General features: G+C 39.1%; 55 protein-coding genes and 2 tRNA genes (2 of these 57 running past the window's edge). 22 read left to right on the forward strand and 35 right to left on the reverse strand.

Annotated features, from left to right (window positions below):
• Positions 1–91, forward strand: the 3' end of a protein-coding gene (locus tag BQ5338_RS09965) for an FHA domain-containing protein (RefSeq protein WP_071146633.1). 434 nt of this gene lie to the left of the window's left edge; the window shows 91 of its 525 coding nt (coding positions 435–525); its start codon lies beyond the left edge, outside the window; the stop codon is at positions 89–91.
• Between the two features lie 175 nt (positions 92–266).
• Here BQ5338_RS09965 and BQ5338_RS09970 read toward each other — a convergent pair whose 3' ends face one another.
• Together BQ5338_RS09970 and BQ5338_RS09975 are read right to left on the reverse strand one after the other, a co-directional pair.
• Positions 267–1,706: a tagaturonate reductase gene (locus tag BQ5338_RS09970; RefSeq protein ID WP_071146634.1), complete on the reverse strand. Its 1,440-nt coding sequence runs from the start codon at positions 1,704–1,706 to the stop codon at positions 267–269.
• A gap of 35 nt (positions 1,707–1,741) precedes the next feature.
• Positions 1,742–2,803 (reverse strand): LacI family DNA-binding transcriptional regulator, encoded by a 1,062-nt coding sequence (locus tag BQ5338_RS09975; protein WP_071146635.1) that lies wholly within the window; start codon positions 2,801–2,803, stop codon positions 1,742–1,744.
• 264 nt (positions 2,804–3,067) lie between these two features.
• On the opposite strand from BQ5338_RS09975, the gene uxaC reads away from it, so the two are divergent.
• The 4 genes from uxaC (at position 3,068) to BQ5338_RS09995 (ending at position 7,549) form a co-directional block, all read left to right on the forward strand.
• Entirely contained in the window at positions 3,068–4,474 is a 1,407-nt protein-coding gene (gene uxaC, locus BQ5338_RS09980; RefSeq protein WP_071146636.1) for a glucuronate isomerase, read from the forward strand.
• Positions 4,475–4,641: 167 nt separating this feature from the next.
• The gene (locus BQ5338_RS09985; RefSeq protein WP_071146637.1) at positions 4,642–5,733 is read left to right on the forward strand and encodes an acyltransferase family protein; all 1,092 of its coding nucleotides are present in this window, start codon (positions 4,642–4,644) and stop codon (positions 5,731–5,733) included.
• Between the two features lie 381 nt (positions 5,734–6,114).
• Positions 6,115–6,390, forward strand: a complete 276-nt coding sequence (locus BQ5338_RS09990; protein WP_071146638.1) for a zinc ribbon domain-containing protein — start codon at positions 6,115–6,117, stop codon at positions 6,388–6,390.
• 1 nt (position 6,391) lies between these two features.
• Positions 6,392–7,549 carry a GyrI-like domain-containing protein gene (locus BQ5338_RS09995; RefSeq protein ID WP_078063445.1) on the forward strand — a complete coding sequence of 386 codons (1,158 nt, stop codon included), beginning with the start codon at positions 6,392–6,394 and terminating at the stop codon, positions 7,547–7,549.
• A gap of 31 nt (positions 7,550–7,580) precedes the next feature.
• Here the strand turns inward: BQ5338_RS09995 and BQ5338_RS10000 are convergent, their stop codons facing one another.
• A complete protein-coding gene (locus tag BQ5338_RS10000) occupies positions 7,581–8,369 on the reverse strand; it encodes a TIGR02757 family protein (protein WP_235816400.1) in 789 nt (262 codons plus the stop codon).
• Between the two features lie 31 nt (positions 8,370–8,400).
• On the opposite strand from BQ5338_RS10000, the gene BQ5338_RS10005 reads away from it, so the two are divergent.
• From BQ5338_RS10005 to BQ5338_RS10020, 4 genes are all read left to right on the forward strand, one after another.
• On the forward strand, positions 8,401–9,789 hold the full coding sequence (locus BQ5338_RS10005) for a peptide MFS transporter (RefSeq protein ID WP_071146639.1): 1,389 nt from the start codon (positions 8,401–8,403) through the stop codon (positions 9,787–9,789).
• Between the two features lie 132 nt (positions 9,790–9,921).
• Positions 9,922–10,722 (forward strand): MBL fold metallo-hydrolase, encoded by an 801-nt coding sequence (locus BQ5338_RS10010; RefSeq protein ID WP_071146640.1) that lies wholly within the window; start codon positions 9,922–9,924, stop codon positions 10,720–10,722.
• Between the two features lie 96 nt (positions 10,723–10,818).
• Positions 10,819–10,891 (forward strand) — tRNA-Lys (locus tag BQ5338_RS10015).
• Between the two features lie 31 nt (positions 10,892–10,922).
• Positions 10,923–10,995 (forward strand) — tRNA-Lys (locus BQ5338_RS10020).
• Positions 10,996–11,133: 138 nt separating this feature from the next.
• Here the strand turns inward: BQ5338_RS10020 and BQ5338_RS10025 are convergent.
• The 5 genes from BQ5338_RS10025 to BQ5338_RS10045 form a co-directional block, all read right to left on the reverse strand.
• On the reverse strand, positions 11,134–12,288 hold the full coding sequence (locus tag BQ5338_RS10025) for an MORN repeat-containing protein (RefSeq protein WP_071146641.1): 1,155 nt from the start codon (positions 12,286–12,288) through the stop codon (positions 11,134–11,136).
• Positions 12,289–12,367: 79 nt separating this feature from the next.
• Positions 12,368–13,654 carry a M16 family metallopeptidase gene (locus BQ5338_RS10030; protein ID WP_071146642.1) on the reverse strand — a complete coding sequence of 429 codons (1,287 nt, stop codon included), beginning with the start codon at positions 13,652–13,654 and terminating at the stop codon, positions 12,368–12,370.
• The gene (kdsB, locus tag BQ5338_RS10035) at positions 13,651–14,418 is read right to left on the reverse strand and encodes a 3-deoxy-manno-octulosonate cytidylyltransferase (RefSeq protein WP_071146643.1); all 768 of its coding nucleotides are present in this window, start codon (positions 14,416–14,418) and stop codon (positions 13,651–13,653) included. The genes BQ5338_RS10030 and kdsB overlap by 4 nt, the downstream gene beginning before the upstream one ends.
• A 24-nt stretch (positions 14,419–14,442) precedes the next feature.
• Positions 14,443–14,823, reverse strand: coding sequence for a 2-amino-4-hydroxy-6-hydroxymethyldihydropteridine diphosphokinase (locus tag BQ5338_RS10040; RefSeq protein WP_071146644.1), 381 nt, complete (start codon positions 14,821–14,823; stop codon positions 14,443–14,445).
• 6 nt (positions 14,824–14,829) lie between these two features.
• Positions 14,830–17,151: a transglycosylase domain-containing protein gene (locus tag BQ5338_RS10045; RefSeq protein WP_071146645.1), complete on the reverse strand. Its 2,322-nt coding sequence runs from the start codon at positions 17,149–17,151 to the stop codon at positions 14,830–14,832.
• 207 nt (positions 17,152–17,358) lie between these two features.
• Between BQ5338_RS10045 and pyrB the strand changes: the two genes are divergently transcribed.
• From pyrB to glyA, 5 genes are all read left to right on the forward strand, one after another.
• On the forward strand, positions 17,359–18,285 hold the full coding sequence (gene pyrB, locus BQ5338_RS10050; protein WP_071146646.1) for an aspartate carbamoyltransferase: 927 nt from the start codon (positions 17,359–17,361) through the stop codon (positions 18,283–18,285).
• A gap of 34 nt (positions 18,286–18,319) precedes the next feature.
• On the forward strand, positions 18,320–18,781 hold the full coding sequence (gene pyrI, locus BQ5338_RS10055; RefSeq protein ID WP_071146647.1) for an aspartate carbamoyltransferase regulatory subunit: 462 nt from the start codon (positions 18,320–18,322) through the stop codon (positions 18,779–18,781).
• Complete coding sequence (locus BQ5338_RS10060) at positions 18,778–19,359, forward strand: flavin reductase family protein (RefSeq protein ID WP_071146648.1); 582 nt, start codon at positions 18,778–18,780, stop codon at positions 19,357–19,359. The genes pyrI and BQ5338_RS10060 overlap by 4 nt, the downstream gene beginning before the upstream one ends.
• A complete protein-coding gene (locus BQ5338_RS10065; RefSeq protein WP_071146649.1) occupies positions 19,356–20,078 on the forward strand; it encodes a porin family protein in 723 nt (240 codons plus the stop codon). The genes BQ5338_RS10060 and BQ5338_RS10065 overlap by 4 nt, the downstream gene beginning before the upstream one ends.
• Before the next feature lie 121 nt (positions 20,079–20,199).
• Positions 20,200–21,480, forward strand: a complete 1,281-nt coding sequence (glyA, locus tag BQ5338_RS10070; protein WP_071146650.1) for a serine hydroxymethyltransferase — start codon at positions 20,200–20,202, stop codon at positions 21,478–21,480.
• A 206-nt stretch (positions 21,481–21,686) separates the two neighbouring features.
• Here glyA and BQ5338_RS10075 read toward each other — a convergent pair whose 3' ends face one another.
• Genes BQ5338_RS10075 through BQ5338_RS10110 form a run of 8 tightly spaced genes read right to left on the reverse strand, consistent with a single transcriptional unit; the run spans position 21,687 to position 31,174 of the window.
• The gene (locus BQ5338_RS10075; protein WP_071146651.1) at positions 21,687–22,775 is read right to left on the reverse strand and encodes a DUF4857 domain-containing protein; all 1,089 of its coding nucleotides are present in this window, start codon (positions 22,773–22,775) and stop codon (positions 21,687–21,689) included.
• 41 nt (positions 22,776–22,816) lie between these two features.
• Positions 22,817–23,488, reverse strand: a complete 672-nt coding sequence (locus BQ5338_RS10080) for a hypothetical protein (RefSeq protein WP_071146652.1) — start codon at positions 23,486–23,488, stop codon at positions 22,817–22,819.
• Positions 23,489–23,506: 18 nt separating this feature from the next.
• A complete protein-coding gene (locus tag BQ5338_RS10085) occupies positions 23,507–24,391 on the reverse strand; it encodes an ABC transporter ATP-binding protein (protein WP_071146653.1) in 885 nt (294 codons plus the stop codon).
• Between the two features lie 38 nt (positions 24,392–24,429).
• Positions 24,430–24,999: a PepSY-associated TM helix domain-containing protein gene (locus BQ5338_RS10090; protein WP_071146654.1), complete on the reverse strand. Its 570-nt coding sequence runs from the start codon at positions 24,997–24,999 to the stop codon at positions 24,430–24,432.
• Entirely contained in the window at positions 24,983–25,570 is a 588-nt protein-coding gene (locus BQ5338_RS10095; protein ID WP_071146655.1) for an OB-fold nucleic acid binding domain-containing protein, read from the reverse strand. Before BQ5338_RS10095 ends, BQ5338_RS10090 begins: the two co-directional genes overlap by 17 nt.
• Before the next feature lie 27 nt (positions 25,571–25,597).
• The gene (locus tag BQ5338_RS10100) at positions 25,598–27,127 is read right to left on the reverse strand and encodes a DUF6850 family outer membrane beta-barrel protein (RefSeq protein WP_139265220.1); all 1,530 of its coding nucleotides are present in this window, start codon (positions 27,125–27,127) and stop codon (positions 25,598–25,600) included.
• A gap of 22 nt (positions 27,128–27,149) precedes the next feature.
• The gene (locus BQ5338_RS10105; RefSeq protein ID WP_071146657.1) at positions 27,150–28,400 is read right to left on the reverse strand and encodes a DUF4876 domain-containing protein; all 1,251 of its coding nucleotides are present in this window, start codon (positions 28,398–28,400) and stop codon (positions 27,150–27,152) included.
• Between the two features lie 29 nt (positions 28,401–28,429).
• The gene (locus BQ5338_RS10110; RefSeq protein ID WP_235816401.1) at positions 28,430–31,174 is read right to left on the reverse strand and encodes a TonB-dependent receptor; all 2,745 of its coding nucleotides are present in this window, start codon (positions 31,172–31,174) and stop codon (positions 28,430–28,432) included.
• A 207-nt stretch (positions 31,175–31,381) separates the two neighbouring features.
• On the opposite strand from BQ5338_RS10110, the gene BQ5338_RS10115 reads away from it, so the two are divergent.
• Complete coding sequence (locus BQ5338_RS10115; protein WP_071146658.1) at positions 31,382–32,470, forward strand: mechanosensitive ion channel family protein; 1,089 nt, start codon at positions 31,382–31,384, stop codon at positions 32,468–32,470.
• A gap of 102 nt (positions 32,471–32,572) precedes the next feature.
• On the opposite strand, the gene BQ5338_RS10120 is transcribed toward BQ5338_RS10115, so the two are convergent.
• The 3 genes from BQ5338_RS10120 to BQ5338_RS10130 form a co-directional block, all read right to left on the reverse strand.
• Entirely contained in the window at positions 32,573–33,565 is a 993-nt protein-coding gene (locus tag BQ5338_RS10120; RefSeq protein ID WP_071146659.1) for an aldo/keto reductase, read from the reverse strand.
• A gap of 91 nt (positions 33,566–33,656) precedes the next feature.
• On the reverse strand, positions 33,657–34,553 hold the full coding sequence (locus tag BQ5338_RS10125; protein ID WP_071146660.1) for an AraC family transcriptional regulator: 897 nt from the start codon (positions 34,551–34,553) through the stop codon (positions 33,657–33,659).
• Between the two features lie 753 nt (positions 34,554–35,306).
• On the reverse strand, positions 35,307–35,594 hold the full coding sequence (locus BQ5338_RS10130) for a hypothetical protein (protein ID WP_071146661.1): 288 nt from the start codon (positions 35,592–35,594) through the stop codon (positions 35,307–35,309).
• Between the two features lie 374 nt (positions 35,595–35,968).
• Here BQ5338_RS10130 and BQ5338_RS10135 point away from each other — a divergent pair, with 374 nt between their 5' ends.
• The 5 genes from BQ5338_RS10135 (at position 35,969) to BQ5338_RS10155 (ending at position 39,732) form a co-directional block, all read left to right on the forward strand.
• Positions 35,969–36,532 carry a hypothetical protein gene (locus BQ5338_RS10135; RefSeq protein ID WP_071146662.1) on the forward strand — a complete coding sequence of 188 codons (564 nt, stop codon included), beginning with the start codon at positions 35,969–35,971 and terminating at the stop codon, positions 36,530–36,532.
• 110 nt (positions 36,533–36,642) lie between these two features.
• Positions 36,643–37,365 carry a GNAT family N-acetyltransferase gene (locus BQ5338_RS10140; protein ID WP_071146663.1) on the forward strand — a complete coding sequence of 241 codons (723 nt, stop codon included), beginning with the start codon at positions 36,643–36,645 and terminating at the stop codon, positions 37,363–37,365.
• 423 nt (positions 37,366–37,788) lie between these two features.
• Positions 37,789–38,496, forward strand: coding sequence for a hypothetical protein (locus tag BQ5338_RS10145; RefSeq protein WP_071146664.1), 708 nt, complete (start codon positions 37,789–37,791; stop codon positions 38,494–38,496).
• Entirely contained in the window at positions 38,489–39,232 is a 744-nt protein-coding gene (locus tag BQ5338_RS10150) for a hypothetical protein (RefSeq protein ID WP_071146665.1), read from the forward strand. The genes BQ5338_RS10145 and BQ5338_RS10150 overlap by 8 nt, the downstream gene beginning before the upstream one ends.
• Positions 39,211–39,732: a hypothetical protein gene (locus BQ5338_RS10155; protein ID WP_071146666.1), complete on the forward strand. Its 522-nt coding sequence runs from the start codon at positions 39,211–39,213 to the stop codon at positions 39,730–39,732. The genes BQ5338_RS10150 and BQ5338_RS10155 overlap by 22 nt, the downstream gene beginning before the upstream one ends.
• Positions 39,733–40,094: 362 nt before the next feature.
• Here the strand turns inward: BQ5338_RS10155 and BQ5338_RS10160 are convergent, their stop codons facing one another.
• The 9 genes from BQ5338_RS10160 to BQ5338_RS10200 all read right to left on the reverse strand — a co-directional run bounded on the left by BQ5338_RS10160 (position 40,095) and on the right by BQ5338_RS10200 (position 49,180).
• On the reverse strand, positions 40,095–40,631 hold the full coding sequence (locus tag BQ5338_RS10160) for a hypothetical protein (protein WP_139265221.1): 537 nt from the start codon (positions 40,629–40,631) through the stop codon (positions 40,095–40,097).
• Positions 40,628–41,044 (reverse strand): DUF5675 family protein, encoded by a 417-nt coding sequence (locus BQ5338_RS10165; protein WP_071146887.1) that lies wholly within the window; start codon positions 41,042–41,044, stop codon positions 40,628–40,630. The genes BQ5338_RS10160 and BQ5338_RS10165 overlap by 4 nt, the downstream gene beginning before the upstream one ends.
• A complete protein-coding gene (locus BQ5338_RS10170) occupies positions 41,044–41,517 on the reverse strand; it encodes a phage holin family protein (protein ID WP_071146164.1) in 474 nt (157 codons plus the stop codon). Before BQ5338_RS10170 ends, BQ5338_RS10165 begins: the two co-directional genes overlap by 1 nt.
• Positions 41,518–41,563: 46 nt before the next feature.
• A complete protein-coding gene (locus BQ5338_RS10175) occupies positions 41,564–41,887 on the reverse strand; it encodes a hypothetical protein (protein ID WP_071146668.1) in 324 nt (107 codons plus the stop codon).
• A gap of 5 nt (positions 41,888–41,892) precedes the next feature.
• Positions 41,893–42,168 (reverse strand): hypothetical protein, encoded by a 276-nt coding sequence (locus tag BQ5338_RS10180; protein WP_071146669.1) that lies wholly within the window; start codon positions 42,166–42,168, stop codon positions 41,893–41,895.
• Between the two features lie 14 nt (positions 42,169–42,182).
• A complete protein-coding gene (locus BQ5338_RS10185; protein ID WP_071146670.1) occupies positions 42,183–44,753 on the reverse strand; it encodes a hypothetical protein in 2,571 nt (856 codons plus the stop codon).
• Positions 44,753–45,799, reverse strand: coding sequence for a hypothetical protein (locus tag BQ5338_RS10190; RefSeq protein ID WP_071146671.1), 1,047 nt, complete (start codon positions 45,797–45,799; stop codon positions 44,753–44,755). Before BQ5338_RS10190 ends, BQ5338_RS10185 begins: the two co-directional genes overlap by 1 nt.
• Positions 45,800–45,803: 4 nt before the next feature.
• Entirely contained in the window at positions 45,804–48,686 is a 2,883-nt protein-coding gene (locus tag BQ5338_RS10195; RefSeq protein ID WP_071146672.1) for a phage tail protein, read from the reverse strand.
• A gap of 80 nt (positions 48,687–48,766) precedes the next feature.
• The gene (locus BQ5338_RS10200) at positions 48,767–49,180 is read right to left on the reverse strand and encodes a hypothetical protein (protein ID WP_071146673.1); all 414 of its coding nucleotides are present in this window, start codon (positions 49,178–49,180) and stop codon (positions 48,767–48,769) included.
• Positions 49,181–49,537: 357 nt separating this feature from the next.
• On the opposite strand from BQ5338_RS10200, the gene BQ5338_RS10205 reads away from it, so the two are divergent.
• Both BQ5338_RS10205 and BQ5338_RS10210 read left to right on the forward strand, forming a co-directional pair.
• Positions 49,538–49,858: a type II toxin-antitoxin system RelE/ParE family toxin gene (locus tag BQ5338_RS10205; RefSeq protein WP_071146674.1), complete on the forward strand. Its 321-nt coding sequence runs from the start codon at positions 49,538–49,540 to the stop codon at positions 49,856–49,858.
• 5 nt (positions 49,859–49,863) lie between these two features.
• Positions 49,864–50,184, forward strand: a complete 321-nt coding sequence (locus tag BQ5338_RS10210) for a HigA family addiction module antitoxin (protein WP_071146675.1) — start codon at positions 49,864–49,866, stop codon at positions 50,182–50,184.
• Between the two features lie 55 nt (positions 50,185–50,239).
• On the opposite strand, the gene BQ5338_RS10215 is transcribed toward BQ5338_RS10210, so the two are convergent.
• The 7 genes from BQ5338_RS10215 to BQ5338_RS10250 form a co-directional block, all read right to left on the reverse strand.
• Positions 50,240–55,144 (reverse strand): tape measure protein, encoded by a 4,905-nt coding sequence (locus BQ5338_RS10215; RefSeq protein WP_071146676.1) that lies wholly within the window; start codon positions 55,142–55,144, stop codon positions 50,240–50,242.
• Between the two features lie 190 nt (positions 55,145–55,334).
• The gene (locus BQ5338_RS10225) at positions 55,335–55,751 is read right to left on the reverse strand and encodes a hypothetical protein (protein ID WP_071146678.1); all 417 of its coding nucleotides are present in this window, start codon (positions 55,749–55,751) and stop codon (positions 55,335–55,337) included.
• A 69-nt stretch (positions 55,752–55,820) separates the two neighbouring features.
• Positions 55,821–56,372, reverse strand: coding sequence for a hypothetical protein (locus tag BQ5338_RS10230; protein ID WP_071146679.1), 552 nt, complete (start codon positions 56,370–56,372; stop codon positions 55,821–55,823).
• 2 nt (positions 56,373–56,374) lie between these two features.
• Positions 56,375–56,767 carry a hypothetical protein gene (locus BQ5338_RS10235; protein WP_071146680.1) on the reverse strand — a complete coding sequence of 131 codons (393 nt, stop codon included), beginning with the start codon at positions 56,765–56,767 and terminating at the stop codon, positions 56,375–56,377.
• The gene (locus tag BQ5338_RS10240; protein WP_071146681.1) at positions 56,767–57,063 is read right to left on the reverse strand and encodes a hypothetical protein; all 297 of its coding nucleotides are present in this window, start codon (positions 57,061–57,063) and stop codon (positions 56,767–56,769) included. The genes BQ5338_RS10235 and BQ5338_RS10240 overlap by 1 nt, the downstream gene beginning before the upstream one ends.
• Positions 57,054–57,377: a hypothetical protein gene (locus BQ5338_RS10245; protein ID WP_071146682.1), complete on the reverse strand. Its 324-nt coding sequence runs from the start codon at positions 57,375–57,377 to the stop codon at positions 57,054–57,056. Before BQ5338_RS10245 ends, BQ5338_RS10240 begins: the two co-directional genes overlap by 10 nt.
• Positions 57,374–57,671: the 3' portion of a DUF6706 family protein gene (locus BQ5338_RS10250; protein WP_071146683.1), read on the reverse strand. 5 nt of this gene lie beyond the right edge of the window; only the last 298 of its 303 coding nucleotides appear in the window; its start codon lies beyond the right edge, outside the window — the gene reads right to left on this strand; its stop codon occupies positions 57,374–57,376. Before BQ5338_RS10250 ends, BQ5338_RS10245 begins: the two co-directional genes overlap by 4 nt.

Here is a 57,671-nt window from a genome sequence, read left to right on the forward strand (position 1 = left end):
AGTATTAAACGATAAAGATCGCATGCGAATTGAAGATGGAGCAATCATCACCATTGGCGCTACTACAATTATTCTTCACGTGGGCAAATAGCTGAAAACCATTGTAGTAACTACTATATTTCACTTAACGCATTAAGTTTACTAAGTGACCGAATAAACATTTGATTTATAGATATATAGAAAGGGCTAAACTAGTAAAATAGTTCAGCCCTTTTTATTGATAATTTGCAATCTACATTCCAAAAAATCAAAAGATTTCTTGAAGGTTACAGAATACTCTTCACTGTTTCAAGCATACCTTTTTCCTGAATAGAATCAAGATAACTCTTAATCGCATCGGTCAATCCAGCAATATTATTAAGGTTTTCTCCCCAAATAAATTCGGCAGCAAGAACACCTTCGGCAACAGTCTTTGTACAGCCGGTAGCCCAAAGATCTTTCAACAGAGTCATGATTTCGGGAGCATCGTTTGGAGCGATCTCAGCACCATCGGCACGTACACCACCTTTATAGTAAGTGATAATAGCAGCCAATCCTAACACCAAACCTTTAGGTAGTTCACCTTTACGAGCCAAATAAGTTTTCAATCCTGGAAGATCACGAGTTTCGAATTTAGGGAAAGAGTTAAGCATGATGCTTGTTACCGCATGATCAACAAACGGATTATTGAAACGTTCGAGAACATCTTCACCAAATTTCTTCAACTCATCTTTTGGCAAGTTCAATGTTTCCATCAACTCATGGAACATCACCTTGTTGATGTACTGGCTCAATATCGGATGTTCGCAAGCTTCACGCACGATATTTACCCCAGAAAGATAAGTAACAGGAGCCAGAACCGTGTGAGGGCCATTAAGCAATGTGACCTTACGTTCATGATAAGGAGCTTCAGATGGAACAAACAATACGTTCAATCCAGCTTTGTCCGCAGGGAATTCTTTTGAAACCTCTTGTGGAGCTTCAATAACCCATAAGTGGAAAATTTCTGCCTGAACAACCAAATTGTCATCATATTGCAATTTTTCTTTGATAGTAGCAATATCTTTGCGTGGAAATCCGGGAACAATACGGTCTACCAACGTAGCGTACACTCCGCAAGCTCCTTCGAACCAAGCTTTAAATTCTTCACCAAGATTCCAAAGCTCGATATATTGATAAATGGTTTCTTTCAGTTTATGCCCATTCAAGAAGATAAGTTCACAAGGGAAAATGATAAGTCCCTTGCTCTTGTCACCATTGAATGTTTTAAAACGATGGTAAAGCAACTGAGTCAACTTGCCAGGATAAGAAGCAGCAGGAGCGTCAGTCAGTTTGCAAGCAGGATCGAAAGCAATACCAGCCTCTGTAGTATTTGAAATAACAAAGCGCATCTCAGGTTGTTCGGCAAGCTTCATGAACTCTGCATTTTGGCTATAGGGATTCAATGAACGACTAATTACATCAATCATTGTTAAGTTGTTGACTACTTGTCCCTTATCAAGACCTTGAAGATTCACATGATAAAGGTTATCTTGAGCATTTAACATATCAACCATTCCCTTATCAATAGGTTGCACTACCACCACACTACTGTTAAAGTCGGCCTTTTCGTTCATGTTATAAATAATCCAGTCAACGAATGCACGCAAAAAATTACCTTCACCAAACTGAATAATGCGCTCCGGACGTTGAATCTTCGGAGCTGTTTCTTTGTTTAAAGCTTTCATTTTAATTCTAATTTATAAGATATTTATAATAAATATTATTCAAATTCAAAATAGAAATTAATATTCTCTTTCATCAATATATCGATAGGCATATACTTCACAGCCGTGACAGGCTTTTTAAAGACGACATGCTCGCAAAGAGCTTTTATACCCCGATATCCTTGCAAGGCTGGTCGTTGCCCAATAAGATATTTTACCTCTCCGGATTGTAGCAACTCCACGTTCTTTCGCAATAGATCATAGCCAATCAGCGCATCCATCTGCTTTCCGCTTTGGCGTAAGTAGTTGCCCACCTGATATACGCGTGAATTAAACACAACTCCCAGTTTAGCTTTGGGGTGAGCAGCAAAAAAAGCATCCAACATCTTTTCATCATCCACGGAATCTGCCTTATTCAACACAAACTCTACTATTTTCACACCGGCATAGGCATCAGACATGTACTTCATAAACCCTTCTATTCGGCGTTGCATCTGTATTTCTGCCGGATTATCTTTATTGTTCGCCTGAAAGAAGACTAATTCCTGTCCCTCTTTGTAATCACGCATCAGTATTTTTGCGGCAATATATCCGCTCATATACGAATCTTGTCCAATATACTTCAGTGCATTGGCCCCTTCAATATTAAAGTCAATGAATGCATACGGAATCTTATTCCCTTTCAGATGCCTTACCAAGCTAAGTGTTTGTTCACGAAAGTTTGGCGCAATAAGTACGGCATCGGCCATAGTCTCTTGCAAGGCTCCACACGCTTCCTGATAGGAGGTTTCGTTAGCATGTTGATATCTCACATAATCAATGGATACATTGAACGGACGATACTCTTGCGCCGCACGCTCTATGCCGCGTGACACAGAATGCCAATAATCCTCTTCCTCATAATGAGGTATAAGGCAGACAATATTATATTTTTTCTTTGCAGCCAATCCGATAGCAAACATATTGGGTTGATAATCAATTTCTTTCAGAACTTTCTGCACTTTCTCGAGACTAGCTTTAGATACTTCGCCCCGATCATGCAACACCCTATCTACAGTGCCGGCAGAGACTTCCGCCATACGGGCAATGTCTTTAATTGTATAATTTTTGTTTTCCATGTATTTAGCGCTTAACTTTAAGGTTAATAAAGTGTATATTTTAAATATTAATTACTGATAGCTTACATTATAAAGCGTTTAAATATTATAAAATTCATCGCAAATATACGAATTATTTTGGTATACCAAGTAAAAAAACTATTTTTGTGTTCGATAACGGTTAATAAAACTAAATACAGAATAAAGACCTATTAGCTTTACAATCAATACTATATAGGTAAAAATATACGTAATAATAATTTTACACTTTAAAAACACAGAGAAATGAAAAATTTCATGGATGAAAACTTCTTGTTGCAGACAGAAACTGCACAGAAATTGTATCACGATCATGCGGCTAAGATGCCAATTATCGACTACCACTGTCACTTAATTCCCAAAATGGTTGCTGACGACCACAAGTTTCAATCGCTTACAGAAATATGGTTAGGTGGCGATCATTACAAATGGCGCGCCATGCGCACCAATGGAATAGACGAGCGCTACTGCACAGGTAAGGATACAACAGACTGGGAGAAATTTGAGAAATGGGCCGAAACGGTGCCTTACACCATGAGAAACCCTTTGTATCACTGGACTCATCTGGAACTAAAGACAGCTTTTGGCATCAACAAGATATTGAATGCTAAAACTGCTCGTGAGATATATGACGAATGTAATGAGAAGTTGACACAACCAGAATATTCGGCTCGTGGTATGATGCGCAGATACAAAGTACAGGTAGTTTGCACAACGGACGACCCTATCGATTCACTGGAATATCATATCCAAACCCGCGAAAGTGGCTTTGAAGTAAAAATGCTACCAACGTGGCGTCCTGACAAAGCTATGGCTGTAGAAGTAGCTGCGGACTTCCGTGCATACATGGAGAAACTTGCCGAAGTGAGTGGCGTTACCATCTCTACTTTCGACGATATGGTGAATGCATTACGCAAACGTCACGAATTCTTCGCTGCCCAAGGCTGTAAACTCTCTGACCACGGTATTGAAGAGTTTTATGCTGAAGACTACACAGATGCTGAAATCAAAGCTATATTTAATAAGGTATACGGCGGTGCAGAATTGACTAAAGAGGAAATTCTAAAATTCAAATCGGCTATGCTTATCGTCTTTGGCGAGATGGATGCTGAAACGGGATGGACACAACAATTCCATTACGGAGCTATCCGCAACAACAATACTAAGATGTTTAAGCTTCTAGGACCTGATACAGGCTTCGATTCTATCGGCGAATTTTCAACAGCTAAAGCGATGGCCAAATATTTTGATCGTTTGAACAGCAACGGCAAGTTGGCTAAAACAATTCTGTACAATCTTAATCCTTGTGCCAACGAAGTAATTGCTACCATGTTGGGTAACTTCCAAGACGGTACAGTTGCGGGTAAAATCCAATTCGGTTCAGGTTGGTGGTTCCTCGACCAGAAAGATGGTATGGAAAAGCAAATGAACGCACTTTCAGTACTCGGTTTGTTGAGCCGCTTTGTAGGTATGCTCACTGACTCTCGTTCATTCCTCTCTTATCCACGTCACGAATACTTCCGCCGCACACTTTGCAACTTGGTAGGCCGTGACATTGAGAATGGTGAAATACCTATGGCTGAGATAGAACGAGCTAATCAGATGATTGAAGATATCAGTTATAACAATGCGAAGAATTTCTTTCAATTTTAAGAAATCCGGAACGTTTCATTGTTAAGATGAATACTATCTTAACTTGCTAAATGACCGCAGATTAAAAGATTTTCTGGCTATCAGACCAAGAAGCCAATCACATAATCTTTTAATTTGCGGTTATTTTTTAATTTTATTTTTGCATAATTAGTCTATCTTTGTCGCGTATGACGGACGAAGAATTACAATCAAAAACGATCACCTGGCTACGCTTCCCCATGATTGTGGGAGTCTTACTCATCCACAGCTACAATCCTAATCTGAATAATGGAGGAATGTTGCTTAGAGATATCCCTATAACCTATCCCCTTTTCCAATTCATAAGAAATCTATCTTCCGAAGTTGTAGCACGCTTTTGCGTGCCGCTGTTCTTCCTCATTGCCGGCTACCTGTTCTTCTATCGGGCCTCTACTTTTACACCGAGCATTTACGCCGGTAAACTGCAAAAACGCATTCATTCACTACTCATACCCTACCTCTTTTGGAATGCATTTGCTCTACTTACCTACGTGTTGCTCCAACAAGTGTTTGGCATTCATAGCTTGGCTTATGGCGCTCTGCCAAGAGTTTCAGCATGGGAGTGGACAGACTATTTGAGATGCTTTTGGGACATTCGTTCACCCCATTATCCACTGATCTACCCGCTATGGTTCATTCGTGATCTGATGGTAACCGTAGTCCTCACCCCTTTTATCTATATCGGCATCAAACATCTGAAAGCATTCTTCCCTCTTGCATTTTTCTTTATTTGGATATTTGGTCTGCCCATCAATATTGTAGGCATAAACACAGGAGGCATTTTCTTCTTTTCAATAGGTGCTTATTTCAGTATCAATCAAAAAAATCTAGTCACCGAGAGTCGCAAACTATTCGGTTTTTCCATGCTATACCCGGTGATAGCTATTGCCGACACGCTTTTTAAAGGGCACGACATAGACACTTATCTCCATCCCACAGGCATTTTGCTAGGTATGCTCTTCACAGTCAACCTTATCTCCTACCTATTGCAGAAGAACAGAATAAAAGAAAGTACATATTTGGCTGGCGCAAGCTTCTTTGTCTATGCAGCACACGAGCAGATGCTGAGTCAGATACGCAAAATGTTAGTCACAGTAATTCCTCCCCAAAGCGAAAGTGCCTACTTCGCCCTTTATCTTCTTCCGATGCTGGCAACTATTCTCATAACGTTTGGCATCTATTACTTACTGAAAAAATATTGCCCAACTGCAATGAAGATAATGGTGGGAGCACGAAACTAAAATACGTGCAACTGCTTTTATCTCTACCGAGTAACAAAAACAGCCCTACATGATGTCAAGATAAAAGATCACCCCCTACAGGCCTTGTGAGCAAGGTTTGGTGAATTAACTAGATCAGCGTGGTGAATTAACTACTTCAGCGCGGTGAATTAACTAGTTCACCACGCTGAAGTTATATGATAACTAATTAAAAGCAGGTTTGTAAACAAAAACAACTATTTTGATTAATTTAATTTATAAATATCAGCTTTTATCTTCCTAATCATTTTGTTCATTTCCCTTTCACATTAGCAAGTTTGGACAAAGTCCATTCATACTTGATACTCTAACTTTGCATCTGTCAACTAATCGAAGTATGAACCTATAAAAATTAAACAAAAAATGGAACAGAAAATTTGCCAAAGTTGTGGTATGCCAATGACAACTGCCGAAGAATTTGGTAACAATCAGGATGGAACTTTAAATCAGGATTACTGTGTTTATTGCTTTAAAGATGGTAACTTTACAGAGCAAATGAAAATGGACGAAATGATTACTCATTGTGCCGAATATCCTGATTCATTAAAAGATGAAAACGGAAATAACATTAGTAAAGAACTGTCTATTGCCAACATGAAAGCTTATTTCCCAACATTAAAGCGCTGGAAACAGCAGTAATATGGAGCAAACGATCACAGAAAAAGTCTGTCAGAGTTGTGGCATGCCAATGGCTGCAACCGAACACTTTGGAACAAACACCAACGGTAGTCCTTCTGCGGACTACTGTTGCTTTTGCTTTAAGCAAGGAGATTTCACGCATAATATGAGCATGGAAGAAACTATAGAGAATTCTATAGGCTATATGGATGGTTCTGAGAAGACTGATGGACGCACATTGACTAAAAGCGAAGCTGCGCTAAAGATGCATATCCAACTGCCAACACTAAAACGGTGGGCTTCTCATGAAATCACTCATCAGGAATATTTCACAGCCATCAACCGCGTTGTAGATTATATCAACGAACATTTGAATGAATCTATAAATTTGTACGATCTGGCGGGTGTAGCCAACATTTCAGGCTTCCATTTTCATCGTATATTCAAAGCCTTGATGAACGAAAGCCCCGGCGACTATATTCAACGGCTGCGACTGGAAAAAGCTATATTTAAACTACAAACTACACAACAAACACTTACCGAAATTGCTGAACAAACAGGATATCAAAGTCCACATGCATTATCCAAAGCATTCAAAAAACGGTTTGGTATCTCTCCGTCTATCTTTCGTGTGCAACCTTCGGATTTGACTGTTCCTATTGATGAGCCCGATTTCTTACCAGTGAATCCCGAGTTCAAAAAACTTGTTCCCAAAGAAGTGATGACTGTGCGAGTGATTGATCCTTTTGAAAAAGAAGATGCTTTTATCTATGCATGGCAAAAGCTGACCCATTTTATGAACGTTGATGGCATTCCTGATGTAACGCATGAATACATCAGCCTTAGCAGAGATGTTTCTACCATCACACAGATCGATCATTGCCGAAGATATGTTTGTATAACAGCTAATTCAGAAATAAAACCAAAAGGCGAATTTGGGAAACAAACCATTGCAGGTGGATTATACGCCGTATTTACCTACCAAGGAGCATATAAAAATCTTGAATCACTCTATTGCTCTATTTACCGAAATTGGATTCCCAACAGCAGTTATGAATTGAGAGATGTAGCGTTTTTTGAAAAATATCTCAATACACCCGACGTTGTGTCACAAGAGGAATTGCTCACGGAAGTATATATTCCGGTTAGCCAATGCCTGAAAATGAACGTGCTCAAATAAGAACAAATTTACAATTCAAAAAACGAACCTACTACCGACGAAGCAACTTGCCATGCTCCTCTCCAAAACCAAAGAGCGCAAAATCGTACTTACAAGGATCTTGCGGACAGAGTTTTGCTAAATAGTTAGTGATGGCCAAAGCTGTTTTCAGGCGTTCCGTTCGTGGAAGATCATCCCATATCATTCTTGAAACCCTTCCTACATGAACATCCAGTGGAATGATCAATGCAGAGGGGCTAACATGTTTCCATACGCCCATATCTACTATTCCGTCGTTCCTCACCAACCAACGCAGCATCAAGTTTGTACGCTTGCAAGGACTTTGTGTTTGAGGTGAAGAGATATGTTTTGTATTTGCCAATGCAGAAAGTTGGTTCAGCCCTTCAAGTAATCCGCTTTCACTTATAAATAACTCTTCCAATGATTCATGACTGGAGTAATAGCTGTATAATCCCTTGCAGATATTCCACAAATCACGTTCAAAAAAAGTGCGATGAATATTTCTAGCTGAATCTTCCAATGCACTCCATCGGCAACTCATGATATATCCATAAGGACTTTCACCCAACAGTTGATGCAATCTGTCCGCATCTCGACAAACAATATCCCGCCTACCCCACGTAATAACAGATGTTAGTAACGCAGAAATCTCTACATCTTGCAAAAGAGTGAACCTGCGTGGAAACTGAATAGGGTCGGTTTCTATGAACGAGCGCACATTGTACTTCTCTGTCAATTCTTCTAATAAATCCTTTATTTGCATATTGCAAAGATACCAATTGTCAAGTAATCCAGCTAAAATTTCTATCTTTACAGTCAAATTAATAACATTTATAAATAACAAAAGACACATGAACAATTCCCCGCAAGCTGCCGCCAAAGGATTTACCAAAACCTTTTGGGTCAGTAACACAGTCGAACTGTTTGAGCGCATGGCCTATTATGCCATATTTATCGTTCTAACCATCTACCTTTCTACCATTCTTGGATTTAATGATTTCGAGGCCAGTATGATTTCCGGCCTTTTCTCCGGTGGACTCTATTTATTACCCATCTTTACCGGAGCGTATGCCGATAAGATTGGATTCCGTAAATCTATGATAACTGCCTTCTCTTTACTATCAGTAGCTTATCTCGGGCTGGCTGTCCTACCTACCTTCTTAGAGGCTTCCGGATTGGTCAGTTATGGGGCCGCCACACAGTTCAGCGGATTGCCCAGCAGTGGCGAGCGTTGGATCATCGTGCCTATCCTCTTCACCCTAATGATAGGCGGATCATTTATAAAATCCATTATATCTGCGTCTGTAGCTAAAGAAACCACTGAAGCTACTCGTGCCCGTGGATATTCTATTTTCTATATGATGGTCAATGTGGGAGCATTTACAGGCAAGACAATCATCGATCCACTAAGAAATCAAATTGGAGAGCAAGCCTACATTTATATCAACTATTTTTCGGCAAGTATGACTATCATTGCTCTGGTTGCAGTGATACTATTTTATAAATCAGCTCACTCAGCTGGCCAGGGAAAAAGCATGCGCGAGATTGGAAAAGGTTTTCTTCGCATTCTAACCAATTGGAGGCTACTGATCCTAATACTCATTGTCACCGGATTTTGGATTGTACAACAACAGCTTTATGCTACAATGCCTAAATATGTTATTCGGATGGCGGGAGAAACAGCAAAGCCGGGTTGGATAGCCAACGTCAATCCCTTTATCGTTGTCTGCTGCGTAAGCTTTATTACTCGCCTGATGGCAAAAAAATCGGCCATAACCTCGATGAATGTCGGCATGTTTCTGATCCCATTCTCAGCCCTACTCATGGCATGCGGCAATCTCTTAGGAAAGGATCTTTTTGGTGAAATGAGTAACATCACGTTGATGATGATACTTGGTATCGTAGTACAAGCATTGGCAGAGTGTTTCATCTCTCCACGTTATCTGGAGTATTTCTCCTTGCAAGCCCCCAAAGGAGAAGAAGGTATGTATCTAGGGTTCAGTCATCTACATTCATTTTTGTCCTCTATACTCGGGTTTGGTCTGGCAGGAATCTTACTAACAAAATACTGTCCTGACCCTGCATTATTTAAAAGTCACGAAGCTTGGCAAGCTGCAACAGTGAATGCCCATTACATCTGGTATTATTTTGCCGGTATTGGTTTGATTGCTGCTATTGCACTCCTTATATTTGCAAAAGCCACCAAATTCATAGACAAAAAGAAAGAAAGTAAAGCCTGAATACGCTCTTTTTTTTGTATATTTGCCGTCACTTTATTGTTAAATATGCAAGTCTTTAGGGAAAACATATAATAGAGAATCTACACAAAGGATTTGCTGTCTTGGCATTAAAGTAATTCAACTAAATATAAAATGAAGGTAAAATTTATAAGCTTAGGTAGTGGCAGCAGTGGTAACTGCTATTATCTCGGCACTGAAACATATGGAATTCTAATCGATGCAGGTATCGGAATTCGCACTATAAAGAGAACATTAAAAGAAGTAAATATCTCGATGGATAGTATTCGTGCTGTTTTTATAACGCACGACCATGCCGACCACATCAAAGCAGTAGGACATCTGGGCGAAAAACTAAATATCCCCATATATACCACCGCTCGCATTCACGAAGGTATCAACAAAAGTTATTGCGTCACCGAAAAACTACAGACTTCTATACGTTATCTAGAGAAAGAACAGCCTATGCAATTGGAAGAGTTCCAGATCATCTCCTTCGAAGTACCTCATGATGGAACAGACAACGTGGGCTACTGTTTTGAAATCGATGGCAAAGTCTTTTCATTCCTTACCGACCTTGGAGAGATAACGCCCACAGCAGCAAACTATATACGTAAAGCCAACTATCTCATCATAGAAGCTAATTATGACTATGAGATGCTGAAAATGGGGCCATACCCACAATACTTGAAAGAGCGTATTTCGGGACCTACGGGACATATGTGTAATGCTGATACAGCCGAATTTCTAGCAGACAATATCACTGAAGATCTACGCTATATCTGGCTGTGTCACTTAAGTAAAGATAACAACCACCCGGAATTAGCATACAAGACAGTAGAATGGAAATTAAGAAACAAAGGAATTGTAGTAGGTAAGGATGTGCAACTGCTTGCTTTAAAGCGTAATACGCCTTCGGAGCTATACGAGTTCTAGTAAGCAAAGGTTTTTTTAAAGAAAAAACCTTTAATATTACTTGGCTAAATAAAATAAAAAACCTACTTTTGCATCCGCAAATAAGAAATGTAAAATGCACTCTTAGCTCAGCTGGTAGAGCAATTGACTCTTAATCAATGGGTCCAGGGTTCGAGTCCCTGAGGGTGCACTTTTTATCTTTTTAGTTGCTATTTCATGAAGCACTCTTAGCTCAGTTGGTAGAGCAATTGACTCTTAATCAATGGGTCCAGGGTTCGAATCCCTGAGGGTGTACAAGGAATGAGGAAGATTATTAAGAGATCTTCCTCATTTTTTTATGCTTTATTGAAAACAAAGACGCATAAAAAAAACGCACTACAAAACACTTTGCGTATTTTGTAATGCGTTTTTTAATATCTTAATTGAGGAAATTTAGTCGAGTATCCCAAATTTATAAGTGCCTTTGCGAATAAGCTTGCCTGAACTATCTGTTTCAACAAAAGGCCCATGCTTCTTACCTTGCTTAAAGAAACCTTCATAGCGATTACCAGCCTTATCTTCCTGAACGCCATTACCGTCTTCTAATCCGTTAACAAAGCTACCTTTGTATTTGGTACCATTGGTCAGTATTAGCAAACCTTGTCCATTAGGTTGATTATTCTTCCATTCTCCTTCATAGACATCACCATTATTCCATTTATATACACCGTTTCCATTGCGATTATTATCTTTCCAATCACCCTCATAAACAGCTCCATTGGACCAAGTAAAAGTTCCTTTTCCATCTTGCATACCATCTTTGAAGTTACCGACATATTTGTCTCCATTAGCATGAAAATAGATACCGTTACCTGTACGCTCACCCTGTAAGTATGAACCTTCATAACGATCACCTGTATTAAAGAAGTAAACACCTTTTCCGTGTTGCACATCCTCTACCCAATCTCCTACATATTTATCTCCATTTGCATATTCAAACGTGCCTTTACCATCACGTGAATCACTTTTCCAATTACCGGCATATTTGCAACCATCATTCCACGATAACTCTCCCTGGCCATTTTTCTTATCACCTTTCCAAAGACCAATATATTTTGAACCATTCTTCCATGTATAGGTACCTTTTCCTTCACGCTTATCCTTTACCCAGTTACCATCATAAACATCTCCGTTGTGATAAGTCATTGTTCCTTCGCCATGTTGATAGTCTTGAAACCACATACCAGTATAGCGATTATTATTCAAAAAATAATAGGTTCCTATACCATGTTGTTGATCCTGATACCATTGGCCTTCATATTTTTCGCCATCAGGGAAAGCATAAACACCGTATCCTTCACGCTTACCTTTTGCATACTCGCCTTCGTATATGTCTCCATTTTTAAATATTGTTTTACCCTTGCCATTTGGCTTATGTCCCTTCAATTCACCAGTATAAACGGAACCATCCTTGAAGGTATAATTTCCAATTTTGATTTCTCCAGAAAAAGAATCAGCTATTTTTCCGATAAAACCACCTATGCCTTGAGCCTGAATAGTAGCATGTGAAAGAAAGAACAAAAGAATTGCAGTGTAAAAATATCTCATTGATTATTCGATGTTTTTTAGTTAGTAACTGACACAAAAATACGATTTATATCCAAAAGAGCACTACCAGGAAGGTTTTTTATGACATCTTTTTACCAGCAATGACCTCTTTTAATTTCTCTTTGCATAAATAGCGACAGGCAAGATCACGGATCTCTTGGGAACTCACCTCCTTGACAGCTTGTAAAGAACGTGAGAAGTATTCATCACCAAGTCCACTGGTAAGAATAAATATCCATGCATCAGATAAAGAAAAAGGAGACTCATAATTGCGACACATATCACCCAGCATATAATTCTTTACCATTGAGAGTTCTTCTGCGCCCACCAACTCATTTTGAAGTTTTTCTATTTCATGATAAACCTCACCCATAAGCGGTTCTACATATTCATTAGCCGCCTCCGTGCTGATAACTAATAAGCCATTATTGGGATAAAATAAGATTCCTGCAGAAATGCCGTAAGTGTAACCTTTATCTTCACGGATATTAGACATGAGGCGACTTCCAAAATATCCTCCAAATAAGATCATCAGTACCCGCAGTTTCAAGTAATCCGGATGATCACGTGTGATAGTGAGATTGCCCATCTTCACTGCACTTTGCATTGTCTCAGCCCTCTCAGTAAAAATCCTCTTTTCAGGAGCAGTAGTAAGCGTATGTTCCGGCTTTATAAGATGGCGACTGCTATTTCCGAACAATTCTGTTCCAAAAGTCGACTGAACGTTCTGAATAATCTCATCAGTAACTTTACCCGAAAGAAAAATATGGCAGTTACCAGAGTGATAATAATCAGTATAAAATTCTTGGAGCAATGTGGAATCAATTCTTCGATAATCCTCTTCGCTCAGTGTTTGTCCACAAGGATGTAGTTCTCCAAAAAAGGCACTGAGTAAGCTACGGTGAGCCAAGTAGTCTACTTTGGTAGAGTTTATCTGGAATTGCTGTATGTTACTGTCGATCACGGTGGAGAGTTCTTTTTCCGGAAAAACGGGTTCTTTGATAACCGATTCAAGAACTTCGAGTGTCTCTTTAAAGTATTTGTTTAAGGAATACAGCGTAATGTATGCATGCTCTACCGAAGTAGAGAGTTCCAACCAGGCACCATAATAATCCAAACGGTTGGCGATAGTAGCTGAGCTATAAGTTTGAGTTCCTTCGCGTAACATGCGGTTAGTAAACAGTGCTTGCAACTTTTGCGATTGATGCCATCTGCCTCCAGCAAAGACAATATCCAAGCGAATCACTTCTTGCTCGCCACTATTAATCACATCTAATGGAATGCCGTTGGGCATCACTGCTCTTACAGGCCGAATAATATCTATTTGTGCCAATTCACAAACAGGAGGTTGAATGGTTCGATTCATAAATGGTTTTCAGGGTTCAATTGTCGTAAATGCTTTTCTGCTTTCTCAAGATCTGCAGGTGTATCAATACCGATTGTTTCCACTTTAGTGATTCCGGTTTTGATGGTATATCCATTTTCCAACCAACGAAGTTGCTCCAATGATTCTGCCAATTCAAGTAATGATTGTGGCAAAGCGGTGATTTCTTTTAAAACTTCTGCACGATAGGCATAAAGACCTATATGTTTATAATAAGTATGATTCTTCAGCCAATCTACTTTATCGACATTTCGTTGATAGGGAATAATGGAACGACTAAAGTATAATGCATTCATATTCTTATTTAGTACTACTTTAGGCGAATTGACATTCTCCAATGCTTCAGTTGTATCATCAGTTGTGAAAGGTTTCACCAATGTAGCTATTTGCGTAGTTGGGTCATCGAAACAAGTCTTTATCGCTTCTAGTTGTGAAGCTTGAATAAAAGGCTCATCCCCCTGAATATTAACTACCACATCAAACATACCTCCTATCTTCAGGCAAGCTTCATAGCAACGATCAGTACCACTTTTATGGTCAGCCGAAGTCATTACAACCTTACCGCCAAAAGCTTTAACGGCTGCTTCAATACGTTCATCATCCGTAGCAACATAAGTATCATCTAAAATGCCAGCTACTTGTTCATACACCCGCTGTATAACAGTCTTCCCGCCTAGAATAGCCAGAGGCTTAGCGGGGAAGCGTGTTGAGGCATATCTGGCTGGTATTATTCCTAAAAATTTCATTTTAATGTGAGTTCTAGAGTTTTATTATAAACTAACGTCACATAGTTGCCGAAACCCATCGACTACATACGCACGTTTCATATCATCCGGTTTTAAAACCGTGTCATCATACATTAGCAGATCGAGATCCATCACAACTTTTTCTTTAGCCTTATCTTCTGGCCTACGGCCAACTTTTTGTTCTATTTCTTTCAAGAAACAAATAACAGCAGACAAATCTTCCTGTGTTGTAAACTGCGCTAACTGATTGGAAAAAAAAGCTGGATTATGCAATCCCAAAGGTTCTGTCTGTAACTCAGGAGCAAAACAAATGGAAGGAAACAGTTCTTTCAAGCGTATGCGAGCAAAAGCTAGATTCCCTTTCGTATTATAATTACTACCAAGGCAAACAATACAAGTATGCATAAATCACTATTTGAATAAGTCGTCTAATCCCGGTTCTGAAGTAGTTTGCGAATTATCAGCATCACTACCACACGGATCAAAATCCTCAGGCATCTTAAACCGTTCGCTCTGGTCGTACCCCAAAGACTTATCAGCATATACCTTATTCATATAAAGAGCCCAGATAGGCAATGCCATAGCGGCACCTTGCCCATTAAGCATTGTATCAAAGTGTATATCACGATCTTCTCCACCTACCCAACAACCTGATACCAGTGAAGGAGTAAAACCCATAAACCATCCATCAGAATTACGGTTGGTTGTACCAGTCTTTCCGCCCATATCGGCAGTTATGCCATAGCGGCGTACACGTCCACCAGTACCTTCATTGATAACTCCACGAAGCATTACAAGCATTTTGTAAGCACTAGTAGCACTTACTACCTCTTCCATTTGTGGGGCAAAAGTAGAAATTATATTCCCATCACTATCTTCTATTTTAGTAACAAGCAAGGGAGATACACGAATACCTTTATTAGCAAATGCAGTATAAGCACTCACCATCTCGCCTACGGAAATATCGCACGGGCCAAGACAAAGTGAAGGCGTAGGTTGTATATCTTTGTTAAGTACACCAAAACTATGGATTAACCGCACAAGTGCGTAAGGGTTAATTTTGCTCATCAAATAAGCAGATATCCAGTTATTCGATTGAGCCAATCCCCATTTTAACGTAACCATCTCTCCATAACGTTTATTTGAGCTGTTTCTGGGAGACCAAGCCTCGCCTGTCTCTGTGATAATGGTTTGTTCTACATTTCGGACTTCATCGCAAGGAGAATATCCGTTTTCCATTGCAAGTGTATATAAATAAGGTTTAATCGTTGAACCCACTTGGCGACGACCAACCATCGCCATATCATATTGAAAATAAGAATAATTAGGACCACCAACATACGCTTTCACATGACCATTGAAAGGGTCCATAGACATAAATCCGGTACGTAAGAAATGTTTGTAATATCTAATTGAATCAAGCGGAGTCATGATTGTATCCTTGTCTCCTTTCCAAGTGAAAACAGACATCTCTTCAGGGGTATTAAATGCCTTCTTTATCTCTGATTCAGAAGCGCCATTATCTTTCATGATGCGATAGCGATCAGTCTGTTTCAAGGCTTTATCCAAAATCTGGTTTACCTGAGCTTCAGATAACATACGACTGTAAGGAGCCGTTTTCTTATTCTTTTTCTCGGCAAAGAAACGAGGTTGCAAGTATCCTCCCAAATGTTCTGCTACAGCTTCTTCAGCATATTGCTGCATGCGAGAATCAATCGTTGTGTATATTTTTAATCCATCTGTATATATACTATAGTTAGAACCATCTTTCTTTTTATTCTTTTGGCACCAACCGTAAAGTGGATTCGTTTCCCATGCCAGCGAGTCTTCGTAATACTTCTGCGATTGCCAACTATGATAATCACTTTTATCAGGGTATTTAGCAGTCATCACCGAACGAAGATATTCACGAAAATAGGTAGCTAACCCTTCTTTATGATCTACCCGATGGAATTTCAGTGTAAGTGGGAGTTGCTGCAACGAGTCACATTCTTCATCAGTGATGTAATCTGATTTTCTCATTTGATCAAGCACCACATTTCTACGGCCACGGGCACGTTCGTTAAAACGTACAGGGTTATAAAAGGATGGATTCTTACACATACCAACGAGCGTAGCAGCCTCTTCTATTTTAAGGTCACCAGGTTCACATCCGAAGTATGTAAATGCAGCGGTTTTCACACCCACAGCATTATTCAAGAAATCAAATTTATTGAGATACATCGTCAATATCTCCTCTTTGGTATAATAGCGCTCCAAACGTACAGCAATCACCCATTCAATAGGCTTCTGTAAAAATCGCTGAGTAAAGCTATTAGCATCCGGAGAATATAAGAGTTTTGATAACTGCTGAGTAAGAGTACTACCTCCTCCGGCACTCTTCTGAAAGAATAAACCGCGCTTCACCACTGCACGAGCCAATGCTTTCGCATCAATGCCCGAATGGCTTGTAAAGCGAGCATCTTCTGTCGCTATCAACGCATTGACAATGTTAGGTGACAACTCACCATAGCTCGTATATACACGATTTTCTTTACTAAGTGACCATGTTCCCAAAACTTTTCCATCCTCAGATAGTAATTCTGTAGCAAATTTGTAATTAGGATTTTCAAGCTCCTCTACATTCGGCATATATCCTATCCAGCCTTTAGCTATGGAAACAAAAACAATCACACAGAGCAACACCATGGTTGCAAAGAAGATCCACAATCCTTTCACTATTTTTCGTATCATCCCTTCACTTTATATTTTCTATTTTATATTGCAAGTATTTATTAAGCCGATTCTATATCAAGAATGCAAAATTAGGATAAAACTTTTTCTTTCACAACATATTTTAGAAAGCGTTTTGAATTTTATGAATCATTGTTCTTGGTGAATAGTTTCTTATTCGTATCTTTACGCTCCGTATTAATGGTATATCAATAAATATATAACGATATGGATAACAAAAGCTTAGTGACCATAGCCGAGTACTCGAAAGAAAAGATTCTCTATATGCTCGAGATGGCAAAACAGTTTGAGAAGGACCCAAACAGAAAGATTCTGGAAGGGAAAGTGGTTGCTACTCTATTCTTCGAACCTTCTACTCGCACCCGCCTCAGTTTTGAAACAGCAGCTAATCGCCTTGGCGCACGCGTAATAGGATTCAGTGATCCTAAAGCGACAAGTTCTTCCAAAGGAGAGACCCTAAAAGATACAATAATGATGGTGAGCAATTATGCCGATGTAATTGTTATGAGACATCACCTTGAAGGTGCTGCTAGATATGCTAGTGAAGTAGCACCCGTTCCGATTGTAAATGCAGGTGATGGAGCCAACCAACATCCTTCGCAAACGATGCTCGATCTTTATTCCATTTACAAAACTCAGAAAACGCTTGAGAATCTGAACATCTATCTTGTAGGTGATTTAAAATACGGACGAACTGTACACTCTTTATTAATGGCAATGCGGCACTTCAACCCTACCTTTCATTTTATTGCTCCTGAAGAACTGAAAATGCCCGAAGAGTATAAGATCTATTGCAAAGAAAACCATATTAATTATGTAGAACACACAGATTTCAACGAAGATATTATTGCTGATGCAGACATATTATATATGACGCGAGTACAACGGGAACGCTTCACCGATATGATGGAATATGAACGCGTGAAAAACATCTATATTCTGAAGAATAAAATGTTAGAGCAAACACGTCCTAATCTACGAATTTTACATCCACTTCCACGCGTCAACGAAATTGCATATGACGTAGATGATAATCCTAAAGCCTACTACTTCCAGCAAGCTTTGAATGGAGTCTACGCCCGCCAAGCCATACTGTGCGATGTATTAGGAATTGCGTTGCAAGATATTATGTAATTAAATCAGTAGAATGTCATCAACTAGATAAAAAATGAATAAGAATAAGCAAGCCCTGCAAGTAGCCGCTTTGAAAAACGGAACTGTCATAGACCATATACCATCTGAGAAACTTTTTACAGTTGTCTCTTTATTAGGATTGGAGCACATGGGGAATAACATCACCATTGGTTTTAACTTAGAAAGCAAGAAGTTAGGCAAAAAAGGAATTATAAAAATAGCCGATAAGTTCTTCTGCGATGAAGAAATTAACCGCATATCTGTGGTTGCACCACATGTGAAATTGAATATCATCCGCGATTATGCTGTGATAGAAAAGAAGGAGGTATATATGCCCGACGAGTTAAGAGGTATTGTAAAATGTGCCAACCCAAAGTGTATTACCAATAATGAACCTATGTCTACACTATTTCATGTAACAGACAAAGACAATGGCATCATTAAATGTCATTATTGCGAGAAAGAGCAAAAGAAGGAAGAAATCGTAATTCTATGAAACAGGACTGGAAACCGGGAACGATGATATATCCGCTGCCTGCCGTAATGGTGAGTTGTGGAAATGATGAAAGTGAATATAATATTATCACACTATCGTGGGTAGGCACGATTTGTACTAACCCACCCATGTGTTATATCTCCGTTCGCCCGGAAAGGCACTCTTATGATATCATAAAAAAGAATATGGAATTTGTTATCAACCTGACCAACAAAAAGATGGCCTTTGCTACTGATTGGTGCGGAGTGCGTTCAGGGAAGGATTATAACAAGTTTGAGGAGATGAAGTTGACTCCTGGAAAATGCTCAATTGTAAATGCACCATTGATAGAAGAATCACCTCTATGCATTGAATGTAGAGTTAAAGAGATTGTGGCATTAGGCTCTCACCACATGTTCATTGCTGATGTAGTAAATGTACGTGCTGACGAAGAATATTTGAATAAAGAAACCGGAAAATTGGAATTAGCACAAACGAATCCATTGGTGTATGTTCATGGCAATTATTTTGAGCTGGGAGCTGGAATAGGGAAATTTGGCTGGTCCGTTGAAAAGAAAAAAACAAGAAGTAAAAAATGAAACGATTATCATTCCTTTTGCTATTTACGTTGTTGACTTTCTGTGTTTTTGGACAAGAAAAGACGAGTAAAACTCCAAATGATCGAAAAGTAAATTTCGGTTTAAAAGGGGGGTTTAATTCATCAATGTATCTTGTGTCAAAGCTACAACTAAACGGGTTAAAGATTAATGATACTCAAAACAACTATAAAATAGGATATGTTGGTTCTATCTTTGTTCGTTTCAATATGAAGAAGCATTTCATACAGCCTGAGCTATCTTACTCTGTGAGCCGCTGCGAAATTCAATTTGATAAGCTTAATTCGCAAGATCCTGATGTAGCTCCCGATTATGCTTTTGTAAATTCAACTATTCAGAGCCTGGAAATGCCTCTATTATATGGATATAGCATCGTTAAAAAAGGCCCTTATGGCATGTCAGTATTTATCGGTCCGAAGTTCAGATACCTATGGAATAGAGATAAGGACATAACTTTTGAAAACTTTGATCAAGAAAGTGTTAAAGAGGAACTCTATCCTTTCAATGTCAGCGGAGTACTTGGCGTAGGGGTAAATATTTCTAATCTTTATTTTGATTTCCGTTATGAAATTGGTATGCGTAACATCTCCAAATCAGTGACTTATGACAATACAGCTTCCACCAACGATGACACAGCAGTCCCTATTATTTTCAATAGAAGGGATCTTGCACTTAGTTTTTCTTTGGGTTTCATCTTTTAAAATGAAAGAAAAAATTCATTTAATCCAATAAATTCCGTGCATTTATTATTCTTTTTCTATAAATTTGTGCGCTTAATAAAGAATCTCGAATAAAATAGTTATTATCTTATCTACAGAAAGAATGAAAAGAGACGATTTAATTTTCGATATTATCGAAAAAGAGCATCAACGCCAGCTCAAAGGTATCGAGCTGATAGCATCTGAAAACTTTGTTAGTGACCAAGTAATGCAGGCAATGGGTTCCTGCCTAACCAACAAATATGCCGAAGGATATCCCGGGAAACGCTATTATGGAGGTTGTGAAATAGTTGATCAAAGTGAACAAATAGCTATTGATCGCTTGAAGGAGATCTTTGGAGCAGAATGGGCTAACGTACAACCACACTCAGGTGCACAAGCCAATGCTGCTGTTTTCTTAGCTGTTCTTAACCCGGGAGACAAATTTCTTGGACTTAATTTGTCTCATGGTGGACATTTATCTCACGGTTCGTTAGTCAATACTTCGGGTATTATCTATACTCCATGCGAATACAATGTAAAACAGGAGACAGGAAGAGTAGATTATGACCAAATGGAAGAAGTAGCCTTACGTGAAAAACCTAAAATGATTATTGGTGGTGGTTCTGCTTATTCTCGTGAATGGGATTACAAACGCATGCGCGAAATAGCTGATAAAATAGGCGCTATCTTAATGATAGACATGGCTCATCCTGCCGGACTTATTGCTGCCGGGTTACTTGATAATCCGCTTAAGTATGCACATATTGTCACGTCTACAACGCATAAAACGCTTCGTGGTCCTCGTGGAGGTGTTATCCTTTTAGGTAAAGACTTCCCTAACCCTTGGGGAAAAACGACTCCAAAGGGAGAAATTAAACTGATGTCTCAATTACTCGATTCGGCTGTATTCCCAGGAGTACAAGGCGGACCATTGGAACACGTTATTGCTGCTAAAGCAGTGTCGTTTGGCGAATGTTTGCAACCAGAATACAAAGAATATCAAACACAGGTTAAGATAAATGCAGCTGCGCTAGCTAAAGCATTAATGGACCGTGGATTCACTATTGTTTCAGGAGGTACAGATAATCACTCTATGTTGGTTGACTTACGTGCCAAATATCCTGAATTAACAGGTAAGGTAGCCGAGAAAGCATTGGTTGCTGCAGATATTACTGTAAACAAGAACATGGTTCCGTTTGATAGCCGCTCTGCTTTCCAAACTTCAGGTATTCGTTTAGGTACTCCAGCCATCACGACTCGTGGCGCTAAGGAAGACTTGATGCTAGAGATTGCAGAGATGATAGAAACAATTCTCTCTAATCCGGAAGACGAAAAGATTATCGCTCAAGTTCGTACCCGTGTAAATAAAACAATGGAAAAGTACCCTTTGTTTGCGTACTAAATACTCTTCTTATAATCGATAACTATAATAAAAGGCTGTTTCATTAACTTTGAGGCAGCCTTTCTTAATTATATAAAGAAACTATACTTATCCAATCACCCTCATGCTAATAATAAATTCAATGATTATCATCATGAAATACATTCGTTTAACTTCTATATCCATATCTTATTAATACTCTAAAGTTAATTAAATCTTATTCACTCTTACAAGCCATCATTAAATCTAGGCTTTACAAAGTTATCAAAGTTGCTAGTAAAGCTAATGCGAACAGGAAAAATATAGTCACCTATCTTTTGAGCAAGTGTCTCTTCAACAGCCGGATTCTTCATTGTTTTTATTAACGAGAAATCATCGGCACGCACTGCAAAGTAATTATCTTCTTCTAGACTAGTAATACGCAAAGTCCAGTCGAACAGATTACCAATAATTGACAAAGTTTCTTTTTCAGGATCAAAAGAAGGAACAGCGACCTTTTTGATTTCATAAGGCGTAGTGAGCACATACAGAGAATGATTTTTATCCGTCAAAAGTGCCAATGTTTTACGGCTTTTAAACTCTGTGATGAAAAGATGTTTCAATTCTACACCGTGTGGAACATCAACTGCACGAACATAAGGGCGACCTTTCATTTGCTTTAGATGAAATAGTTGCCTGTTGGCATCCAATAGTACATATCCTTCATCATATTCTTTACGAGTAGTAGGGTTTCCTGTTATTTCCACGGCAGGAAAATGAAAACCTTTCTTTGTCAATGCTTCTGTGAATAGAGCATTTTTTGCCGGTTCAATGCTGTTTGTTGCCATATCCACAAACTCAATGCCTTTGTCTGTAATGCGAAAAACATCTTTCGGCATTTCTAATTCCACGCGACCGGACATGGATTCGAGTAACGGATAAAGCCCTATATGTGGCGTATTCAAATCGGTAGGAGTAATTTTAAAAACAAAATTTTCGGTCTGAACCAATCGAGGAGTGACTTCTACCCCATTGATAGAATCTGGAAATCGCTCGTCGGACATCAACTGCCGACAATAAAACATCGGAAGGATGCTGTCTACTTCATCTTGTGTATACTTATGTCCCGACAAATCATGCCTGACAACAATTTTACCTTCTTTTCCATCTTTTCCTTCCTGTTGACCGGTTATTACAAAGTCACCAATCACCGAACTATAAAGTACAAAGCCCGACTTAGACGATTTGGCGGTAAAGAAGTTGTAGCACCACGGTAGTTGCCAAAGTAAGAGAAGAATAACCGTGAAATAAAATAATATTTTGCTGAAACGTAACATGGTTTATTACAATTTACGAATGAATTACTAGAAAATTAAATTCAATCTTGCTTTCCTATTTTGAAGCGTGATACGGAGAGCCATGACAAGGAAGCTGTAAGCAGTGTATAGATCAGCAACCAAGGAAGAAACTGATTGTATGCTTCCGGGGTAACCGAAAGAAAAAAGATGCGCAACAAAAGCACGCTCATCACCAGATTAATGATTCTCCGTTTCCATGTAGGTTCTAAACAAATCCATGATACGAGTAAATAAGCTGCTATGCCAGCCAGATACCAAGGTGCGGCAGTTAACAAAATGTGTTGTTCCAGTTCGGGTGCCATTACTCCCTGTAGGTAAAAACCCATCAAAAAAAAGTTAGCTGCAAAGCAAAGCGAAAGGACTAACAATCCATAAAGTAACATTGCTCCAACCATTTGCAACTGCGAATATGGCAGATGCAAAGTTAATTTGAGACATTTGCGTTGCATTTCGGGTACAAATTGTACCACAGCAAGAAGCGTTCCCACTAACAAAGGTATATATTGCAGTAAGTCGATGAAAATAGCATCACGAGACAACATAACCTCCCACACATGTTCTGCTCCTTTTAAATCGACTACACGACTAATACGAAGCATACTGTATCCCGCAAAACCAAGTGTAGTGGCAACTGCCAGTAGCAGGTACCATCTGGTCTTGATCCATTCTTTATAAAATATAGCTTTAAACATCTTATTTCATTTATATCATTAATACTTTCCTGTCAATCCAATGAAGGCATCTTCCAGATTCACCTTTTCACTATTCAACGCACTATAAGGCACCCCCATTGTCTTAAGGCGAGTTTCGACTTCGTCAGCCGACAAAAAAGAGAATGTCTCTAACGTATTTCTAATCAACGTAGGATGATAAAAATCATCTATTGACGGCAGAGCATATCCTTCGGGCACAGTAAGCGTGTACTTTCTCACTTCATTCAGCAACTTGTTTATCGGCTGTTGAATCAGTATCTTTCCATAATCCATGATAATACAATCATCTATCAGCCGCTCCATGTCTTGAATGATGTGAGAAGTCAGGAAGACTGTTTTGTTCTCCGCCAAGGCATAGTCGCGCAGATAGTCGACAAACAAACGGCGATAGCCTGGATCTAAGCCAAGTGAGAAATCATCCAAGACCAGTAACTCTGGGTTTTGAGCGAGAATAAGTCCCAAGGCCACTTGCGAACGTTGCCCGCATGACATGCGAGAAATACGCTGCCCCGGTGCCACCTTTAGTTTATTCATCAATTCATAATACGCTTCTTTTTTCCATTGAGGGTAAAACGAAGCATAAAATTTCTCAATTTCTTTAATTGTCATAAACTGATACTGAACATGCCCTTCAATAAGCAAACCGATGTTGCTTCGTAAAGCCGGATCCATGTGTTGTATCTCCTGCCCGAAAATGAAGCACTCTCCTGCCCTCGGTTTCAAGTAGCCACTCAGAATATTGATGGTAGTCGTTTTTCCCGTACCATTTTTGCCTAAGAGTCCCAGTATTCTTCCTTTGGGCACACTAAAACTGAGATTCTCATAAATAAGCCTTTTGCCATAATAATGCGTCAAGCCTTTACATTCAATGATATTTTCCATTGTTCCTTAATTCATAAAATCTTTTAATTCATCAATCTTCAAAAGAAAAAGAGAAAAAGCAGTGGTACGATGATACCTGCCAAAAGATCCACACCTCCTCTGCCCCAAATACCTTTATTACCTTTAAGCATCACTATACCGGTTATGGTTATCACAATAAGTCCGATGGCAAAAGCATCAGCAAAGAATGTCCACCAACTGCCGGGATTGTAGTGCAGACGAGCCATCGCTCCTATCACATAACGTCGATGTACATCCTCGTACACAGCCTCTCCTGTTTTCAGGTTTACCAACAAATTAGAACCTCCTTTCAAAAACACCTTCATTACCTCCTGTTCCGGGAAGTAATGCTTGGTGTAGTTCTCTGTCTCACCCAACGGACGCAGCAATTCCAGTACTGTTTGGCGAGTGATGGATTCTTTAAGCGGCAAAGGCCGATCTATCGTATATTCCTTTCGTTCAATTGTATAATTAGGATTGATGCTATCTCTATGGTTCATCACAATACCCGATATGGCATAAATAAGTAACATACCCGAAAAGAAAAAAGATAAATCACGGTGTATAACTCTGCACCATTTACGTAGCAGATTACTGCTGAATTTCATAAGCTGAAGCCTCTATGTAATAGAAAGACAGATATTCTTTGCCGCTTTTCGCCTTACGTTTAGCTATCTTAGCACGAAAATTGGCGATTCTACCTTCCAGCGTATTATCTGTTTCACCACGAGCCTTTTTCTCAGTACTGCATCCAACTTCACCATCTCCATGTTTTTCTGCAGTCTGTGCCTTGATCTGTCCTTCCCAATTTTGCAGGTATGCTTCATCGATACGTTCCTCAACAAGTGTGCCTGTTACACGAACGATGCTGTTCACGCATTTTTGATCAAATTTCTCTAATTTGCCACTTTCAATGCGGATGGTTTGTGTATCATCACTACCCATCAAAAAAATCTTTCGTCCGCCATGCTTGCAGATATGAGTACAAACACCCTCTACTGTAACCTCTTTCCCAAACAAGGAGTCAGCATTTGCAAGAAGTGAATCAACTTCCAGAGCAGAAGATTGTTCCTGCTCGGTTCCATTTCCCGAAGCTGTTTTCTGAGATTTACTGCCACATGAGGCAAAGACGATTGCTACAACAAGCGCTGTAGCCAATAACATGTAATTCTTCTTCATTATTTAATTATTAGATAAATATTTTCTTTAAAACGTAATCCCAACAGAGGCCATCCATTGGTTTGTTGCCCCATATTCCTTGTATGCTCCATGCTCCCAGTTTATAGAAGCAAAAGCAGTTTTGTTACCTGCCAGTAAATAATCATATCTACACGATAGTGACACATGTACAAAACTATCTGACTGATAAGCATAACTATTCAGCAGATTCTTCCCCACAGAACTTTGTATATCTAGCCCCGTCAACAGTTTCTCGGCCTTTAGATTTGCATGATAGTCGGCCGTGACTCCCGTCGTCAACAGGGCACGCTTCATCCTAAAAGTTGTACTCGATTGCACCCCTGCTTTCAGTGTCGTCCATTCCATATATCGTTGTGGATTTGTGTACTTAGACTTTTCCCAACGAATACCAGCAAACGGCAACACGGACCAAGTCATTTTACATCTCTCCGTATCATCAGCTAAGATACCACTCAGCGTAGCCTCCAACAGATTGTTCGAGTATTGCTTCAAGCTGCTGATGATGGGATAAACATTACCTGTAGGATCACCAAATATGTTTTCAGTTCCTGTTCTGAACTTACCAAGTGCAACCAATTTCACACCATAGATAAATACTTTCTTCGGTTGAAGCCACGCCAGTTCTAGCGCAATACTGTTTTCATCCACCTCTGCAATAGGAGCATAATTAATGCTGATTAGTTGCTTAATAAACTCAAAGTGATCAGCTTTAACAGAAGCTGACAACCCATTTCGTAGTTGTGGCATCAAGTCGATACTCAGCCCAACTCCTTTTCCTTTATAATTAGAATTAAACTGGTTGCCGGCAAAACGGGCATAGTTCATCGCCATGCCCAGCATGTGGTAGACAGAAGTAGAACCCAAGTCACTCAAATAAGTAATTTCACTTTTCTGATCATACTTCCGCGCATGCAGAGCCAGTCCCAGATAATAAGCATCCGTCAATGCTCTTGATACACCAATAGTAACATGTAAATCCGAAATTACATTCTTTGGTCGCGGATCTTTTTGTCGATAGTAAATGGCTGCACGATAATCTAAAGAAGCACCGATGGTCCACTTCCCAAGTGTACGAGCATAACCACCCATAAACGAATATTCTTCTCCATCCATGTCACCACCAATAGAATCAGCCGTGACATAAGGATAGATAATGTTGAAGTCGGACGTCTCATTCCAAAGTACATTCTTTATATGCTCATCATTATAACCGGCTCTGCCAAATACACGCACATGATCGGAAAGGCGAACGAATGATTCCGCTTGAACTCCGAAAACGTTCTTTTCATTCCCCTCTTCATCCAGCGCAGCCTTTCCTCTGTTATTAAGAGTAGCATTTAAAGCCATTGTGGAAAGGGAAAAATCTTGCAAATAGTATTTTAAAGCCGGATTAACCCACACCTGGCTTCTGAACTTTTGAACGGGAGATTGAGTCTGAATAATTTTCCGCTCCACAGTTAGCGTATCTGCTGCTTGAACAACAGATATTCTTACCATAGTGCATAACAAACCGAATATGAAACAACGTAATTTCATCTTTTTGCTTTAGTATTCCTATTTAATTAGTTGCCAGAGATGCTGCACTTGCAGGTGTAAAGTCAACCGAAGAGTTGTTTGTATCCTGCAGCACCTCACGACCATCCGTAGTGGTGTATGATACCTTCCGATTCACTCCTTTACCGAGATTTTCTTTAATGGTATTGTTTAAACCAAAATAGGTAAAGCCCATATCCAAAGAGGCAGAAGTTACATTCCACACATAAGCACTTTTCGGGCTTAAGTTCACCGCATCGATGATCCAATCATTAGGAATATAATATTCAGTATAGTCTTTACTGGTTGCTCCGGTAGACATTACATAATTGTACGTGTATGTGTAATCAGCAAGATATTTCTCTTTAGTAACTCCTAATCGGGCCAACGCATACGCTTTAACGCCTTGTTTATTAAGTATCCAAATAGTCTTTGTGTAGTTGTATAGCATTTCCAAATTAGGCACAGAAGGATTATCAGAATCGGGATTCGTCGTGCTGGTAGATTGGGTGTACCATTCGAAATCCGCACCACTCAAATCAAAAGAACTAGCATTTGCTTCCAAATGATTCATGGCATTATCGCAAATAATGATTGATTTTCCCGGCTCCACCGGATGTTCCTTGCCACTTCCAGGTATCATGGCTACCACCTGCACTGTCATCGCTTCATCCATTTTATCAGGATTATAGGCATATTTTTGCGTAGTAGTAAATTTTGATTCTAGAAGCAGCAATCCATCCGCATAAAGTGTTTGATCAGAGTTGTTATAAACACGGAAGTATTGATCACCATTGTATTGGCTACTAGTTCCGGGTGTATAAGTACCCACTCCATAGATTTCAGCAATTACAAAATCGGCTTTGTCGTTCACCAAATATACACTCAGGTTGAGTGAATAGCTGCCTCCTGTAATTTGAACATTCTGCTGCGAACCTTGCAAAGATTTGGTTACCAGCGTATCGCTAACAATCGTTTCACCATCAACAAGAGTTTCTTTCGTATACGTGTAAGAAGCCTTTCCGGTAAACGAGACATTGTACAATCCATCGGGTAACTGTGTAACCGCTACTGCAGCATAGTCAACAGAAACCTCTGTAGCTGTGGTTACATTAGTGAAAGTAAAAGAACCCGAATTAACCGATAGGTTTTCAATCGTACCGGGTAAGCTCAAGCCCAAAGATACTTCAGAGGTCTTCACCTCATCATCACTACACGCTGTAAAACTAATTGCAGCAACTGCAAACAATAAAAAAACTGCATACTTGATTCTCATCTTTAATTTTTATATTTGAGTTATTAATTCTAAAGCTTTACGCTCATCTCCATTCCAAAATAAGGAGAAGACTGTCGCCTTATCAACTGCGTACCCGAATGATAATCCGGATAGACAGTCAATATTCTATTGACAAAGAAGGCTAAATTGATATTTTTGCCGAACTCTTTGGTTGCTTTCAGATTGATATCCATGGCAAGTGGAACCGTTTTTTTATCAAAATAAGAAGAAGCATAGCTTTCTACGAGGTGCTGCAACTGCGTATCCGTTTTATCAGCCTCAGTAAAGACATGTTCTGTACCCGATTTATCAATATATTTAGTAGGTGTACCATCGTTCCACAAGGGCTGGCTTCTGGTAAACCATGTGCATTGGGCCGAAGTGGAAAAGATGAGTCCTAACTCCTTTATATAAGTATCAAACATGAAGTTGGTGTTGAACATTTGTTTCTCATAACCACTTTCCCACTCATATAGACCAATATATTGCAATTGTTCATTATCGAGCAGAATGGAGGAGGATTTATAAAAAGGCATACTATTGCTGTATATGGTACGAAACCATGCACCATTAATCGTTATCTTGGTGCTAAGCGATTCTATTCGTTTGGATGAATACTGAAACTCTATCCCTTGTTTATACAATCGTGTTCCATTACCCACCATACTGTAAGTATTGAGCAATGTATCCTGTGTGTAAGCCATATTTTCTAACGCCGGAGACCCTGTTAAAGTAGAAGCATCAATAGAAGTAGCATCATAATTTTTATATGCCAATGCTTTATAATATGAGATATCGCGGAAAGCATTCTTCATGCGTTCATCGAAGTAAGTCACCGAAAAACTGTTTCCACGGTAAGAAGCTCCTAGTCTCACTTCCCATTTACGGTTTTGTGCCGGTTCCAGATTATAGTTCGTGTTATCCCACTTATACGTCATCATGTTGATCCGCCGATAATCCGCATTGTTATGATAATAATTCAACTGCACAATATCCTGATAATATGCATCCGGATAAAGGTGATCCACCGTCGGCGTTTTAGTATGCCAACCCAAACCAGCTGTTAAATCTATTTCCCACCCGTCACCAAATGTAGGAAGTGTCCATTTTGCATTGATACGAGGGTCAAGATACACCTTTCCACTCATCTTGTAAGCATCCGAGAGGTTGAGCAGAGAAATAGCACGCACACCGCCTACAAAGTCAAACTGATGTTGGCCAACAGAAAATTTTAATGCATCTTCGACATAAAAAACAATTTCTTCCGTTGCCGGAATATCTTTATAATTGCGTGGGCGACTGGAAGAGGAATAAAATAGCGGACGGGTAACATCATAAACCTGTCCGTCTCCGAAGTTTTTATTATAAGTCCACTGTACTCCTGTTTTAAGCGTATGCGAAGCAGACAACCATTTGAACTCAGAAGTAGTAGCGAGTTTGGCGTAAGCATTCATCGGTTTGCCATCTGCCAGGAAATTAGCGGTATAGGTATAAGGCAGGTATTCACCATCATGTTCGCCCGTCTCCAAGCTATTAGGCACTGCTGTTGGCCGGTCTATCGATACTGTTTTGGTTCGCTTCAACTGATTGAACTCCTGAGTAAGGGAAGCCGTCGCCTCGAGTTTACGAAGGAATTTATTATGAAGAAAATCAATGGTAAACGTTCCACCCAGACTGAATTTATCATAAGAAGAATCGTACACATCTCCTTTGAGTGTGATGTCCGGATCAGATTTAGAATTGTCAAACGACCCGGTATAATCCGCATTCGCATCCCATTCATACCGAAAAGCCGAATTCTCACCAACACTGTGCAGGCGAGCTGACGCACTGACGCGTTTATAGTTTTCCAATTTATTGCGTGGATCTACCTTTGAGTCCAGATACCCAAGATCAGTATTGAGTATGTACTTCCCCCCGGAAAGTTCGAAGCCTTTTCCCACAGAAAAGAGCTTACTGTATTGATCAGCCTTGAAACGGGCTTGCAGAGGAGTTGCCTCCTTTTTTCTTTTTATTTTTACCAATCCACTCGTCAGGTTGCCATATTCTACAGAAGGGATGCCGCGAACCACCTCTACACTTTCAATATTATCCGTAGAGATCATTCGCATATCTACTCCTTTAGAGACAGATACTTTATCAGAACTTTCACCAGGCACATACTGAAGATTACCATCCGTATTCATTGGTACGCCATCTACCATAAAAGAAACACCGAGCGAAGAAATAGATTGTCCTGTAGCCCCGGCCTCACGCAAACTGATAAGATTGGCTACACCCATTTTGGGATCTACCGACTTACCCCCAGGTAATAACTCCAATAAATCAGTAAAGCTAGTGGGTTGCAGATGCTCCATGGCTGTGCGATCTATCTTCGACGAACTGGTTATTCCCTTTGATTCAGAGGCAGTAACAATCACCTCATTGAGCGAAGTAGCCGAAGAGTGAAGAAAAAGCGCTAACGTGTTTCCGACAGGTATTTCTACTCTCTGTTCTAACTTGTCGTAGCCTAAATATGAAATGATGATTCGATAAGCACCGGCATGTATATCGACAAAATGAAATCGTCCATTATTATCAGATATAGTTCCATAGGGTGTGCCCTTTTCAGATACTAGCTGAATAGTAGCAAAACTAAGTGCTTCGCGGGATTGAAAATCTCTCACGATTCCAGAGATAGAGACAATCGCATGATCCTTTTGCTTCTGTGCACTCAAATTCAAGAATAAAATAAAAAGGAATAGATATACAACAATAATTCTGAGTCGCATCATTTGTGATTTATTACAAACGCAAAGTTATCGACATTGAATTGTCACTACAATACCCATAATTAGGTATATCTATCAAGCATTTTAGACTTTATTAATCAATATTAGTTAATAAAGAAGTTAGATGCAGAATTAAGCTTAATTCTGAACTAATCAGCATGAGAGTACGTTCTAAAAATAGAACTAATATCAATAAAATCAAAATAGCCGATGAATATAATCGAAAAATTAATGTCTGAAGATGTCTATCGTATCTTATTGGGAAGTGTATTGTTTCTCCTTTCAAGTTTCATCACTTATATTATCTATAAACGTATCATTCATGTTCTCAAGAGAAAAGCGAAACAAACAAAAAGCAAAGTTGATGATTTTGTGATTGATATTCTCAAAATACCTATCCTTTGGATTTTACTTTGGATTATATTTAAGATCTTCAGCTATTCCTTTCTCTCTCAAACGCCCGCTTTTGCTGTGCTGATGAAGATTAATAATATCTTACTAATATTAACGATTGGTTGGCTTCTCATAAAGGTTATTAAAGCCTCCTTTTATTATTATCTCAATAAGTTGGACCTAACCATAGCTGATAATCTGGATGCACGCAGGAATTTCACTAAGATGAAGATATTCGAAAATATTATTATTGCGATCATTTCCATTCTGACTATTGCTTTCTGCTTAATGACTTTCGAAGAAGTAAGATCAATCGGCATCAGCCTCTTAACTTCTGCGGGTATAGCAGGTATTATTATTGGTTTTGCAGCTCAGAAAAGCATCGCCACTTTTCTGGCGGGAATACAGATAGCCATTACCCAACCCATTCGACTAGATGATGTGGTGATTGTTGAGGGAGAATGGGGGCGCATTGAAGAAATCACATTAACATACGTGGTAGTAAAGATTTGGGATGAAAGAAGGCTGGTACTTCCCGTAACCTACTTTATAGAGCGCCCATTTCAAAACTGGACACGAAATACATCTGATATACTTGGTACCATTTTCTTGTATGTAGACTACTCGTTACCGGTAGATGCGCTAAGAACACATCTACTGCAATTACTGGAAAACCATCAGTTATGGGATAAACGGGTGGCTAACATCCAAGTCACTGACACAAAAGAGAGATATAAAGAATTGAGAGTATTGGTCAGCAGCCAAAATGCATCTCTAAACTGGGATTTACGGGTAGATATACGAGAAAAGCTTATTGATTTTATAAACAGTGAATATCCTGATTGTTTTGCTAAAACCCGCCTTGTAGGAAGCTTACAACAGTCACCAGAGAATTTCAAACATTAAATTGATATGATAGTATTGGTATTTGTGTTTGCCATAGATAAAGAGGGCGGTCAGTTTTTGACGCACCCTCTTTTGAGTATGAGAGAAAACGATAAAAGGAAACTATTTACTTTTATCCACTAACGCCATACTTGAAGCAGGATACCGATCACCCGTATTCGGATATCTAGCAATGATGCTTTCTATTTTTGCAATGTCTCCTTCATTTAATTCAATATCAACCGCTTTGGCGTTTAATTCTAGATATTTTCGTCTCTTAGTTCCCGGAATAGGAATGATATTCGAACCTTTTGCAAGAATCCAAGCCAATGCGAGTTGTGCTGTATTCACATTTTTTCCATACGCAAATTCGGCGAGCTCTTTCATCAGGTTCTGGTTGTTAATGAGATGTTCACCTTGAAAACGAGGCAACTGCATTCTGGCATCGCCCGCACCTATTCGAGTTATATCAAAATTCTCAGTAAACATTCCACGTCCTAACGGAGAAAACGGTACAAAAGTCATTCCCATTTCGGTTATTGCCGGTAGCACCTCTGCCTCCACATCTCTTGTTAAAAGTGAATATTCACTTTGTAAAGCAGAAATAGGATGAACTGCATTTGCTTTCTTAATATTGGCCACAGAAGCTTCCGAAAGCCCCAGGTACCTTACTTTACCTTCTTCTACTAATTCGGCCATAGCACCTACCGTTTCCTCTATCGGCACATTCGGGTCTACACGATGAGCATAGTAAAGATCTATACAATCGATATTTAAGCGCTTAAGACTCAACTCCACAGCCTGTCTCATGTATTGGGGAGAGCCGTCGAATGCACTAGCCAAAAGATTTTCGCCCGTGTATTTAAAGCCAAATTTGGTAGCAATAAAAACTTTATCTCGGTTTTCTTTTAATACTTTGGACAGTAATTCTTCATTTTTCCCTCCGCCATAAAAATCAGCTGTATCCCAAAAGTTAATGCCTAAGTCCAAAGCCTTATGCAAGGTGGCGATGCTTTCTTCCTCATTACCTTCTCCGTAAGCATGAGACATACCCATACATCCCAGCCCTATTGCAGATAGCTTCTCATCAGTTTTCCCTAATTTTTTGTACTTCATAACTTTATCGTTTTTAAAATTTGATATGAGGCAAAGGTAAGTTGTTATCAGATAATGAGTGTAAAAGATACCAAAGGGTTTCTTATAAATATCAAAGAATTAAATTCCGATATTCTTTAGGTGTATTTCCTGTGTTCTTTTTAAAAAAACTTGTAAAATGAGATGGATATTCAAATCTTAGACTATAGGCTATCTCCGCAATACTCCAATCAGTATTCTTTAACAAAGCTTTAGCCTCTTTTACTATACGTTGGGCAATGTGTAAGGATGCATTTTTACCTGTAACCTCTTTTAGCGAATGATTTAAATGGTATTCGTGCACCGAAAGGCTCTCGGCATATTCTTGCGCAGATTTTAATCTTAAAGGCATATCGGTATTCTCTATTGGAAATTGTTGTTCCAATAGTTCAAGAAAGCGCAATGTTATGCGATGCGCTGCATCTATTTGCTTATTCTGAATGTTTACCTCAGGATGATTCTTAACTGCTTCATGAATGATTAATTGCAGATAATTTCGCAATTTGCTATATTTATAAATGTATTCCGATGACATTTCCTGCATCATTTTTCTGTATACATAGGCAAATTCTTCCAATGCATCGTTGGTGAGAAAGATAATAGGATCTTCATTCATATAGCATATTGGATATTCCTCCTTATTCCAAGAATGTATAAACTCTTCTGTAAAAACGCAGAACCAACCTTCCTGTTTCTCCGAAGTAGCTTCCCAGGAATGCGGCTTCAGAGGGTTGGAGAAAAAAAGTCCGGGACGGTCTACTTCAATTTCCCTGTTGGCATAACGTATTATTCCGGTACCTTCTGTAATAAGAGTGATTTTATAGAAATCACGACGATCGTAGGATGCTGTTACAGAACAATATTGACGGGGAAAGACATTAAAATGTCCCGCTCCATTATTTCTTTCTGGCAAGTCATTCTTTAAAGCAAGCCTATCATAAAATTGCTGTATACTTTCAACTTGATTCATTCAGCAAAGTTATAAAGATCTAATTGTTACGCAACCTACTTTCATCTTTTTACTTCACTTAGTCCATTAACGAAAAATCCTATTTATTTACAGACAGAAGAAGATATAACTTCAACGTGCTAAAGTAGTTAATTAAGCACGTTGAAGTAGTTAATTAACCGTGCTTAATTAACTACTTCAATAAACCCCATCCAGAAGGCTTGTAGATGGAGATATAAATATTTATAAATATAGCAAAATAGCTTTATCTCAATAAGATTCAATTCCGCATAATTCAGCTTTTATCATAGCAGTTACAGAATTCATTGGACTGTGCTGTAGATAGGACTTTATCTTATTTGGCTAACGCTTCCCACTATCAAGATACGTTCGGGACTTACACCCTAAAGTTATCGCCCATGCTGGGCGAACAAAGAAAAGCCATAAATCATTGCTGACCTATGGCTTTATACCCTTCTGTAAGTCCCTGAATATGGGCTTTTCGCTTCTATAAAAGGCTTTCAGAACTGGAGCGGCAAATGAGGCTCGAACTCACGACCCTCAGCTTGGGAAGCTTCAAAATATTTTATTATAAAGTCCTTATTATCAGACTACTATGATTGAATATTATTTATAAAAGAGCAACAATAGAGCAACTTTGGAAGAAATCATATAAAACAATTCTTTTCTATGGCTCTATAATGCAAATGTGGGAAAAATATCTGGAATGAGCAAAAGAGCGAATACCTTTAAATCACTCTGTCATCCGGGAGATCAATTACCTATAATCTTCTCAAAATCATCCAATACAGTCATATCCAATCGTGGAATACCTCCTTCCGTATTAGTTTCGGAAACTCCATATACGGAGAAGCTTTTACCAAGAAATTCACTTATTGCAGCATCCTCTCCTCTTTGCACTCGAATAGTCATAAAGGTTGCCATCAGCTTCCAATCAGTAGGGCCTATGAAAAAAGATTGAATAAAACGCCCTTTTATAGGAACACTTACCGCAATCTCCTTTATCCGTTCTATCATGGATACAGCTTCGTCAAACGTCATTTTACTTTTTTGTGGCAAAAATAAGACTAAATATTCAAACAGGAAAGTGAGCGATAAGAAACGTAAAAGAAAAATCGTGAATTACCCCTACCCTATAGCTTGATATCCTTTCTTTAGATAAATGTATCTATACATGGGGAGTAAGGTTATTGAATTACCAAGGAGAAATAGCCTGTGAATAAAAAAAACTGCAAATCAAATTTATTGCAATTAAAAAAACATTCTTATATTTGAAGATAATTTCAAAAAAAGAATATACAAAACATCAATAATTGGACTACAGATGCCTGAAATACCTGCATGGAAAGTAGAGGTATACTCAATTAGGTGATAAGATTTTATAGTTTACATTAGCGGCAATTATAATTAATACGATGTTAAAACGAGATGATTATCTAAACATAATTGAGGAGATCAGAAATACTGATAAAAAATCAATAGACGAATTTATAGAAAAAGAATTGGAACCTTTACGAATTGAAAATGATAATTTCATAGAAATTCTTTATAAAGACATTCATTATCTAATAAAGGACATTGATAAGAAAGGAGAGAATGATTTAGCAATTAAGGATGGAAGATTAATTATTGAAGATGAAAGTATAAAGCTGACAGGTTATCAATCTAGATTACACAACCTATCAATTTGGCTGCACCTTGAAGTCTGCAAAAAATTCATCGAGAAGAATCCATTGACATTTGCTGAAAGTATGGACAATTTTGAAAAGCTTTTTTTAGACAAACCTAATTATACCCCTGAATACAAATCAAAACTTGACAAAATAAAAAAAAGCCTAAAGGAAGAAAGAAAACTTAATTTAGGTGAGAAAGAAAACTTCTGGAATAAAATTCTTCATATTGATAATTTTGAACTTAAACCCAATATTGCAGGTATTGGAATAAACATTAATGAAATCATAAATAAATTCACTAAATAAGGAATGAGGATTAAATAAAATAGAAGATTTTTTTGGAGTCAGCGGAGAAATTCCTAGTAACCAAAAAGGAAAACCTGTTACTGCGCACATATCTTGCAATACGAACAACTATGGAGAATGAATATAAGCTAAACACAACACCTTTAAAATCAGAATTAGCCATTGTCAAACAATGGTTGTACGATGAATACTTAAAGTTGAATTGCCAAAGTGGCTTTTATTGCAATTGGGAGATCATAGAAAAAGGATTCAGTCAAAACAAGGTCTTTATTTACTTATTAAAAAATAATCCCGTAGGATTTGCTCTTTGGTGTGAGCATGAAGGGTGTGTAAATATGCAGATTTTGGCCGTATCACCTTCAATGCGTCACTTAGGTATTGGCAAAGCATTTGTAGAGATGCTATGTGATTTTTTTAGAATGAATGAAACTTTTGCTATAAAATGCTATTGTTCTCCAAAGGAATCAGTTTCTTTTTGGGAAGGAAAAATGCGATTTATTCAATATCCTAATATAAAATATTCAAAATCTGAACTTACATTTTATAAACCACTTATTCATACTACTCCATTTGCGGCTAAACCTAATCCTATCAACAAATTGGAACTATGGGATGATGAGCCACATATGACTAACCATAAGGCACCAAAGTGGTGTTGGAATATCAACGTAAATCTACAAAGCAATCCAATAATCCATCCTTGCAACTCCAATTGGAATCTAAGATTAACAAGGAATGGTGAGATAGTGAAAGATGACAAGATCAAATATTTCACCAATAGAATCAAGTCAATTGAAAAAGATGATTTTTTATATATTGACTCTTTACTCTAATCTCCAGGTAAAGTACACGTTGTAATCTCCTAAAGCTTCTCCGATTTTTGTATTCAAAAAAAATAAAATCAATAAACTTCGAAGAATTTATGCCGATTATTAAACGTCACTAGAGCAGTAGGGTGGGCTATACCTTATTTGATAGTCTCCTAATAGTCTGCGAATGTTTTAGGAGTTTTGAATATATCATTGAAGAATACTGTAGACTTTTGATATACTTCAATGATTCTTAAAATATAGGGTTCAGCCAAATGCATGCAAATGAAGCATATTATGACTTGAGCGATTAATTAAGATTTGTGTGACATGAGCAAAAACAATAAATCATTCTAAATATTATATGCTAGAACAATAAAAAAATAAATATCCATTATAAATTAAAGATATTTACTATATTTGAGGCCTAAAACAATAGATACCCTAATGGAAGCAGATGTTATTAATCGAAGAGCTACATTATTTGTCAGTGTACCAATAGTTATTAATGGAGAGACGTTACCTAAATTTGTGGAAGCATTTAACGGATTGAATCTACTACCTTCAGTAAACAAAGGGTTGGGACTTAAATTTACCCCCCAAGGTGTTGTGCAAGAAAATGTGATATCTTTGGATATGAAGTATCTTGATGAGACATTGAAAGTTTCAATAGGCCCAGATAGATTCGATATTGTTGGTACTAAGAGAAATGAATCGATGGATGAATTCTTGAAGAAAGTTAGAGATATCATAGCTGCTATATCAAAAACATATCCCGAATTTACTAGATTAGCACTATGCTCTACTCTTTTTTTCGACATGAATATTTCATTATTGAATAAAGTGTATCAAAAAATTGCTAGCGTACAGGACGAATATCCCATAGAATGGCAAATAAGAAAAATACTACGTGATAAAATCGAGAAGACTGGAGAAGTCTTGACAATAAACAAGGCTTATACATTATCAAGGAATATCACACAAATAGGGCCTGAAGATCCAACCGATCGAATTTTGCTTGATATAGACATTAATACAGTTGTTGGAAATGATCTAAAAATTCTTAATCATCAACAATCAGAATTCTGGGATACAGCAACCTCAGCAATTGAGGATGCTGTAAAATATTATAAAGATTTAATTTTACATGATTAATTTTTCAGATATAAATATCATTAGTCAGAAGACAGATATTATTGGGCAAACATCTGACTTTGACGACTTATTGAATAAAATTTCAAAAGAAAATTTGTCAATAGATGTATTACGTGAATACCCACCAAAATCAAAGGCTCAAACATTTTGGTGGATAGATGGCGCTGATAAGTGGATGGATGGCGCTGATAATAAGTATTATAATCAAATCAAACAATTGTCGCTTCCAATGGAAACGATGTCTGAAACAACATCGTTTCCCAAAATATTTCCATTGAACAATGAAGATTTCAAAGCAAAACACAGGGAATCTTTCTTATGCTTAATTAAATCTATACGATTTATAAGTGGAGAAGATAATCAGGCAACTGAACTGCTATCAAAACTGCTTACTGAAAATAAAGATGCCACACTTTCTCTACTGGGAGAATATTTTATAAAAACAATGTCTGACGAGAAGGAGGATGAGTCTTTATTAGTAAAGATTCTATCTATGTTAAGCGACTATGACTATGAAGAATTGTTTCCTGTATCACAAACTATAGTCTTGTGTGCCTTTAAGGTAAAATCGATCAAGGTTAAATCAGCTTCTTTTAACTTATTTGGACATTGGGGAAACAATGAAGCCCTCAATTTACTTCGTAAATATGATGAGCCAGAAGAACCGTGGCTTAAAATGAAATACAACGTTTTATTACATTCATTGGAAGAAAGATGCTCTACGCACGTAAAATAAACGATAACGCTTGGTTTGTTGGCCCTTCTCTTGATTCTGATGCAGTGTCAGAACTAGGAACTTCTGAACATACATTGTCGGTATGGAAAGTACCTGATGACAAACATAATCTAGATGACATAGCATTAGCATTGGCTTTGTCACGCGATAAGGTAGATGAGATGTTTATTGTATTTTTAGATATTGAAAAGCTTAAAAGTGAATATAGGTGGGATTTGCAATTAATTCCGCAAGAAGGGGACACCCATTATGAGGCTATGCGTAATCAGCATACCAATTTCAAGATTGAAGATTTTTGGGGGCAAGGTTTTTTGGCAGAACATATTAAGAAACTCCTAACTGATACTAACAATTATGTTTACTACGATGTCCCTACTTTAGAAAAATTGCTTTATGAAACCGTAAAAAAAAGAGTAATACCTAGATCCGAAATAAAGAAAATTGGAAAATGGAATTCATCTCTAAAAAAAATGGAAGATCAAATGGGAAAGCTTACTTAAATCAACGAATGCTTCTGTTGTAAAATAGTAAGATAAATACAATCAGAAAAGCTAGGAACATGTTACAAAGATAATACGATAAAAGCAAGGAGGCTGTGTCAAAAAACGATAAAATACTCTTGCTACAGTATACTACAACGAAAGTATTTCTATAAAATTAGAGTTTTTGGCACATCCTCTTAGTAAACTCAAGTATTAAACGCTAACAACTAGTGATCAAATTGGGATAGAGGTCCAAAATAACAGGATTTTGACATTCGCAAAAGATTGGTGCTCCAGCAATTTCGATCCCAAAGTAATGATATTAAACTAAAAGCAACAGTTAACACAGTTCATTTACTCTATTCTCGGAAAAAACCTTCTCACTTTTTAACCAATCTCCACAGTGCTCCCGGCCAACTCGTTTTCTCATTCAACAAAAAAAACAAAGCAATAATACCTACAAGCCAAGCGATAACACCCGTCCAAATCAGTGTAGTTTGCCACCAACTCAATTTCTTCTCCACAGGCACAGTAACAACAGACTGCGAAACACTCTTCTTACCAACATTGATAGTAGTCTGAGGCAAATATACAGTATCAGCTTCAGCCTTAGCAGTAGTCAGCAAATTGCCCAGACTGTCTAACGAAAATTTCAGTTTCATACGTTTAGAATGTTCTTCATCAAACCATTTGAGCACGACTTTACCGTTCTTATCACACTCAAGCAAAGCCCTGATTTTTACAGAATCTTCCGGCAAAGCATAAGGAACCAACTTCTCAACCACAATCGAATCGTACTTTGTCTCTGTACTAGTAGATGTTTGTTTTGCTGTTCTGCAGGAATACAGAAGAGCAAGCGTTAGTATGATGCCAAGCACCATACTAACGTACTGTCTTTTCTTTATCGAGTTTCTCATACGATCTCAATTGAAATGTTATCATCATGCTTGAGCAGCTCAACAAGCCTTTCTTCGTAATAGGTAGAATTCAGTACCATACCAACTTTCTTGTTTTGACCAACAAGAATACAGCCGGCAGTGTCTTTAGCTGTGTTACCACGATGGATCAGTACACCTTCAAATCCCGGCACATTTTGCAAGCGAGGCAACAACCGCTTAAACTTGGGAGAAACGTTCACAATTACTTTATACTTGCCTTCCGGGATGGCTGTTTGCCCCGGTTGTTTCAGCTTCTTAATCTCATCTAGACTCATGCCTTCATCCAATCGGTCGGTATCTTCCAGCGTATCACAAAAATATTCACCATCCATAAACAACTTTCCGATAGTGTAGCCGGGTTTCCGAGCTACACGTTTTAATAACAGCTTAATCATTTCGTTTCCTCCTTTCCTACTCCTTCTTCAATAGCATCACCGATATCTTTCCGCTTAGACTTCACCAAGGCAATGATTACTTTCCAAAGACTAAAGGAATACTTCACACCCTTATACTCGCAGATGTTTTGAAGAATACTGTCCACTTCAAACAAACATGCAACGCCCATACAAACAGCAGCTACAAGCGTAGGGTTAATCCCCAGAGGTTCACCGATAGCTTTTCCGATCAACCCGCCTAACACAAGGTAACAGATATAGTCGATCAGCTTGTTTGCTGTTCTGCGTCCGGCTTTACTGTTACGAATCTTTTCTCCCCTTGCTTGTGCCGCTTTAACTCCGAATCTAAAATCTACGGCCACCAAGATAACCGCTAACATGATCATCCATCTCAAATCCCAAAACAGGCTTAACATCTCACCCCCGAAGATGATAACCGATGTGCCTTTAATTACATTACTCTCTTCCATTACTTTTAAATTTTAGGTACCCCAGAAAGGCCACCTTACATACATTTTATTCTTTAGTATCAGTCACTAGACTTGCTTTAACCTCTACAAGTATCTGTTCAAACACAGTTACATGCGGGGTAATATCCGTATCCTGTGGGAAAGAGAACTGCTTGTTACCATTCTCCTGAAACATGAGACCTGCATACTCTTCTCTCTCCACTGTCTGTTTGTCTGTAGAGGTCGTTACTTCTTCGCTGACTTTCTTGTACACGTTGCAATGCAAATTCACTAGCTTATTACCATTGAGGTTATAATCAACATTGTACTTGTAATCTCCGCTTTCGGCTGAACCCACCACGGTCGTTGTTCTTGATTCTTCTGTAAACATGATTTTTATTTTTTAGGATTAATAATTTCATCTAGTATCGGGCATACAGCTTCCTGAACGAAAGCAAGAAAGCCCTCACGGATGTATCTGTTAAGGATAGCCGCTTGTCCCGCATCGACTTCTATCTCACCATCTTTATAGATGCTTCGGGCCAGCTCCAACTCACCCAAATCGGCGGTCTTTTGATAGATCGCATTGCCTAGTTCCTTACTCAAATCAAGGGTACTCTCCTTTCCCTCGATATTCTTTACTTCAATCTTTCTAAAATCAATCTTTGTCATTTTTATTTAATTTATCAACCATTAACAGTATTGTATGTCCAATAAGTGCCATTATACATGAATATTGCAAGACAGCCCCTATTTAGTTGTACGCTTGTAGACCTTTCACGATACCAGTCTCCATCATTGATTATATAACTGCCATTTACCCATATTCTGCCGCCTCCGTTCTTTCTTATAAAATACATTTTGCCGTTGCCGGGGTTAGATGGGAGAGTTAGAGTTATTTCACTATCTGCTTCTGATATGATGATGCCATCTGACACAGACAATGTTTGAGAAGTCCTAACCGTAAGTGTTCTTAGTCTAAATCCTGATATATAACCAGCTAAAATATTTATTGCGGTATCATCACTGTTCCCACTTACTTCAATCTGCAAACCGGGGTTTGTGACATATGCTGTACCCGTTGTTATGCATTTAATTGCAATTTTGCCTGCGGAAAGCTCTGTTCTATTATTAAATGAATAGTGGTAATCTGTTGAATAAGCAAAGGCGTTAAGAATAAAACTATTTTTATTCAGGTAGAGGTAAGGTAAGTCCGCAGGGTTTAAACCCTGTGGACTAGTACATAACCCTCCACCGTATATATACAAATCACCTATTCTTGCACCATCATTTACAGTAAGTTTACTAGTAGAAATATCCGTAGCTTGTATCTTCCGAGCTAAAAGCTCCGTGGTTATGATAGCGTCCGCATTAATCAAAGATGTTTTGATATAACCGCCTTCAACTATTGTACTGTCAAGCTTGGCAAGGGAAACGGCACTCAAATAAGCCAAACCTCCCAACGAATTCTTAAGCGTATCACTGTACGATTTTGCATTTGTCAGAGCCGTATTAGCCTTTGTTGTTGCATCCGAAGCGGCTGTACTGATTGCAGAAGATTTAGCACTGTCTACGTATCCCGTAGTCGCCTTGCCGTTAATTGTACTCTGTGTACTGCTATCTAAGGAGCTGAACGTCACTTTCCCGGCAAGGCTAAGTGTTTGGCCAAAAACAGATATTCCGCCCGATGTAATGCTAATACCCGCTTTTATTTCGGTTGTTGTTGGGCGCAATGCGATGGCCGCATCAACATCTTCCGGGGCGGGCGTCCAGTCGGTAGCTTTATTTCCGGACTCCAATTTAATCCAGTCAAATGACCAAGAATCACCAGCGCTTTGATTACTAATTAGGTATATCCCTATTGTTCTAGTTGAAGTGCCAGTGGGCACAGTTATTGTTTTTGAATACCCATCGACAATTTTCGGGAGTGCATAACCGCCATACGAGCCTGAATTAAACCATATCCCGAATAGTTTGCTACCTGGTATATTACCTTTAATTGTAACGGTTAATGTCTCGCCAATTATAAAATCCCTAGAGCAAGTCCAATAACCGATATTATATGAACTGGCGGATCTTGATATTTTACTATTTAGCAATAAATTCCTCCCTCCAACCTGCACATCGTTAACAGCCGTTGTAATCTGACTTTTAACCGTCAGGTTGATTGCATCAGGGGTTATCTTCGTTTCGGCAGATATTAATCTGGTATTAATGCCCGTAACTGTTGTTGAATCGGCTTTTAATGCAATCTGATTATTCAGTTGGTTGATACTCGTTGAATGGGAAGTAACCGTATTACCGATTGTGGTTGTTCGAGATACGAGTGTACTTATACTTGTCTCGGCGATTGTTAGACGGGATACGGCACTGGTGACTTGCGTTTGTACTTTGGAAATGCTCGCATCCACATCTTCAGGGGCGGGCGTCCAATCGGTAGCTTTGTTGCCTAATTCGACTTTAACGTTGCGAATATGAGGTTTAACTCCTGTTCCATAAATGCCATACCACGACAATATACATCGATCTCCATTAGGGTCATTTTGATGGTAACTAAATAACCCTACAGAATAAAATCTTTTCCATTCCGTGGTGACAGAGAAAGTATTATTTATATTTATTCCGTATCCCCCTAAGCTATAGAAGTTAATAGTGCCCGATATATCAGCGCAAACATCAAAAGAGAAGGTAAATTGCTTATTCAGATTAGCAATTGCTATATCGGTGATTTCTATTGAAACATATTCTCTGGAGCCAGATCGTTCTATAGCGCTATTTAGCAATAAATTTCTCCCACCGATAGTCAGCTCATCCATCTTACCATTCACATATACCTTCGTAGTGGCTGTTACTTCCGCTACGATGAGTTCTGATTCAACGGCCAGTTGTGATTGTACCTCCTTTTTTATCGTTACGGGATCAACCATAACGGTAGTGAAAGTAAACCGCTTTGTTGCGCTGAAGTTCTTATAAGTAACAGGGATGTCCACATAGCCCGAGCTTGCCAGAACGGATGTTATGGTGATATCCATGCCACTCTTGGTGGCCGCACACCCTGACACAACCAGCGTGCCAATGGCAGGGGTGACGCCATTTCCACCCACCGTAAGAGAAACTTTTGTCTTAGCGGTGGATAGATCAGACACCACGCCTGAACTGTTCTTGGTTAAGACGATGGATTCGGGAGACAAAGAAACGGAATAACCGTCCTTTGCCGCCCGCTTAACAGTATAGGTGGTTTGAGCCAGTAGTGCCATTATCCCTCCAGTTGTACTCCGAAAGCTGTTTGAACTCCTGTCAATAGATCACTCTCTGCAATATCAAGGGAACGTCCCGTCTTGTATCCGGCTGTACCCCAAGTGTCATCAAGCGCTCCGGCAGCGTTGAATCTGAAATGCTTGATTGTTTTGCCCACGAAGAAAGAATCCGCCATCCGTGTCGCTCCCTGCCGAACCTGAACTTTAACTGTGGCAATACCACCTGAGACCACCCCGTCACCGTTGGGGAAATCAACGTCAATCTCATACGGATCGGACATATCCACGAAAGATACAAAGTCCTCAACACTCTTATTATAAGTGGAGCTACCCGAATCAGTGTCTTTGATGGAACATTTGAATGTGGCATAATTGATAACCGCACTGGAAGGAATGACGATTTCATTGGTGGTGTATCCCGTGATTCCATAAGTGGCCGCATTAGTAGAAGTCAGCACAACCCATGTTCCGCTCTGATTAATAGACCAGGTATAGGTCACACTTGTGTTATCAATAGATGAGCCTCTCCACAAGTCACAGTGGGCCCTCAGCGTGGAAACTAATCCGTTCTTAAAGATTGTTCCCAGCGGTGCGGAAACCACCGCAATAATACTCGCACCGTTATTTGTCACTTTGGTGAATGTCATGGCCGCCTTAACGGGCATCTCGGCCAATGTGTTCGGCTGAACATAGATGCCCTCGCATTCGATTTTCATCTGAGAGATGCTTGTCATATTGTTCTTTATGGTCAGCGCATAGGGAGAGGAGGCGGAAGCGGTGGCACCAAAAGAGGTCAATGTTGCACTGTCGTTTATCTTCCACGTGGGAGCCTTTTTAAGTTTCGCAATCTGATCGCCCGCCTCTCCGGCTATCAGGATACTTGGGGTGATAACCAAAAACGGAGTGGCCGAATAGTTCGGTACATACGTTGAAGGATCGGGAGTGAATAACTGCGTCATCGCCTGATTGGATTGTAAGACGAAATTCAATGTCTTTCCGTCAATCAATCGACGTACTGAATACGTCTGTTGTGCTAAAATTGGCATAATTCTAAAATTTAGTAGTTAATATTCGATTATTTGTAACATCATAAAATTGAAGAATGAAGAACGTGTCTCCGGCTAAGTCCGAACCCGTGATATCTATCTTATGTCCCGAATTGGCATGAAGCTCGTTCCATGTGGGATCACCGTCCGTATTTTCGGATACTCTTGTCCATTTGAAACGTTGCATGTTCAGAGTCCCGGTTATATCCTCTTCATTGAAATAGACCCGTACGGAAAGCGTATGATTATAGATCTGATTTTCCCGATAGAACTCATATCCGGGAGTGGCCAGTTTCTCTATACGATAGCCCGTTCCTCCCTCGCTCACCTGCTTAAGCCAGTCGGCGGATGAATCACCGGGCTCTTCCGAGGTATTAACCAGTGCCAGCCAAAGACTGCCGTTATGGGAAACTCTGTCGTAATAGCTATAAGCCCCGGCAACCCATTCGCCTTTATCGGCAGGAATACGAACGGAAGTGTTTCCCGTTTTCACGTGAAATTCACCCGTGAACTTATTACCGGAAGGGCTGACAACGACAGCTTCTTTGCCGCTCAGGTCATAGGAATCAATACCGTCGTATTGGTACTCAGCAGGTGCATTGATGCCATAAGCGGTTTTATATAGTGCGGATTGGCGGCTTGTGTCAGTTCTGTTGCCGAGCTGTATAATCTCATCCTGAGCCGTGGGTACTCCCAAGCCGTCTACGTCCGTTTTGGACAGATCAATATAATCCGTTCCGACAGCTGTTACAAGTCGCCAGTAGTATTTCATACCCTGACCGTTCCAACGGCGGCAGATGGCCTGATCATCAACGGCGAATGGATTAGTTATCGTGCCTTCATCCGTATCAAAGAAACAGCGATAAACATCCTCCGACTCTTCAACCTTTTGACACGTCATACTAGCGCAAGAGAGCAGCATGGCACCGCCCACACTCTTGATCTCCGCAATACTAAGCTTGTTGAATATGGCTTCTTTACGAACCAACAAACGATCTACTTCAGCCTCCGAATCACCCGTTTTAGGATTAACCTTTATTCGATAGCCCGAACCGAATTGCCCCGGGGTGTGAGTAGCGTTCTTGATCTCACCTGCCGTTAATGTTTCGCCGACGGTCAAATCTTTATCAACCAGCAAATCCTCATTTACTGTCACACTCTTTTCGAAGATGCTGTCTGCTTTAGAGATTAGTCCCTTTGAGAATGTGATTACGCCTTCTGCAATATCATCCTTCAAGCGGCTTAATGCTCTGCTTGCAATTTCTGCCAACGCCCTGAAAGAGGACAAAACATTTCTATCCGATAAAGAAGTATTATCGTTTTGACCGATTACGTATACACCGCTCCCACCAGAGCCAGTATAAGTCTGTCCCTTGTAAGTGACAGCATTCACTTTCTGCTCTATCTCTGACAAGCGGGAGTAAGAAGCCGTTTCCCCGACTGTATAAGTTGGGTTGTCATAAGGGTAATCAAGATTATACTCAAAGCCTATGATTCTTGATACTCTACCCGTTTCAAAGTATGCGGGATTAATAAGATTTACTTTATCACCCACAGCGAAAATTCTTTGGGTACCGCCATTGTACATGTATTCAGAAGACATTTTGCAGTCGTATGTAGAAGGATCAATCTTTGTCTTCTCAACATAAGCCAGAGCTTTCTCCTTTAGTTCTTGTTCGGCAGCGGGAACCATCGTGTCAGATACTAAAGACGTGTCAAAGCCATAAAGGACGTAAGTATCTCCTATTTGGGGCTTTAACGTATCGTTAGGTAAATTGATGCCGTAATCATCGTTTCTTACAATCTCGAACAACTGTTCTTCTGGACTAGTGCCATTAGGATTAAAAGCAATTCCAAAGTCTAAGCCATTTAATAAACCGCTAGAAAAAACGATCCTTAATTCTACTCCCGCAAGCACATAGTCTTTGGAAAAGGTCAAACCTGAATCTCTGAAACGATAAGCATTCCAATCCGTAATAGTTGTTGTTCCATCTGCGTTTTCTGTAGATGTATGCTTAACAACGGTTGTAACTTCCGATATGGTACCCACTCTTCTAGGATAGACATCATCAAAAACAACTATATCCTCAACCGCTTCTTCGGTCGACATGTTCTCGTAAGCATCTATGTAGGGTGTACCTGACGGTAACATTAAGCGTTTCTGCACAACACCGTTTACCACAAGATTTTCATCTATCGGCCTGTAATTAGTAGGAAGATTCCTAGTTGAACCGAAAGCGTATATACGGGTTGCATAACTGGATTGGCTGTCACTTCTGGTCATTGAAGAAACATTCACCCCATATTCAAAATCTACAGGATCTCCATACTCGCAACGTCCGAAATGGATGATGTTATCCGTTATCCACCATTCACAGTCCCAGGTATCGGCAAGGTTAGTGAGGGCATCAATGAGATTGGTATTGTCATAAGATACAAGCTTTGCCGAGTTCTCTACAGTACTGTCTATTGAAAACTCAAAAGCTGTTCCTTTGTAAGTATATCCCAGAGTGGAAAGGTTTGTCAAGAACACGTTAAGATGAACGGCAAGGGTGGCTGTCAGGTTCCAGCTCGCTTCGCTTCCTCCAGTATCAGGAGTATAGAAGAACTTTTTATTCTTCCACTTCCAGTAATAGGCATCTAGGCGAAGCTCGTAATCATACCCTCCTGTAGAATCGTTTCGAGTTGGCTTGTATAAGTCAATTAATTCAAATAAGCCTATCTCGCTATCGTCTATTCCATCACCTAGTTTAAAGTACACAGGACTATCCACGTTAAATTTTAGCGTAATATAGTCCTCTTTCATCAAAGTGAATTTTCTCTTTGATCCTCCATTTATGGGTGTAGAGAAGCGTATATTGCCAGATATGTCTTTAATGTCTATCATACCCCCAAAGTTCGGGGATAAAAAAAAGAAGCCCTAAAACTAAGGACTTCCAAACACGACAATTAAAATATTGTCGTAAATTAGGTTCTATCGGCAGGATTCGCTTCTTGAAATTTCACCGATAATTTAGAAAAGGTACGAAGCGTATTCATTGCAAAGGAGGTGGACTTTTGATAAGTAAGTCGATATATTTCTTCTCCCAAAACAGGGACTTTAATCTCAATTCTACCTTTTTCTAACTCAGCCTTAAATGCTTTGTATTTTAAAAGATAATCAGCCTGAGAAATGCCCTCAAGGTTAAACACCAGTGTTACATCTCGCTCATCCACTTTAGGATTATTATATGTCACCCGTTTGCCGTTTTCAAGACGGGATTTATTCTCAATAAACTCTTTTAAAGGAGAGGGAGCGAAAATAGCATCTATAAACCCCTCGCCTATTTTAACGCCCCATGTTTGGAGAGCATCTTTATTGTTAATTATCAAATCTGCCATAATTATAATTATTCACTGTTTTTTAAATGGCACTAATTTAAAAGCAAACCACAACAACCGTTAGGATAGCTATGCCATTTCTGTTTGCAAAACTACCTTATACAAAATAAAATGAGAATTTTATTCCACTCGATACACGACAATCCCTCTATCATCGTAAATTCAACACAAACATATTTCATAACCGTTTAACGGGGATATTTCAAGGCACTAGATAACCAGCAACAAATACTAAGAATATATACCAAAAAAGGCTTCTATTTTGACTTTATCGAATTTTGTTTCCCATAAAAAATCCGCTAAATATGTGAATTTCACAAATTAAGTTGCTATATTTGCATCACCAAAGAACGGTATATGAATGTTGAATTTGAAAAAGATTATTTGGCAGAGCTATACGAGAAAGGTAAAGTGATGGATAAGAAACATCGTTTTCAACCTCAAGTAGTCAATGGCTATTTAAAGTGTGTCAAAGCATTAATTAACGCCTCTCGAATGGAAGATTTACATCTATTCAGATCTTTAAATTACGAAAGGCTGAAAGGAGATAAAAAGGGACTTTCTTCCTTGCGTATAAATGACCAGTACAGACTTGAGTTTAGGGAAATAGCCAGCCAATCGAATCAAATGGTAATCGAAATATGTTCTTTAGTAGATATTACAAACCACTACAAGTAGAAATTATGGGAACATCAGCAAACAATCTACAGTCATTCCGCCCGTACCATCCGGGAGAATTGGTAAAAGAAGAATTGGAATGCAGGAATATAAAGCAAAAGGATTTCGCCAGAAAGTTCGAGTTGTCTTATACTGCCCTCAATGAGATTCTAAATTCAAAGCGTCCTATTACTACAGAATTTGCGCTACTTTTAGAAGCTGCGTTGGGCATAAATGCCGATTTGCTTGTGAAGATGCAAACTGAATATAATCTACAAATAGCTAGAAAAAACAATACGATTATTGAAAAAATAAATAAAATCAAGCAGATCGCAGCCATATTTTAATAAAAGGCGGGGAATTCCGCCTTTTATTTATGGTAAAGAATCTGTTTCCCTACTCCTATCTTGACACAAGCCCTTTAGTATTACTTTCTATCTTTCCGAGTCTCTCGTTAACACTCTTCAATTCTTTAACCGTAGCTCCTGTATTTTCCCGTATTTCAACTGTCTCCAGATATGTATTTGCTAATATAGTTCGTGTTTCATCCGCTATATCTTTTGAATCCTTGCTTACAGTCAGGTATTCTTCTGCCTTTATAGTCAACATGTTAAGTGATTGAGACTGTAATACGCTTTGAGCTTTTAGTTCTTCACCTGTTATCTGCACAGCAGCAAGCCTTCCACTTACTTCCTCTCCTGTATCTTGGCTTATAGTCTCATATCCTCCAGAGGTGGAACTCTGAGAAGAAGAGGAAGATGTATCCCAACCAAATGCGTCGATAAGGGATTGTCTTTGAGCGATCATGTCGTCAGTGATATTCTGTTGCTGTTTTTTAAGCTCCTCCGCTTCATCTGGAGTTATTTTATTATCATCTTTGTAGGCATCCGTCCAACTGTCATACAAAGCTTGTATTCGGCTTTTAAAATTGTCCGCAAGCATTGCATTAAGAATTGATTTTTGAAGATAGGACTCGAAATCATCGGCAAAATCTTCTGCGTCTGAATTCATATCGGACAAAGTATCAAGGAAACTACTATAGAAATCATCGAAAGATGTCTGAGCCATAGTTTCCTGCCATTGTTCAGTTAGTTCCTGCAAAGCTTCAGCGTCATCTATATACGCATCAAGCCATTCTGACTGATCATATTTGCCACTATTTATCTTTTCCCAAATATCTGGAAGTTCTTGCAATTTTGACAAATCTTCCGAACTTAACTTCCATAAATCCCCGGCAGATGATAGTTTTTTACCTACATAGTCAGATGCTTTTTCCCAATCGGAGGCATTAAAGGCGTCATTTATATAGTAATCGTTAGAATGATGTGCCCCGTGATACCCCATCTTAGCCTCTAACATTTGACGATCATTCTCTATCTTTTGTGTTTTTTTTTGATAAGCATCCGTATATAGTTCAGTGGCACTTTCACCACCCGATTTCTCCATTTCTGTGGTTAACTTATCTATCGCATTTATTAGATATTTATTGCTATTTGTTAATTTATCTACTAGCTCATTAACCTCCTTAGCGTTTCCTCCTACTCCTAGAAAACCAAGTATCTTGTTATTAAGCCCTAAAGACATCAAGTTTATCATCTCACTAGAACTTGATGTAACGGACTTGACTATAGTTTTGAACACATCCCCGGAAAATACATCCTTTGTCCCATTTACGATAGCATCTCCAATGCCATCAAGAATAGATCCAAAGAAATTGCTTAGCCCATCTTTTAGAACATCGATTATAGAGGCTATCCATCCTACTACAGGTGCATTTTTAAGCTTATTGGCAATATCTCCCATTGCCCCACCCATTCCATTACCCATCTTAATAAGCCCCTGATAAGCATCGTTAAGCCCCCCTGATGATAATTGCGAAAGCCCTTCAACGACTGAACTCATTGATTTCTGCAAATTAGATGCCGTATTGGTAACAGTCTGTTGAGCACTATTAGCGGCTTCTTCTTGAGACTTAACATTAGTGGATGATGCATCCGCATTTTGTTGCGCTAGGTCAAGAGTGTCCTTCGTCGTTTTTTTCTCCTGATCAGAGCCATCCTTTAATGCTTTATTATAGTCTTCCTGTGCCTTCTTTAAGCGTTCTATAGATTCATATTCTTCAATCTTAGCCTTTTTTAGCGAGTTGATAGCTATCTGATAAGCCGCCATGTCAGTTCCAAGCTTCTTAAAATTAAGAGAACCACCTTCGCTCATAGACTCTTCCATCTTATTTATAGCGTCAACCAACGTTTTCTGATCTGATGCCCCTGATCGCTTGAAGTCCTTTGTATTGGTATACTCTTTAGCCTTTTCAAGTATAGGCTCTGTTATACTTTTAAACATCCCCCCGAATTCACTGAATACGGAAACCCAATCAATATCCGCCTTTATGGATTCTATATCTACCTTTCCAATTGCGGATATTTTCTGTTCCTCTAAAGACTTTTTCTGCCATTCGTTGGTTGACTTAGCTATTTTCTCATCATATTCTTGAGCTATAGCAAGTTTCTTTTGTTGGAAAGTCCCATATTCTTTCAGGTAGTCATTCATGACCTGTATGCCTGTTGCATTCTGCTTGTCTACCTCCTTTCCATACTCGGCAATGGCCGCCTTATATTGTTCGTTGAAGTCTTTTATTTCAGCATCCGACAAAGAGATGCCTGAAGCATCAAATGACTTGCCTTTATTTTGAGGATTAGATTCGAAAGCAGAACGGGCATTATCTATTTTCTCCCTAAGACGATTTTCTTTTTGTCGATCAATAGCCTGCATCTCTTTCTCAAAGTTTAACTCCATCTCATCTATGGTCTTCTTACTCCCATCATCCATAGATTTAATGCGGGCTTCATCCGTTTTCATTTGTAAATCTTCGGCCGTCCGTTGCTCTTCTAAAGCCTGCTTAGAAAGAAGAACATTATATTTATCTGTTTCTTTACGAAGCTTTTCTTCCTGTGATTCAGCTTTCTTATCAGCCTTTCCCGTAGTGTCGTAAATGGCTATGTTTTCATTGGCTTTTTTAATGTCGTCAGTCGCCTTTTTATAAGAAGAAACAGTTTTGGCATCTATCCCAGTTGTCTTTCCCGCTTTAAGAAGCTTCACCGTATCTACCGAAATTGAATTTATTGTTTCTTGGGAATCCTTTTTTAATTTATCCCAATAGTCCTTATCTAGCAATGTCTCTTTAGATGCTGAGTTTAGAGTTTTTAATTGACTCGTTATTTCCCTTAATTGTCCTTTCTTAGCTGATAATACCCCTTCCATTCCATAGAAAGAACCATTCTTATCCGATTGTTCTTTCTCGTATTCCATCTTTGAAATCTCATCCTTTAGTACTTTTTCCCTAGCTTTCAAAGATTCAGCTTGTACTGATTTAGGTTGTGATCCGAATTTTGCTTTTTTATTTATCTCTTCAAGTTGAAACACATAATCTTTTGCTATACGCAGCTCGGCTTCTTTAAGCTTTACCAAGGGATTATCGATGTCCTTTAGATTCCCTTTTGCGGTTTTTGACTTCAAATCAGACAGCTCTTTCTCACGCAAAACGACACTTGCCTTTGCCCCTATCATAGCCTGATTATTTTTCCACTTCGCTATTTCTTTGTAAAGACCTAATTGCTCTGCTAATTTTATTGATTCTATATCCATATTCTTAAATATGGAAGGCATCATTTTTTGAAGTACATCCAACGCCTTTTGCTTATCGTATTGAGTACTAATTTCATCTTTTATGATCCCGATTAATTCCTTCGCCGTATTCTCATATTTATTAATAGCACTAGTTTGGTATTCTATAGACGAATTAAGTTTTGCTTGCGCTTTTTCAGCCTCTGTGGTAGAATCGGAGAAAGCCCACATTGCTGTAACTACAGTTCCTACGGCTACAGCAACAGCTACATAAGGATTGGTAAGCATTGCCGAATTAAGAGCCAATTGAGCCCTTCGGGCGAGCATCCGAACATTTGTTAGTGCGATCTCTGCTAATGTATGTTCACTTGTGGCCATAGTTGAAAGCATTACAGCCGTACGATACAAACCATAAGTACCAATCAATCCTACCAAGACTTTCCCTACGGTCTCATAGCTCTGGATCAAAGATGTGGTACCCTTAATAGCTCCCATGATTGCGCCTTCCCCGTCTGTTCCAATCTCATTAAAGACTCTATCCAAAGCATCTTGCATCATGGAAAGTTGCCCATTGATAGTTTTAGAGGCGTTTTCTGACATCTTGTAGAACTTGCCACCGGCACTTGTTGCATCAATAAAGGCCTGCTGAACCATTTCAGAAGAAACCGCACCTTTCGACATTTCATCTTTGAGCTCTGCTATACTCTTACCTGTCTTTTGGGCAATAACCTGTAATGGATTGAAACCAGCATTAATCATTTGGTTTAAGTCCTGCCCCATAAGCTTGCCTGTAGCAGACATTTGAGAGAATGCCAGAGTTAAAGAGTTAAACTTCTGAGTGTCTCCCATTGATATATCACCGATGGCTTTAAAGTAAGTCGGAACTTTCTCTGCCTCAATATTGAAGCCAAGCATCATTTGTGTGGCGGAAGAGATATCGGTTAGCGTTAAAGGAGAAACCGTTGCATAGCTTTTTACTTCTGCGAGCAAGGTATCAGCCTTTTCCTTACTGCCAAGCATTGTGTCTAATGCAATTTCTATCGATTCAAACTGACCTTTGACATGAATGAGTTCTGATCCTAACTGTTTTAATGCAGCAACTCCACCTATTACGCCAAGCATCTTGCCGAAAGACATCGACATACCACCATTAGCATTTACTACATTCTTTGCGTCATCTTTATATAGTGAGTATTCATCCCTGAGTTTCTTAACTGATAAACGGGCATTTGATTGTTCGGTCTGTAATCCAAAGAGAGTTGATTTTTCTTCTTGAAGCGCCTTCTTTGCAGCATTCAGCTCACCTAAGGCCGAATTTGCCTGCAATGGGTTACTGCGGACTTTCTTATAAGCATCAGATAAATTTCTAACATCAGCTTCAATATCCCGGATTACAGTCTTCTGATTGATAATCTTTTGAGTAAAGTCATTTACAGCCTGAGAACCTTGATAGATTTTATTTTTGAAGTCATTGCCCATAACAGCTCCTGCCTTAGCGGCTTCTTCGACCATTCCCCGCATTTGCTGTTTGGCTTGTTGCATCTGATTGTTGAGTACAGCAACAGCCTGTGGAGCCTTATTAACGTCCATAGACTTTATCTGTGTCTCTAATTTCGCTATCTCGTTACGTAGCCTTATAACTTCTTGGTAATCGCTACTGACTTTAAAGTATAATTTTGCCATTACTTTTGCCTCCTTCTTGATGCCATATCTTTGCCTGAACTTTCTTGTACTAATTCGCCTGTTACTTCGTGTAATTTATCCTTTTGCATGATTATCAAATTACGGTAAGGGATCACCTCAAAAACTTCTTTGTAAGACAAATGAAGATTTTCCATGAATGAAGCAATTTGCCCTAACATCGTATCGTTTCCTACAACTTCTCCTTTGCTACTATCTTTGCGGCGCTCTTCATGGAAAGCGCATATTCGAAAAAACTCCCGCCATTAATTAAAGGAAGAACTGTTTCCCATGCCTCTTTTATATCCCTATTCGTGGCTGATTGGAAGGCTTTACCTACTTTGTGAGCTTTCCATCTCCAATTGCGTGTGTCACCAACTATCAATGCCGAAAGCCCCTTAATGATGTGTGGTATGTTTTCAGGGATCTCCCCGATGACAGTCAATTTACTATAATTGCCATCCAAACCTATCTTGGAAAAAGCCGAACATGCCCGGCAGATAACTTTTATTGTTGGTGGATAAACTGTATAATACTTATCCTTTATGTGTATTGTGGCGAAGTCCTCACCTAGTAGACTATCCGACACTAATTTAGCTGCTTCATTCATACTTCTTCAAATTTAAAACGGGTGAGGTGATCTAGCCACTCCACCCGTCTGTTATCCTAAAAATCAATCTTATCCCTTTGTCACCACTTCCGAATCATCAAACCAATATTCGGAGCGAACGCCATCAATTCCCGGTTCCAATGCTACCCCTGAGAGAGCTAAACCAATAGCCTTATCCGTATTAGCCTCACGAGTTGTCACGGCTCCTTTAGGGAATACACACCATTGATTATCTTTCGTTTGGAAGATAAGGCATTTGTATGTTTCAACAATGCCACTGGCACGTTTCCAACCTACAACCTTATCCCCGTTCTTGATAACATCACCGCCCATTAAATCAGCCTTTGTTTGATAGTCATATTGCCCGATGGTAAAGGATGCCTGAATATCCCCCATTTCGATATCCTGACGGTAATTCTGCCCTGTCAAAGCGTTCTTATAACGAGTGGTGCTTGGCTCGGATTCCTCCAAACTCCATGTGTCACCATGTACGTTAGAAATCTCATGCTTTGCGGTGGCTGCGGCATCTATGATCGCTTTCAAAGCTGTGCCCGTAAGGTCAGCCGCAATTACGCTTGTCTCAGCGTATAAAATTCTTTTAATACCTGCTGCTGTAATCATAATTATTTTACATTTAATACTTCAAATAATAGTCTGCAATTCACATAATGACACTTTAAAGCAGTGTCCGCTTCCCGACCTATAGAATTAATTGAATAGCGATAACAAGTTCCATCATAAGAACTTACGACATCATCCAATATCGTTTGAGCTTTTCTTTCAAGCTCGCCAAGACGAACGGAATTAGCGGAGTTCTCGCTTGAGTCAGGAACGCAAATATTTACTTCTACAAAACCCTTCTTCCAGTAAGTTCCCAGAGTTTGAGCTTTGGCATGAATGACAATTCGTTCTTCTGTAACCTCACTCGTAGGCGTTTTACCATCTGGATAAGTGTAAATGCCGAAAGCTTTGCAGTCACGATAAAGGATATTTGCTATGTCACTACTTACTATCATTATTCAAATTCTTCTTTTAGCCGTTTTTCAGCATGTAAGGCTGTACTACTTAAAACATCAAACTTCTTGGATTCTACGAATGAAGCGTATTCCGCTTCGTTTTTCAGAGTTAACCCCTCCTTGTCTACCTCGTAATCATTGGATGCCCTCAAATGTCCTGTATGGTCTTTATAGTTACCATGTTCTTTAGCGTATTGAACGGCTTCCTCTCCTATCTCATGCTCTTTGGCAAGTACTCTGGCTTCTTCCTCCTGAAAGAAGGAATCCACATCGGAAAAGTCGAAACCTACATCCATAGCTCTGAGTAGTTAAAGTAGTTAGTTGACTTGACAGCGTAAACCGTCCCTTTTCCTCTCACCATATCCCCATCCATACATCTGACTTCATCATCTGCTTTAAGATAGACTTTCTTCTCACACACTACATGGTAGTTAGGTCTGTACACAGAACCGTTCTCAGAAGTAAACTCTTTGGTTGTGTTATCATCACAACGGCATCCGCATACTGTTTGCCAGCTCTCACCGCCTGTACCGGGAATTGGTTGCCCGTATTCGTTATGATCCGGCTCGGTGGTAACTTTAACTTGTAATATATGAGGGGTGAAAATCATAGAAATGTTACTTTAGGTTTATTACTCAAATTATCCTTTAGCCCGTACTCTTTGCAAGCCCATGAATAGTAGTCCTTAATGCCCTGAATGTTCCAAGACATTGAAAATCCACTTTCTGAGATGGACTGCGCACGGAGTAAGAGAGAAGGGACGAACTTCGCAATGGCAACATCTGCTTTGAGCTTGTTATCAGTAGTCACCTCTTCATCCAATCCAAGAGAGATATCCAAAAGGTCAGCCTCCGACAATTGAATGCCGAAGGTTTGGAACTTTTGTTTTATGTAGTCACCTATT

It is taken from the genome of Bacteroides ihuae (genome assembly GCF_900104585.1).
GTDB classification, from domain to species: domain Bacteria; phylum Bacteroidota; class Bacteroidia; order Bacteroidales; family Bacteroidaceae; genus Bacteroides; species Bacteroides ihuae.

Bases quoted from the DNA above. Each gene is read 5' to 3' on its own strand.
- BQ5338_RS10225 (WP_071146678.1), bottom strand. From the start codon at position 55,751: ATGAATGAAGCAGCTAAATTAGTGTCGGATAGTCTACTAGGTGAGGAC.
- BQ5338_RS10195 (WP_071146672.1), bottom strand. From the start codon at position 48,686: ATGATAGACATTAAAGACATATCTGGCAATATACGCTTCTCTACACCC.
- kdsB (WP_071146643.1), bottom strand. From the start codon at position 14,418: ATGAAATTTTTAGGAATAATACCAGCCAGATATGCCTCAACACGCTTC.
- BQ5338_RS09990 (WP_071146638.1), top strand. From the start codon at position 6,115: ATGGAACAGAAAATTTGCCAAAGTTGTGGTATGCCAATGACAACTGCC.
- BQ5338_RS10045 (WP_071146645.1), bottom strand. From the start codon at position 17,151: ATGATACGAAAAATAGTGAAAGGATTGTGGATCTTCTTTGCAACCATG.
- BQ5338_RS10060 (WP_071146648.1), top strand. From the start codon at position 18,778: ATGAAACAGGACTGGAAACCGGGAACGATGATATATCCGCTGCCTGCC.
- BQ5338_RS10205 (WP_071146674.1), top strand. From the start codon at position 49,538: ATGAATGTTGAATTTGAAAAAGATTATTTGGCAGAGCTATACGAGAAA.
- BQ5338_RS09975 (WP_071146635.1), bottom strand. From the start codon at position 2,803: ATGGAAAACAAAAATTATACAATTAAAGACATTGCCCGTATGGCGGAA.
- BQ5338_RS10245 (WP_071146682.1), bottom strand. From the start codon at position 57,377: ATGATTTTCACCCCTCATATATTACAAGTTAAAGTTACCACCGAGCCG.
- BQ5338_RS10005 (WP_071146639.1), top strand. From the start codon at position 8,401: ATGAACAATTCCCCGCAAGCTGCCGCCAAAGGATTTACCAAAACCTTT.
- BQ5338_RS10065 (WP_071146649.1), top strand. From the start codon at position 19,356: ATGAAACGATTATCATTCCTTTTGCTATTTACGTTGTTGACTTTCTGT.
- BQ5338_RS10175 (WP_071146668.1), bottom strand. From the start codon at position 41,887: ATGTTTACAGAAGAATCAAGAACAACGACCGTGGTGGGTTCAGCCGAA.
- BQ5338_RS10115 (WP_071146658.1), top strand. From the start codon at position 31,382: ATGAATATAATCGAAAAATTAATGTCTGAAGATGTCTATCGTATCTTA.
- BQ5338_RS10215 (WP_071146676.1), bottom strand. From the start codon at position 55,144: ATGGCAAAATTATACTTTAAAGTCAGTAGCGATTACCAAGAAGTTATA.
- BQ5338_RS10030 (WP_071146642.1), bottom strand. From the start codon at position 13,654: ATGAATCGAACCATTCAACCTCCTGTTTGTGAATTGGCACAAATAGAT.
- BQ5338_RS10105 (WP_071146657.1), bottom strand. From the start codon at position 28,400: ATGAGAATCAAGTATGCAGTTTTTTTATTGTTTGCAGTTGCTGCAATT.
- BQ5338_RS09985 (WP_071146637.1), top strand. From the start codon at position 4,642: ATGACGGACGAAGAATTACAATCAAAAACGATCACCTGGCTACGCTTC.
- BQ5338_RS10125 (WP_071146660.1), bottom strand. From the start codon at position 34,553: ATGAATCAAGTTGAAAGTATACAGCAATTTTATGATAGGCTTGCTTTA.
- BQ5338_RS10185 (WP_071146670.1), bottom strand. From the start codon at position 44,753: ATGGCACTACTGGCTCAAACCACCTATACTGTTAAGCGGGCGGCAAAG.
- BQ5338_RS10080 (WP_071146652.1), bottom strand. From the start codon at position 23,488: ATGTTTAAAGCTATATTTTATAAAGAATGGATCAAGACCAGATGGTAC.
- BQ5338_RS10120 (WP_071146659.1), bottom strand. From the start codon at position 33,565: ATGAAGTACAAAAAATTAGGGAAAACTGATGAGAAGCTATCTGCAATA.
- uxaC (WP_071146636.1), top strand. From the start codon at position 3,068: ATGAAAAATTTCATGGATGAAAACTTCTTGTTGCAGACAGAAACTGCA.
- BQ5338_RS10210 (WP_071146675.1), top strand. From the start codon at position 49,864: ATGGGAACATCAGCAAACAATCTACAGTCATTCCGCCCGTACCATCCG.
- BQ5338_RS10075 (WP_071146651.1), bottom strand. From the start codon at position 22,775: ATGTTACGTTTCAGCAAAATATTATTTTATTTCACGGTTATTCTTCTC.
- pyrB (WP_071146646.1), top strand. From the start codon at position 17,359: ATGGATAACAAAAGCTTAGTGACCATAGCCGAGTACTCGAAAGAAAAG.
- BQ5338_RS10025 (WP_071146641.1), bottom strand. From the start codon at position 12,288: ATGAGATATTTTTACACTGCAATTCTTTTGTTCTTTCTTTCACATGCT.
- BQ5338_RS10090 (WP_071146654.1), bottom strand. From the start codon at position 24,999: ATGAAATTCAGCAGTAATCTGCTACGTAAATGGTGCAGAGTTATACAC.
- BQ5338_RS10100 (WP_139265220.1), bottom strand. From the start codon at position 27,127: ATGAAATTACGTTGTTTCATATTCGGTTTGTTATGCACTATGGTAAGA.
- BQ5338_RS10130 (WP_071146661.1), bottom strand. From the start codon at position 35,594: ATGACGTTTGACGAAGCTGTATCCATGATAGAACGGATAAAGGAGATT.
- BQ5338_RS10190 (WP_071146671.1), bottom strand. From the start codon at position 45,799: ATGCCAATTTTAGCACAACAGACGTATTCAGTACGTCGATTGATTGAC.
- BQ5338_RS10145 (WP_071146664.1), top strand. From the start codon at position 37,789: ATGGAAGCAGATGTTATTAATCGAAGAGCTACATTATTTGTCAGTGTA.
- BQ5338_RS09970 (WP_071146634.1), bottom strand. From the start codon at position 1,706: ATGAAAGCTTTAAACAAAGAAACAGCTCCGAAGATTCAACGTCCGGAG.
- BQ5338_RS10095 (WP_071146655.1), bottom strand. From the start codon at position 25,570: ATGAAGAAGAATTACATGTTATTGGCTACAGCGCTTGTTGTAGCAATC.
- BQ5338_RS10010 (WP_071146640.1), top strand. From the start codon at position 9,922: ATGAAGGTAAAATTTATAAGCTTAGGTAGTGGCAGCAGTGGTAACTGC.
- BQ5338_RS10150 (WP_071146665.1), top strand. From the start codon at position 38,489: ATGATTAATTTTTCAGATATAAATATCATTAGTCAGAAGACAGATATT.
- BQ5338_RS10140 (WP_071146663.1), top strand. From the start codon at position 36,643: ATGGAGAATGAATATAAGCTAAACACAACACCTTTAAAATCAGAATTA.
- BQ5338_RS10155 (WP_071146666.1), top strand. From the start codon at position 39,211: ATGCTCTACGCACGTAAAATAAACGATAACGCTTGGTTTGTTGGCCCT.
- BQ5338_RS10230 (WP_071146679.1), bottom strand. From the start codon at position 56,372: ATGATTACAGCAGCAGGTATTAAAAGAATTTTATACGCTGAGACAAGC.
- glyA (WP_071146650.1), top strand. From the start codon at position 20,200: ATGAAAAGAGACGATTTAATTTTCGATATTATCGAAAAAGAGCATCAA.
- BQ5338_RS10170 (WP_071146164.1), bottom strand. From the start codon at position 41,517: ATGGAAGAGAGTAATGTAATTAAAGGCACATCGGTTATCATCTTCGGG.
- pyrI (WP_071146647.1), top strand. From the start codon at position 18,320: ATGAATAAGAATAAGCAAGCCCTGCAAGTAGCCGCTTTGAAAAACGGA.
- BQ5338_RS10240 (WP_071146681.1), bottom strand. From the start codon at position 57,063: ATGGATGTAGGTTTCGACTTTTCCGATGTGGATTCCTTCTTTCAGGAG.
- BQ5338_RS10180 (WP_071146669.1), bottom strand. From the start codon at position 42,168: ATGACAAAGATTGATTTTAGAAAGATTGAAGTAAAGAATATCGAGGGA.
- BQ5338_RS10235 (WP_071146680.1), bottom strand. From the start codon at position 56,767: ATGATAGTAAGTAGTGACATAGCAAATATCCTTTATCGTGACTGCAAA.
- BQ5338_RS10085 (WP_071146653.1), bottom strand. From the start codon at position 24,391: ATGGAAAATATCATTGAATGTAAAGGCTTGACGCATTATTATGGCAAA.
- BQ5338_RS10040 (WP_071146644.1), bottom strand. From the start codon at position 14,823: ATGCATACTTGTATTGTTTGCCTTGGTAGTAATTATAATACGAAAGGG.
- BQ5338_RS10135 (WP_071146662.1), top strand. From the start codon at position 35,969: ATGTTAAAACGAGATGATTATCTAAACATAATTGAGGAGATCAGAAAT.
- BQ5338_RS10200 (WP_071146673.1), bottom strand. From the start codon at position 49,180: ATGGCAGATTTGATAATTAACAATAAAGATGCTCTCCAAACATGGGGC.
- BQ5338_RS09995 (WP_078063445.1), top strand. From the start codon at position 6,392: ATGGAGCAAACGATCACAGAAAAAGTCTGTCAGAGTTGTGGCATGCCA.
- BQ5338_RS10110 (WP_235816401.1), bottom strand. From the start codon at position 31,174: ATGATGCGACTCAGAATTATTGTTGTATATCTATTCCTTTTTATTTTA.
- BQ5338_RS10160 (WP_139265221.1), bottom strand. From the start codon at position 40,631: ATGAGAAACTCGATAAAGAAAAGACAGTACGTTAGTATGGTGCTTGGC.